This is a genomic window from Lancefieldella parvula DNF00906 (assembly GCF_000758945.1).
Lineage (GTDB): Bacteria > Actinomycetota > Coriobacteriia > Coriobacteriales > Atopobiaceae > Lancefieldella > Lancefieldella parvula_C.
Window position 1 is genome coordinate 1 of record NZ_JRND01000017.1, and the last position, 56,681, is coordinate 56,681.

The window sequence follows — 56,681 nt, forward strand, 5'->3', positions numbered from 1 at the left end:
TCTTGATGAAGAACATGTCAATTCTTCAGCAAAACCTACCAAAGCTGCGCTATTTTGTGGGCCAGGCCTAAAAGTCGATGCTAACATGCTGCAGAATCATAATCACCCGCATATGAACTGCCTCCCATTTCTTGGACATAAGAAATGGGAGGCAGTTCATGAATAGCCGCTTTTTTGCTAACGCTTATCTACAAACTGATGCATGCCGAAGAAGCCGGTTTTACAGAAGTGCTTCTTCCCACGCAGGCTCCTTGAATCCAAGCAAGATAGTATTGCCTGCAACCACCAAGGGGCGTTTAACCAGCATGCCTGTAGTGGCAAGCAACTTATAGGCGTCACTATCGCTCATACCCGCATCAAGCTGCTCCTTGATGTTGTTATCGCGATACACCATGCCTGAAGTATTGAAGAATTTCCTGATAGAGAGACCGCTCAGTTTGTGCCACTCAGCAAGCTCTTCTGCAGTTGGGTTCTCCTCTTTAATATCGCGCAGTGTATAAGAAACGCCGTGCTCATCAAGCCACTTGAGAGCTCTCTTACAGGTAGTGCAGCGAGAATAGCAAAGAACCAAAATGTTTTTATCTGCCATGGCTGTGCCTTTTGGATCAATTATCGATTACATAAACGCAAACTTTTTTGAGTTACAAGCAATCCTAAAATCAATATTCCTAGAGAAATGCCATAAAGCATACCGATAAAGAGGTCATTAACGTTTGATGCTGCGCTCAGGACGATTGCTAAAATCAAAAACATCATTCCAAGAGAAATGTACTTGCTTTTTAGTAGGTTCATCTGTTTACCTCCTATTTTCCTGATTGTAACAAGATAGTTTAACACTCCACTTTGATACTAACCATGCACATTTATGCAGGTGCCTGACCTGTTTCAAGAATTTGCTGGAGCGCAGCCTCATCAAGTACAGGAACACCCAAGCTCTCAGCCTTAGTAAGCTTAGACCCCGCGGCTTCTCCTGCTACTACAAAGCTAGTCTTTTTAGATACAGAGCCGGAAACCTTTGCTCCCATAGCTTTGAGCTGAGCACCAGCCTCATCACGTGTGAAGTGTTCAAGAGTGCCCGTTAAAACAAACGTAAGCCCAGCAAGTGTCTGAGGAAGCTCGTTTTCTGCCTTCTCTTCTTCAAGCACTACACCTGCCTGACGAAGACGCTCAATAACGGCAACATTTTCTGGTATCGAGAAGAACTCGTGTACAGATTCTGCAATCTTGGGGCCAATACCTGGGATTTCAGCGATCTTCTCGACAGGTGCTGTAGCAAGCGCCTGAATAGAGCCAAACTCCTGAGCAAGCAGCTCTGCGACGTTAGCACCAACGTGCCTCATGCCAATACCAAAGAGTACGCGTCCAAGACCACGCGTCTTTGATTCCTCAACCTTTGCCATAACCTTCTTGGCAATAGTGTGACCCACAGGAATACTATCGCCAGAAAGGTGATCTGCAGTATCGGTATCGTAGACACGACCTGTAGGCATATTTGCCAGCATCTCTTCCGTGAGTTTGTCGTAGAAATCAGCTACGTCAGAGAGGACGCCTTCTTCAACCATACGATTAATAAGCTCGTCACCAAGGCCGTCAATGTCCATAGCCTTACGGCTACCCCAGTGAATCAGGCGTTCAACTGCCTGAGCAGGACAATCAATAGAGACGCAGCGGAAAGCCACTTCTCCTTCTTCCTGAATAACAGGGCTGCCACAACTTGGACAGGTAGTTGGCATCTGGAACTCAACAGCATCTGCAGGTCGAAGACTCAAAACTGGTCCTACAACCTCTGGAATAACATCTCCTGCCTTGTGGACAATGATGGTGTCACCCTCGCGCACGTTTTTACGACGAATCTCGTCAAGGTTGTGGAGAGTTGCGCGCGCAATGGTAGAGCCTGCGACAGTGACGGGGTCAAACTCAGCAACAGGTGTGAGTACGCCCGTACGACCAACCTGAATACGAATTTCCCGCAAAACGGTCTGCTTTTCCTCTGGTGGAAACTTAAATGCAATAGCCCAACGAGGAGCGCGAGAAGTAAAACCTAGAGCTTCCTGACTGGCAAACGAATCAACCTTTACCACCACGCCATCAATGTCGTAGTTAAGGTCTCCTCGCTGCTCAAGAGCTTGCGCACAGAAATCGTGAACTTCCTGAGCACTCAGGCAACGGCGAGCATGAGGATTAACATTAAAGCCACAGCTACGAAGCCAGTTTAAGAACTCCCACTGACTGTGAACGTCAAGAGGACCCTCATCGGCTACCGCATAGATAAAGGTCTCAAGGTCTCGATGAGCGGTAATCTTTGGATCCTTCTGACGTAAAGATCCAGCAGCTGCATTTCTAGGGTTAGCAAAAGGCTGTTTACCTGCAGCATCTGCATCTTCATTCAAACGAATAAAGGAATGCTTGGGCATATAGACCTCACCGCGCACCTCAATGCTCTGATTAAGGCCTCTATTCTCAACCTGCTCTAGACCAGCAAGCGCAAGCTCTCGTGGGACGTCAGAGATAGTCAAAACGTTTGCTGTAACGTTTTCTCCTGTGCTTCCGTCACCTCGTGTAGCAGCACGTACAAACTGTCCGTCACGATACGTGAGCGCAACACCTAAGCCGTCAATCTTAAGCTCACAGGTATATGCCACAGGGTTTGTAGGTGATGCACCAAGAGCCTCATCAGTTCTGGAAAGCCATGCATCCAGCTCTTCTAAGTTCATGGCATCGTCCATGGAATACATGCGAGCGGCATGCTGGACAGGCTCAAACTGCTCAGAAACGTAACCACCTACGCGCTGGGTATAGCTATCCTCAGTTACAAGCTCTGGATATGCTGCCTCAAGCTGCTGAAGCTCAATAAGAAGGCGGTCAAACTCAGAGTCAGTAAGCTCTGGATTATCAAGGGCATAGTAGGCGTATGCCGCATGGTTCAAGATTCTATTGAGCTCTGCCGCACGAGCAATATCTTTTGGCGAAAGTGCTGCCATTACTACTCCAAACATAAAAACGTAGGTGCAAGAAATCTTGCACCTACCAGGTATTTATTTGCGTCCTCTTAAGGTTCTACCAAGGGCCTTAAGGGCTTCTCGCCTTGCGCTGCCATATGGTGCAATGGGGTCAATAATCTTGCGCAGAGGGCTTGCATCAGAAAGCGCACGCTCGTGGAACTCTGTGACATCGGCGTCATTTCTAGCGCCTGGCACCATGTCCTGAATAATAACCTCGTAGAACGGAGTGTTGCGCGCGTACTTCCAGAAATAGGACGCCATGTCGCAGCTAGCGTTCTGCCAAGGCTTAATAGCACCAGCAAAGTGAACAATCTTTGGGGCACGACGTGCTGCCTGATAGTCATCAAAGACGCTATTTGGTGCCATTGGATAGAGTTTCTCGGCACGTCCAAAAATGTTGTGTGTCACGTTCCAGTCAGCAGGGAGATAGACAACGCGACCCTGGCACTCACTGTTCAGAATATCTTGATCGTTGTAGATAAAGATTGGATTGGATGCAATGCGCAACCATTCTGGAACAGTGTGATAGCGGCGCAGTTCAGCGGTATTAAAGACCATAACTCCCGCCTGGAAGTACGCATAAGGATTCTTAAGGTTAAGGACATCAAGGCTGTACTTCATGCGGTCTCCACCGCGAACGTTAAGGTTTGCCAGATAATCAATATCAAGCGTTGCCGCAATAAGATTGTTGCCCATTCTTACATCATACAGTTCAGCAACATTACCGTTGACCACAAGGTCAGAGTCAAGATAGACAACCTTGTCGTAAGCAGAAAGAATATCTTGAGCCAAGAAACGGAAGTATGTCTCAACACTAATGTGAGCGTTATTAGTATCTAGCTTGTAGTCTTTGACCATACGCCACACGTTATAGAACGTAATACGAGCATTCTTATAACGCGAGAAGTACTTCTTAACCAGCTCCTGCTTTGATCCGCCAATATTGGTGTTGAGAACGACCACATCGTAGAAACGGTTAGGATCGGCGTTTTCAAGCATTGAACCCATAGCGCAGGTAAGAATTGGAACATAGTTGTTGTCTGCTGCAAAAACAACAGGAACAACGTTCTGACTTGCAATCTCAGGCTTCTCTTCAAAGAGAGGAATAAACTTCTGACGAGGCTCTGGATTAGTAAAGTGAATGCACTGAAGCTCTTTTACCTTCCAGTTTTTGCCCTCTGTACGCAGCATATGCATACGCCAGATATTAAAGAGACGCTCAGTCAGATGACCTGGGGTTCTTAGGGCCTCTTTGCTATAGGTGGACATATCAGTACGGGCAGTCCACTCGTCTACAAGGGGGAACACCCATGCTGCATAGCGATCAAAGAGCTCTTTACGCATGATATACATGTTGCAGAAGCACTGCTGATGACCGTTGAGAAAAGCGTTTACGTCCTCTGCATACTCTGGATGACGCTCAACGATAAGCGCAGCCATGGTATCCATATCCTTTGGATGGAGTAGCGGAGCGGAATGGTACTGCTCAAGAGGTGTATTAGCGCTTCCAGGGAATTTGCTAATATCCTTTACCCCAGTGGTAATGAGGTCATAGCCCTCAATGCACTGAGCAATGGTCTGATCATCAAGACCATATTTCTTGATGGCATCCTCATCAATGAAGTCATCCATAACCTCACCAAACGGATTTTCTGGATAAACCGTATCGGTAAAGTTGAAGTAGCGACGATAATGACCAAAGCCAACATAGCGCGCATTGGTGATGTTCTTCCATGCCCAATACTGTGTAGTCATCTCACAGTACATGGGGTTTTTCTCGGTAATGGTATCGCCCTCATCGTCATGGAGCATATACGTAAAACGATTGGTCTTCTGGCCTGGTCCTACCTGGATAGGCTGAAGGTAATTACTTGCGGGAACATCAACATCTTTATGAGAAGTAATCAGAATGCGAATAGGCTGCTGCTCAAACATCTTTACCATGTGCTTTCTCTCTAGATACTCCATGTGCTCATCGGCAATCTGTTTCATGCGAACTGCCCTATCAAACGACAGTCCCTCATCCTGATTCATCAGATCCGCATACTTCTTTGCATACTTTCTAAAGCGATATGCATCGCTGTCTTCTGGAAGCTCAGTACCAGTGGCAATGGCCTCGTATGCCTCATCTCTTACAAAGCGATAGAGCTCTCGAGCAGCTACCGATGGTCCAAAGAGAATGGCAAACGGCTCAAGAGCTGCCTCTTGATCTTCAGGAGCAAGACGGAATCTCCACTCAGCACTCAGAAGCTCCAACAGTCTATGCTTCATTCCCTTAAAGGAGTTGAGATGCGCAATATTATCTGATTTGCCAATATAGAGTTCTACCTGATCAATGTTGTCCAAGAACTGATAGCAGAACTCTCCAAATTTATCTAAAGAAATACGAGAAGCACCAGTTACTCCGATGCCATAGTGGTACAAAAAGCCTCTGCAAGACTCAAAGCCATCAGCGGTCTGAGCCTTATCTGCCAGGATAAATACCTCATAAGCGTCTTCTGCTCTTACCAGGCGCTCCGAAGTCATCTCTGCAAAGGCGGAGCGGAAAAGTTCTCCACGATACAAGCGCTGCGTAGCTCGCCAATCAAGCTTCTGTCCATAGCCCTCATCATAAATAATGCGAAGGATATCGTCACCCTGAGTAAAGTCTGATTGTTGGTTAATGTAGCTCTCAAAAGACTTCGCATCAGTTGGGTCAACGCCATTTTCTGGAATAACAGTAATGCCAAGGTGGAGAATATCAACAGGATTCTTCTCAATATGAGCAACTACCTGCTCAAGAAAATCAGGAGTAACCTCATCATCACCGTCTAGGCAAAAGACCCACTCGCCTTTTGTATGAGCTGCAGCAGTTTTACGTGCCAGATGGAGGCCTTGATTGGTTGGATGAGTGACAACCTTGAACCTTGAGTCATCACCTACTGCTGTAACAATTTTCTCTGGAGTGGAATCTGTTGAGGCGTCATCAACAATAATTGCTTCAAAATCACCAAATGTCTGATTCTTTACACTTTGAATACAACGCCCAATGTATGATTCGATGTTGTATGCAGGAATTACAAAAGAAACCTTAGGCATACCAACTCCTTATAAATAAGCAATCTCAACTATCTTCTATCTTATCTAAAATATGCCTCTCTTGGGCGGGCAAAAGATGTCTACTCGACGCTCTTCAAGCTCTCAACCATATCAATATTTTTGAGCTTAGGTCGCATGGCAACATATACCAACAGCGAGAAGACAAGCGTGAGTCCAAAGGCAAACCAATAGCTTGGTGCATGGATAGCTCGACCAAACATAACAAGGTCAATCTCAGCAGTTTGAACTACAAATCCCTCAAGGTATGTTCCTAGAACAAGTCCAAAAAACGCTCCAAAGATGGCCAACAAAGCAATCTCTCTAAAGACATAGGCATCAACTTCATGACGCGTAAATCCAAGTACTTTGAGGCTTGCAATTTCTCTAATGCGCTCTTCAATATTGATATTGGTGAGGTTATACAAGACGATAAATGCCAGCAGAGCTGCAGCCACAATAAGAATAGCTACAACACGATTAACTACGGCAAGTGATTCTCTATAGGTGCGGATAGCTTCATTGACGTCATCAACAGTTGCAACTCCTGTCTGGTTAATAAGCTTTTCTCCAAATGCCTCTCTCGTTGCTTGATCTTCGGGAAGCGTTGCATACCAGCCGTCCGCTGCTTGATCTTGAATACCTAGAGAATGCCATGCTGAAGGTCCCAGATACAGATACGACCCAACGTAATTCTCGGCAACTCCTGTAACAGTAAGCGTACTTGGCTCGCCAGAAACGTTTCCGATTCTGTCTTGAGCATAGACCTGAACGGTATCTCCCACGCCTACCCCAAGTCGTTTTGCAAGCTTTTCTGTAATTACAACCGAATCTTCCCCAAGCTCTATTGCTTGACCAGAAAGACGATTGCGCAGGGTAGCTAAGCCCGTGAGGTCTTGAAGAGAATTGCTGGTCATAATAGTTGTTCTTGTCAGTGAGCCCGCTTTTTGTGTAGAAGACTCAAGAAGAACGTTTTCTCTGGTTATGCGGCGGATATTTGTAGCACCCACCTGATTAAGCTCTGCATTAATCTGATCTGCTTCTTCCTCAGAAACATCAGAAGTCATTCCCACTATGTAGTCATAATGCGAGATAGTTGGCCATTGGTTATCAATGATGTCGCTAATGGAATCTCTAAGACCAAAAGCCACCAATAAAAGCGCAGTACATCCGGCAATTCCTACGAGCGTCATAATCAAGCGCCGCTTATAGCGGACAAGGTTTCTGATTGTAACTTTCCACGAAAAAGACAATCTGGACCATAGAGGTTCAACGCGCTCAAGCAAAATCTTTGAGCCCGCTTTTGGAGCTTTTGGAAGCATGAGGCTAGATGGCTCTTCTTTCAATGAGGATAAAACAGCAGCCATGGTTGAAAGAAGCGTGATGCCTATACCGGAAAGTCCAGAGAGTAGCGCACTATCAAGCTGAATAGAATAAGGAGCTCCCCCATTTGGGATGGTATAAATTGACCCGTATGCAGAGATAATAACGCCTGGCAACACTTGACTTAAACATGCTATGCCAATAACGGCACCCAAAAGTGAGGCGAGCAAGGCATATAACAGGTACTTTGCCGCAATCTGAGCGGTTGAATAACCAAGCGCCTTATGAACACCAATAAGCGTACGTTCTTCAGAAACCATACGCGTCATACTGGTAAGTGAAACCAGAGCTGCAACCAAGAAGAACATCAGCGGGAATACATTAGCAATATCATTGATACGCTCAGAGTCTGCTTGATAAGCTGCAACACCAATCTCTTTTGTGCGATCAAGTACATACACATCAGGCTCTTTAAGCTCGTCAATCTTCTTCTGAGCTTCATCAAGCTCTTTCTGACCGTCAGCAAGTTGTTTCTCGACCTCAGTGCGTTGCTCCTCAAGACTCTGTCTTCCCTCGTTAGTCTGAGCTTCTGCACTTTGGAGGGCTGTTTGTCCTGCGCTCAGGCGACTAAGCGACGCAGCAAGTTTTTCTTGAGCCGCAGCTAACTGATCTGCAGTAGCACTTCTCGCCTCACTCAAATCCTGACGCGCCTGAGCCACTTGTGACTCTGCCTCATGTAGTTGAGTTGTGCGCTGATCAAGTTCTTCCCTCGCAGCCGCAAGAGCCTGCTGCTGGGTAGCTAATTCTGTCTCTGCAGCCGTAATCTGCGCTTGTGTGGCGAGAAGGGCGTCTACTTGCGTAGTTGCCAGGCCTAAAGCGCTGAGCTGCTGCTGCGCTTCTTCAAGTGTTGATGCTGTTATGCCTTGCTCGGCAAGCCCCGCAAGATACGCATCTCTACCCGCTTCAAACGCACTCTTTTGCTGCGTAAACGTTGCTTGTCCTGCATTATAGGCAGCAAGACCAGCCTGATACTGGGCCTCTCCTGCACTAAGCTCAGCTGTACCCTGGGCTATCTGAGCCTCTGAGGCAGTAATCTGAGCTTCTGCTTGTGCAAATTGCCGTTCAGCACTGTAGCGAGAAGCTGTAAGCTGCTGACGTCCCGCATCATATTGACGCTGACCATCAGCCAGTTTTTGCTGTTGAGCGGAAATCTGCGCTTCTGCGTCATCAAGCTTCTTTTGAGCATCCCCTAGTTTATCTGCGGCTTCCTGTCTTGATTGCTCCAGCTTTTGACGAGCCTCATCAACCTGAGTTTGAGCGTCATCTTTGAGCTCTTGCAAACGAAGAGCAGCAAGCGACGGATTCATCTGTGTAATGCGTTCTGCAACGCTATCAACAGCGCTCTGATACGCCGATGAGCCGCTCTTATACCTGGTAGCACCCTGAACTGTCACATACACTTCGGTATAAGGGTCATCATCTGCAAAAGCATCTTCAGTGACATACACAAATTGCTGCACAATGCCATTGCCTAACGATGTAGTACCAAAATTGCTGACATACGGATACGTTGGCGCATTTACAAAACCAACAACCGTGTACGAGCCGCCCTTTAAATGAACGCCGTTTGAAGTATCTGGTAGCTCAATCTGTTGACCAAGACTGATATCAGCACGTTTCTTGGGATCTGCGCTCATCACGCACTCGTAAGGTCCTTGAGGAAGTCTTCCTTCAACCACTATTGGCTGGTTAAGCTCACCGGGTCTAAAAGAACTCACACGAGCAGTAGATTGCGACGACGTCAGTGTAGCCATAATGTCTACCGTACGAGAAGGCATAACCGCTTCAACACCCTCAACTGACGCCAGGGCGGAAACGTCCTTCTCGCTTAATCCAAGCGTTGAGATGACGCGAAGGTCATAGAGGTGCTGGTTTTCGTAAAACGTATGAGCCGCTTCTTGCATGTCAGGGCTTGCCATTTTGAGTCCCGCAAAGAAGCCGCAGCCTAAAGCAACAATTCCTGCAATTGCAAGAAATCTGGCGAGAGACCCTTTGATGGTCCGAGTAATCTCGGTAAAAAGAGCGTGTGGCATGACTACCACTCGACAGTAAGCGCGTCAGCTGGGTGCTTATTAATTTCTACCGATTGAGCCTGGCCTTCTTTAACGTGGATAACCCTATCGGCAATTTGAGTGAATGCAAAATTGTGTGTGACAATAGCCACGGTCTTATGCTGCTCCTTGCACATATCCTGCAAGAGCTTAAGAATTTGCTTTCCTGTTTTATAATCCAGCGCACCTGTTGGCTCATCGCAGAGCAAAAGGCGTGGGTTTTTTGCCAAAGCGCGCGCAATAGAGACGCGCTGCTGCTCTCCACCAGACAGTTGAGCTGGGAAGTTATCCATACGATGCTCAAGACCAACAGCGCGTAGCGCATCTTCTGGCTGCATGGGGTCAAGGCAAATCTGAGATGCAAGCTCAACGTTCTCTTTTGCGGTGAGATTAGGAACTAGATTGTAAAACTGGAAAACAAAGCCAATATCATGACGGCGGTAAAGCGTTCTTTCTTTTTCTGAAAGATCGCCAATTTCTTTTCCATCTAAATAAATAGACCCGGAGGTACAGGTATCCATACCTCCGAGCATATTTAAGACAGTTGTTTTGCCGGCTCCTGATGGGCCAACAATTACGCAAAGCTCTCCCTCTTCTATGGAGAAGTTCATGTCATGGACAGCGTTTACCTTAACGGAGCCCATGGTATACGTCTTTGTTACCTCTTTGAATTCAACAAAAGACATACGTTTCTCCTATGAGAAAAGATAATTCTCCTGAACAAGAGGAGGTATGCGTGAGGAGCTACTCCTGTGGAGCCTCTGGAGCTGCAGGAGCCTCAGGTGCGACAGTTGTGACAGTTGCTTCTGAAGCAGGTGCTGCTGTTACCTCTGTAGTTACAGGAACTACAGGAGCAACCTCTGCGCCCTCAGTAGCAAGAGACATTGGAGCAACAACAACCTCTTCCTCCTCAAGATCAGCCTGACGCTGGTCAAACTCTTTCTTAGCACGAACCCAAATGAGAAGTGCAAGAAGAGCGGTAAAGAGCAGGAAGGTAACAATCATGACGTTAAGAATAAGGGTGGTGAAGTTCACTGCCTGGCTGATAGAAATCATCACAGAAAGCTCTGTAAGTGCGGAAGTTAAACCAACTACAGAGAGAATGGAGAGACCCCACCTAAGACGAGGACGGAAACCCCTCAGAAGACCTGAAACCGCAGCAAAAAGGTAGCACAGGAAAATAATGTAGGTAATACGTGCAAGCATCAGAGAGATAGGGCTTGTCTGACGAGTTGCAAAGTTAAATACCGTGTGGAAATAGCTGAGATACTGAACTGGTGCAACAAAATCAATGACAATAAAAATGAGAGCCACAATTGCTGGAATGGCAATCTTTGCTTTGGGGTTCATGAAACCTCCTCGATTTCTTTATACGACCTGTCTATTTTATCGTATAAACCTATGACCAGTGTGGTAAGTCATGAAAGTCTTTTATATGGTCTTGAGCTTCTTGTTCTCTTTCTGCCAAGGCTTCTCGTAAACCTTTCAGAGCATCAAAAGGCATAAATATTTTTGCCCTGTTTGCTCGCGACATGCGAGGGTGTCCGTAGTGCATCTGCGCTGCAAACGCATCCTCTTTTGCACTAGCTTCTGCTGGCGAGAAACCCTGTTTAGGCCTCATTGGTTTCTTCTCCACTACGATGTCCTCCAATCTGAGCGTTTCTCTGTCGTGCAGTTGCTTCGGGGAGCAAGTCCATAGCTTTGAGCAAAGAATTCTTACCAAACTTTTTCTTTATGGCATTGATAGTATCTTGACGCTGGCGTTCTCTTTCTAAAACAGTGTTGTCCTGGAAAAGAGAAGTCTGAATACCTGAGCCCGTTTCTTCTTGAGTGTTTCCGAAGGTAAGACCCACGCGGTGCACACTTTCTGAAGGTATTACGCGCTCGTCAAAGAAAGACAAAACCTCTGCCATAAGCTCATCTCTAGAGTTAGTAGGATAAGAGAGCTTCCTAGTGCCACTGCTGGAGGGAATATGTCTTCTCCAGCTCCTATAATCCCCCGTCTGCCTCAGCTCTTCCATCTGGCTCTCTGTTGCCGAGTAGCCAATATAGATACCAATAGAAGAGCAAACCAGCTTTTGCGTTACAAGCTCTAACGTCAACGCCTCAACCATCTCTTTAAAGATAAGACGCGCGCCCTCTGTATCTCTGTTGTAATCAAAGACCTGTGCCGTTGAGACAGAATGACTTTGAGATTTATAGGCCTTAATATCTGCAATGGTTGTTGGCTCAATACCCCACGCATGATCAATAAGAATTTCTGCATCAACACCAAATTCTTTATACAAAGGCTCTGTGGGAGCCGTAGCAAGCTGGCCCATGGTGTGAATATTCATTGCCGCAAGACGCTTTTGAATACCTGCGCCGATATGCCAAAAATCAGTTAAGGGCTTATGGTTCCAAAGTTTAAGTTTGTACGACTCTTCATCAAGCTCACCAAAGAAATTTGGGCTGTGCTTTGCCGTAATATCAAGCGCAATTTTTGCCAGATACAAATTTGGGCCCAAACCACAAGTAGCAGGGATACCAGTAGTTTTTGCTACGTCTGCACGGATCTTCTCGCCTAGCTCTCTTGCTGTGCATCCGTAAAGCGATAAGTACGGTGTTACATCGATAAATGCCTCGTCAATGGAGTAAACGTGGATGTCTTCTGGGGCAATGTATTTGAGGTACACCGAATAAACGTCTGCAGAGCGCTCCACATACAAAGCCATGCGAGGAGGTGCTACCTCGTAAGTAAGGTTTTTGGGAATCTCAAAAACGCGACAACGCCCAGGAACACCCAACGCACGAAGCGCCGGTGAAACCGCCAAACAAATTGTCTTTTCTGTCCTGGTAAGATCTGCCACAACAAGCTTGGCCTTCATGGGATCAAGACCTCGCTCAACACATTCAACCGATGCGTAGAAACTCTTTAAATCAATGACCAGGTACTGTTTTTGAGAAGGTGTCATGGCTTAGATAAGCACAATACCTTGAGAAACTTTTTCTGCCACATCATTGCCTACAAGATAACGGACAATCTCTAGGCCAAACTTAAGAGCGGTTCCTGCACCTTGGCTGGTAATGAAAGAGCCATCAACACAAACCGCATCTTGCGAAAGATTGGCGCCATTCTCTGAGAGAAAATGCTGGAAACCTGGATTAGACGTAGCCTTCTTACCCGTAAGTAATCCACGCTTTGCATAAATTGAAGGAGCTGCACAAATTGCAGCAAGCGCACGACCATCTGCGGCAAACGCATCAACTGCCTGCATAAGTGGCTCACAAGCCTCAAGATTAGTGGTTCCGGGAAGACCACCAGGAAGCACCAACATGCTGTAATCATCAAACGAGACCTGACTGAGCAGCTTGTCTGTTAAAAAAGTAACCTGGTGAGAAGAAGTCACGCTCAAAGAATCAGATATAGACACTTTGTCACAGGGAACACCTGCACGATACAGGACGTCAACAACGCTCAGTCCCTCAATCTCTTCACAACCATCAGCAAAAAAGACAGCAACGCGCTTGTCAGTACATGGTGTAAACATCTGACTCCCTTCTCGACTAAAACTAGTACAAGTGTACGCCTTTTTACACAAAAAAGGACACTCAAGTTTGTGCTTGAGTGTCCAAAATTTTACCCAGTTAAACTGTTACAGAAAGTACCCTTCAAGCCCCCTATAGCCTGGCGAGAAACCCTACTCCTCGCTAATGCCCTCGTTAATAGCCTGAGCAATAACTTCCTGATCATTAGAACCACGGAGCAAAGACTTAAACTCATCTCTCATCAGAAGAACAGCGGTCTTAGAAAGAAGCTTGATGTGAGTGGTGCCAGCCTCTCCATCTGGAACAAGCAGTGCAATAGCAACATCAACGGGTTTCTCGTCAAAAGAAGGCCACTCAAGAGGGGCGTTGTTCTTGAAGACAAAGACAGCTGCATCCTTGATGGCAGCATCTTTTGCGTGAGGAACTGCAAAGCCGTCAGTCATGCCGGTCTCGCCCATTTCCTCTCGAGCTAGGAAAGCATTGTAAACAGCGTCTGCATTATCAGTTACGCCAGCCTCCTGAGCCTTATTGGCAATAAAACGCAGGACATCATTACGGCTCGCTGCGTTCTGATTAACAAAAACGTTGTCTGCTTTAACAAAACCGCTCATGAATCTTCCTTCCGTATGTTTGAGCTTTGTGGCTCAGTAACTTCGTATGTAGTAATAATACCCGCAATGAAACAAAATTTACCTTGAGAAACTTTACTTTAGAGCCATCCTCAAAATCTGTTGAACATCTGCTGTTTTAAGCTGCATAAAGTTACCTGCATGATCTCCGCCGCGAGCGTCAATAGTGCCCTCAGCCATCTGAAGAATATCCTCTTCAGAAGGGGCAACTCCAAGCTCTGCAAGGGAGGTTGGCATACCAATTGCATGACACCACTGGTTCCAAGCTTCAATTCCTGCAAGGCCTGTAGCTGTTGCGTTGTGGAAGTTGTTTTGAACTCCAAAAACATTGACGGCAAACTGTGCAAAGCGCTCTGGATCTTGACTCATAACGTATTTTGCCCAACTTGCCCAAATAGCCGTGAGGCCAGCACCGTGAGCTACGTCGTACTTTGCACTGAGCTCATGTTCAATTGCGTGAGAAGCAAAATCACTCACGCGACCGGTTCCGGTAAGTCCGCAGTGAGAAAGCGACGAGGCCCAGAGCAAATCTGCTCGTGCAGCGTAGTTCTCTGGTTCTTTGACAGCAACCAGAACAGCTTCTTTTACGGTACGCAAGAGTCCCTCGGCAAGCTCGTCGGTGAGTGCCACGTCCTTCTCGAGCGTAAAGTAGCGCTCCATGGTGTGCATCATGATATCTGCGCCTGTTGACGCCGTCTGATAAGCGCTTACAGAATAGGTGAGCTCTGGATTCATGATGGCAAAGCAAGGACGGCCACTCTGATGGTGATAAGAACGTTTAAGCACGTGACCATCAGCCAGCGTAATGTTCATGACAGAAGAATCTGAGGTCTCAGAGCCAGTTCCTGCGATAGTAGAAATGACACCAATAGGAGCTGCCTTAGAAACACTAACCTTATGCAAATAGAGGTCTTCAAGAGAAACATCATTGGCTAAGCCGTATGCAATAGCCTTAGCAGAATCCATGACAGATCCGCCACCGATAGCCAAAATAAAGTCAACACCCTCGCGTTTACCCAGCTCTACAGCTTCTTCTGCAAGCTCTAAACGAGGGTTAGGAACAACTCCACCACAATCAACATAAGCAATTCCAGCATCGCTTAAAAGCTGATGAATCTGGTCAAGCAAGCCGCTCTTTACCACATGATTGCCACCAAAATGCACCAGCACCTTGCTGCCTCCATGAGCAAAGACAAGCTCTGCCGCACGAAGCTGAGTATCTTTTCCAAAAACAACCTGAGTAGGTACAACGTACTCAAAATTAACCATGACCAAAGACCTTTCTTACCTACTCGAGCAACATCTTAAGCGCGAGGCTCTTCTCCCCACCAGAACGTTGCAACAGTTCCAGGACCAGTATGAACGCCAATTGTTGCACCAATAGTAAAGATGTTGATATCGCCTATCTGAGGAAGTTTTTCTTTAATAAGCTCTTTAACAGCCTGAGCATCAGAAGCGCACTCGGAGTTAGAGATAAACACCTTACGCGCATAAGCGTTTCCCCGCTCAGCAGTCTGAGTCATAATCTCAACAACGCGAGCAGTTGCCTTCTTTTTGCCACGTGCCTTCTCTTTAACAGCCAAAGAGCCGTCGGCCTCGACATCCATAACAGGACAAATGTTAAGCATGCCGCCAAGCAGGCCAGCTGTCTTAGAAATGCGACCGCCGCGAACAAAGAAGGTCAAATCTGTAGAGAAGAACCAGCCATACACACGATGACGTGCTTCTTTAGCCCATGCAACTGCCTCGTCAAAAGACAGGCCTTCATCGCGTTTATCGGCAAGACCATCTACCAAGAGACCATAACCAGAAGATGCCTGCAGAGAGTCAACAACCTCAATCTTTCTGTCAGGGAACTCCTGCTCAATCTCTACCTTTGCCTGGCAAGCAGACTCGTATGTTCCAGAAACGCCCGAACTCAACGAAACATGAAGAACATCTTTGCCCTCTTCCAGGAAAGGACGCCAGAAGGCCATGTACTCACCAATTGATACCTGTGAAGTGCGGCACTCAGCACCTGCAAGCATCTTTTTAAAGAGATCAGCTGGTGCATTAGTGCGACCAAAGTCATCCTTGCACTGAACACCATCAAGTTCGTAGTTGAAATATACGTATTTCACATCTCGTGACTGAAGGTACTTCTCACTTACATCGGCCGTAGAACAACAGGTCAAAACGTAGTTGGACATACAAGTCTCCTTGAAATATCTTCTTGCATAAAACAATCGCACACACTTATTTTTCTTGCAGATGTGAGTATACTTCTAATCTCATTTTTATGCTGCTTGTGGGGCGTTCCAAGTGCAAAATCACGTATACTTGCACGCGTTTGATTTTCTCAGAACACTACCTATACCTTAACTTTTATCTTCGACGGGAATGGATAGCGCGTGGCATTATCAGATCTTTCTACTAGAAACTCTTCCAGACTCACACTAGATACTTCTTCTACGCTTGTATGGAAGTTTGCTCTTCTTGTCTGCGCACTTATCTGGGGCGGATCTTTTGTCGTTATCAAAGATGCAATTAGTTACATCTCGGCAGCTTGGCTTATGACCTTACGTTTTGTCTTTGCTGTAGGTATTGTTGCCATCATCTTTAGAAAAAACCTTAAAGAACACTTGGATGCCACACATATCAAATACGGCGTGCTTTTAGGCGTTCTTAACGGTTTAGGATATCTTTTCCAAAATGGAGCTCTTGCTTATACCACTGCAGGTAAAGCCGCTTTTATTGCATCAATTTATTGCGCGATGATTCCGTTTGTAAACTGGCTTATCGCAAAGAAAAAACCTCATGGAACCAGTATTTTTGCAGCCTTTTTATGCGTAGCTGGCATTGGTCTTATCTCACTGGGCACTGATTTTTCGTTCTCGTTTGGCTTGGGCGAGCAGATGACATTGCTTTCAGCTATTATTTTTGCCTTTGATTTTGTGCTTATTGCCGAGCTTGCTCACAAATACGACATCATCACACTTACGGTGGTGCAGCTTGGTGTGAGCGCCCTTCCCTGCCTTGCCTACGCGCTTTGCTTTGAAACGGTTCCCAATTTTGCGGTATTGCCCACAAATGCCTGGGTTGCTCTCGCCTACATCACTCTTATTGCAACCGCGCTAACCGGTGTTTTGCAGAACCGCGCACAGAAGTCAGTTGCTCCTGTTCAGGCCTCACTAATTATTTCTCTGGACAGTATTTTTGCAGCAGTTTTTGGCGTTATCTTCCTTGCTGAAATTATTACCCCTACGATTTTCCTGGGCTTTATTGTTATCTTTGTGGCAATCTTTATCAGTGAGCTTGGCGAGAAACCCGCAGAGCCCCAAACTTTTTCAGAAAACTAAAGCTCTCTATACAATACGACCCTAAACAAAAAGCCCCTGACGCGGGCTTTTTTATTGCACTTAGGAACTCTTACATCTCACGAGAGCTCATCATAGGTCCATCGGACCAAAGTGTAATCTCTCCTGAAGCTAGTGTTTTAGGGACATCAATAAGACGCTGGTTAGAAGAACCTCTAAAACGCAAGGTAATATCGTAAAGGCTCTGAACCCATGGGCCGTCTACCAGAACATCAATGCAAGACAGGATGCGATCGGTATACTCTGTGTGCCATTTTCCCTCGGTCAACTGATCCCAGGTGTGACCTGAATACATCCAGATGCTCTTTTGTGGATAGGTAGCCCTGACCTTCTCGACAAACTCAACAAGACCTTCTTGGTTTTCTGGCTCAAAAGGCTCCCCACCCAAAATGGAAAGACCGTTGATATAGACAGGTGCAAGAGAGTCAATAATCTCTTGCTCAACTTCTGGAGTAAACTCTCCGCCGCTCTTGAAGTCCCACGCCTCATAATTAAAGCAGCCTTCACAGTGCAGACGGCAACCTGAAACAAACAGAGTTGTTCTTACGCCAACACCATTTGCAATATCTGAAAACTTAATATTTGAATAGTTCATACATAACCTTTGATGGGCAACTTCCGCGTATTGTGGATGTTACCTGATTGAGATAATAAAAACGAGCAGAAGGGCTTGAGTGCTCTTCTGCTCGCTTGTCTGGTACTTAAAACTTAGAGGTGAAGGACGCGGTCCTTGATCTCCTGGGTACGGCCCTGGTTCCAGAACTGAGTACCAATGTAGCCACAGGTACGACGAGCAACGTTCATCTTAGTCTGGTCACGGTTGCCGCAATGTGGGCACTCCCAAACCAGCTTGCCGTCCTCCTCGACAATCTGAATCTCACCGTCATAACCGCACTCCTGGCAGAAGTCAGACTTGGTGTTGAGCTCTGCATACATGATGTGGTCATAGATGAACTGCATGACGCTGAGAACAGCCTCGATGTTGTCCTGCATGTTAGGAACCTCAACGTAAGAGATTGCTCCACCTGGGGAAAGACGCTGGAACTCAGACTCAAACTGGAGCTTCTGGAATGCGTCAATCTCTTCTGCAACGTGGACGTGGTAGCTGTTGGTGATGTAGCCCTTATCGGTGATGCCTGGGATAACACCAAAGCGGCGCTGAAGTGCCTTAGCAAACTTGTAGGTAGTGGACTCAAGAGGAGTTCCGTAGAGGGAGTAATCGATATCCTCTGCTTCCTTCCACTCGGTGCACTTATCGTTCATGTGCTGCATAACCTGGAGTGCAAATGGAGTTGCCTCTTTGTCAGTGTGGCTGTGACCAGTCATAGCCTTAACGCACTCGTACAGGCCTGCATAACCAAGGGAAATAGTGGAGTATCCGCCGTAAAGCAAAGGATCGATAACCTCGCCCTTGTCCAGGCGAGCAAGTGCGCCGTACTGCCAAAGGATAGGAGCAGCATCGGACAGGGTGCCCTTCAGGCGATCGTGACGAGCGCGAAGTGCACGGTGGCAAAGCTCAAGACGCTCATCAAAGATCTTCCAGAACTTGTCCATATCGCGACCAGCAGAAAGAGCAACGTCAGGAAGGTTGATAGTTACAACACCCTGGTTGAAGCGGCCGTAATACTTAGGCTTGTTTGGCTCATAGTTCTTTGCGCGAGCAACGTTGTTGAAGCCATTACCAGAACGGTCTGGAGTCAGGAAGGAACGGCAGCCCATGCAAGTGAAGGTATCGCCCTCGCCTTCCTTCTCGCCCTTAGAAAGCTTGTACTCCTTCATCTTCTTCTCAGAGATGTAGTCAGGGACAAGGCGGCGAGCGGTGCACTTTGCAGCCATCTGAGTGAGGTAGTAGTACTTGGAATCCTCGTAAACGTTGTCCTCTTCAAGAACGTAGATGAGCTTAGGGAATGCAGGAGTAATCCAGACACCCTCCTCGTTCTTTACGCCCTGGTAACGCTGACGGAGCATCTCCTCAATGATGAGTGCAAGATCCTGCTTCTCCTGCTCATTCTTTGCCTCGTTGAGGTACATGAAGACAGTAATGAAAGGAGCCTGGCCGTTGGTGGTCATCAAAGTGACAACCTGGTACTGAATGGTTTGAACACCACGAGAAACCTCATCACGAAGGCGCTTCTCAACCATCTCGTTGAGCTGCTCAGCAGAGAGCTCAACACCGACGGAGTTCATCTCCTCCATAACAGTCTTGCGAATCTTCTTACGAGAAACATCAACAAAAGGAGCAAGGTGAGCCAGAGAGATGGACTGACCACCGTACTGGCAGGATGCTACCTGAGCAATGATCTGAGTTGCAATGTTGCATGCAGTGGAGAAGCTGTGTGGACGCTCAATCAGAGTACCGGAGATAACAGTGCCGTTCTGCAGCATGTCATCAAGGTTGATGAGGTCACAGTTGTGCATGTGCTGTGCAAAGTAATCGGAATCGTGGAAGTGGATAAGACCCTCGTTGTGAGCAGCAACAATATCCTCTGGAAGAAGCTCACGCTGAACGAGGTCCTTAGAAACCTCACCAGCCATGTAGTCACGCTGAACAGAAACAACGGTAGGGTTCTTGTTGGAGTTCTCCTGCTTGACTTCCTCGTTGTTGCACTCAATCAGAGACAGAATCTTGTCATCGGTGGTGTTCTTGTGACGCTTTTGGTTCTGAATGTAACGGTAAATGATGTACTTACGAGCAACCTCAAAGCGGTCAAGAGCCATGAGCTGATCCTCGACGAGGTCCTGAACCTCCTCGACGGTAACAGTGTGTCCAGCCTTCTCGCACTCATCGGTAACGTTGAGAGAAGCAAACTGAATCTCACGCTCAGTCAGGCGCTGATCCTCAGAGACCTCTGCGTTAGCCTTAGCGATTGCGTTAACAATCTTCTCAACCTCGAAGGTGACCTCTGAGCCATTGCGCTTGATAATCTTCATGTGCAAACTCCTTGAACAAACGTTGGTGAAAGCAACGCTTTCATGCGTGTTTAATTGGATTATCACTGCGGTTTCTAAGCTTTTGCCTAAGCGAAGTAGTTGGGAACCCGCTTGTGTGATGGAAACTACTATGCCACAAGTTATAGTGTTTGGGTTCGAGAACTATAACAATATATTGTGAAATTTCCACACGAATACAAAATTATGTATTGACACGTTGCGGCAGCCAATATCTCTGCAGGTAGAAAATTAGCTAGAAACTTCGCTAATTACAAAATTTATTAATGGTCATAAAATAATTCGATTTTTTGTAAGTAGGCATTCGTCGCCTTTCACAAATGCGCCACAATTCGTCCCTCAGTGCTCACTTGTGTTAAGCATTTGGGGACTAAAAAAGCCGACACAAAATGCCGGCTTTGATGGCTAGTCTAGTGGAGGCTGTGGGCGCCAGGTTGCGTCTTTATAGATAAGGCGTGCATCCTTCCAGCCCTTTATAAGGCGAGAAAGGCCAGACGAGAAGTGCGCTCTGTCTACCAAAATGAGTCGAATAATCTCTTTTGCAAAGGTCAGAGCGGTACCAACACCAAAGAGCACAGGGTTGTAATCACCGTGAACCTGGAAGTAACGGGCAATATAGCCGCGGTTACGTGTGATGTAATAGCGCGTCATATCAGAGGTTGAATTAAGCTGACGCACAGAACCAATACTCTGACCAGGAACTTCTCGACATCTTGAAAGAACAAAGTCTGGAATCAAAATAGGCTGCGTTACCTTGCTGGCCAAATAGCCATATAAGGCGTCATCCCAATAGATAAAGAAGCGCGCGTCAGGTAGGCCAATCTTCTGCACCACAGAGCGCTTAAAGCAGGCGCCCTCAAAGCACATCACATTGCACTCGCGATAAGGCACACCGTCAAAGCCAGCCTTTGCCAGCGGATTGTAGATGCCCAGGGCGGTGCTAAAGCGATACTGCCAGAAGAAAGGACCACCATCAAAGTCGTAGCGCTGACCTTGGATAACCTCAGCCTTATCTGACCATGCGTCAAGCTTATCAAGACCATCAGGCAGCACAGCTACGTCATCGTCCATAACCCAGAACCATTCGGCACCCAGCTCATAACCTACGCGCACACCCTCAGAGAAGCCGCCGGAGCCTCCAGTGTTTTGCTCCATAGGGACGTAACACACGCGATTAGTGCCACCATGAGCGTCGGGATCATCAGTGGTTTCTCCCCACGTGGTTTTGACCTTCTCCGAAAACTCCGACACAAGAGAGGCTGTCTCAGAGGAGTTTTCGTTGTCCACAACAATGATGCGCCATGGAGCCTGCGTGAGCTGCGTAATGGAATTGAGCAGGTTGGAAAGAAGTTCCTGGCGTTTAAAGGTGACTATGACAAGGGCGGTGCGCTTCATATTTCCTCAAAATGTGACTTCGTGAGTGAGTTGATGCCTATATAGTATAAAGCAGCAATCAAAAGGAGTTTAGATGAGTCACGCTCAAAACCACCAACCTTTGGTTTCTCTTGTTGTGCCCATATACAACGTTGCAGACTATCTGGAGCAATGCCTGGCAAGTATTCAATCACAGAGCTACACAAACCTGGAGATTATCTGCCTAAACGATGGCTCAACTGACTCGTCTCTAGCTCTTTTGGAAGCATACGCTGCCCGTGATGGTCGCATTGTCATCATCGACAAAGAAAATGAGGGTTACGGAGCAACGTGCAATCGTGGCATTGCCGCAGCTCACGGCTCATGGGTGGGTATTGTTGAGCCTGACGATTACCTTGAGCCAACCATGGTTCAAGAGCTTGTTGATCTTATCCAGGCAAACGGTGGAGAAAGCCAGGTAGATATTGCCCGCTCTGCCTATTGGCGCGTATTTGGCAATCAGAAAAATGGCCGTGCGGGAGTAAAGTCGCAGTTCAAAGGAACTGTCAGTGCTGCCGAGTACAGAGTTCCCTGCGCATATAAGGGCCGCGTCAAGCCTTTTCATCAACCTTGCTCTATTGATCAGATGGCACAGCTTCTGCTGCACCATCCTGCCATTTGGACGGCGCTCTATCGCAAGGAATTCTTGACCCAAAACCACATCAACTTCAAAGAAGTCCCAGGTGCAGGCTGGGTGGACAATCCCTTCCTCATTGCCTCGCATTGCTGCGGAGCTCGCATAGTGTACACAGACTCTGCGCTCTACAACTATCGCGAGAATGGCTATGCAGAAGCCGCTACCTTTGCGCAGCGTCAGCCTAAAATTCCGCTTGAGCGCTGGAACGACATGATGGATGTTGTGGATGCACGCAACATTACCTCAGACGTGGTACTCAACGCGCTCACACTGCGCGGCATCAACTATGCGCTGCTTACAAAAGACGCGCTTACCTGGCGAGAAGAACATGATGCTGCAGGTGAGGTTGACTCAGAAGTGCACGATCTTCTCGCCAAGAGCTTTGAGCGCATGGACGCAAAGCGCGTGTTTGAAAACCCAGCAATCTCAGGCTCTGGAAAAGCTTTCTTTGCACAGGTGCGAGGTATTGCTCTGCCAAAAGATAACAAGTTTGCACGCTATGCATATCTAGCCAAAGAGGGATTTTTCCGTGTCAAAAATGACGGCATAGCACAGACGTTTAAATCGCTCATGGACAGGCGTTAAGACTGGCCCTAAAGACTGGCCCTAAAGACTGGCTCTAAACACAAATCGTCAGGCTGCTCTAGAATCACACAGTTAAATTTTGATGCTGCTTATGTGTCACTGCAGCTTATACCAGTGGAATGCGCATAAAACGTGCATACCATACGGCTCTACGTACATAGGCATAACGAGCTTGTGTTGTAGTAGACAAAATAGCACCAAGCAAGGCATGAGCTACCAGTCGCGGAGAAGTTGCTTCAGTGACAATAAGGTGCGCTACAGGATTAGAAAGAATCTTGACGATAAAGTTTTCTTTTTCCTCATGGCTGAGCTGGGATTCTTCGTTGAATACAGGATACATATTCATAAGAAGTTTGCTGATCAAGTAGCGACTAATCAACTTTTGAACTTTTTTGGAGTTTGCAAAGCCAAGATGCTTGGCAAGAGCCATGAGTGCCTGACGTTCCTGAGTAAGTTCATCCATAGAAGCAGCAATAGTTATTTCTTCCTCAGAAGATTCCTTTGGTACATCAACAAAAATTGCTTCTGGGGCGTACGTAACATGTTTTGCAATCTCAAAACAGTAGCCAACAAAATTGCACTCGCCATCAGTCTCTGGCTCATGCTTAATCTCGGTCAAAATGCGTGTTGAGCACAGCTTTCCGCTCATAGACGTCAAATAAGGAAGCTGCGACTCCTCAAATACCTGCAACAATGCAGAAGCTTTTGAACCAAAAACCTTTTTGCATTCCATAGGTGAATTGGCAGTTTTCATATGCGCAATAACAATATCAGCCGCTTTAGGTGAACCAACAGGACCCAAAGCAGTAGCTGCAGAATAAAGCTCCTGCAAAAGGTGGGAGTTAAACCTATAAGAAGGCTCAGTGGTAAGCGTATAAGCTCCGCGAGCACGACCCTGAGCAATCTCAAGCGCAACAAAATGGCTAATGCCTGATTGGCACAAGACATCTAAACGAGGCTCTTGATTGGCAAGGTTATCTAACATGCGAGCAATCTGGGGATCGGAACTGTTGTCAACGATGATGAGCTCCCAATGAGGATATGTCTGCTCTTGAAGTTGCCTAATTACCGTTCTAATAGCATCAGCATCATTATCAGCAGCCATGAGAACCGAAATCATATGTGGATTGTATGAGCGCTCGTGCATTCCACATCCCCCAAACTGGTCCTAAATTTTAGATACCAGTTTACCCATAAAAAGTGAATTAAAAAGACATTTTTATTCTATCAAAATCTCTCCACATATCGTGTTTAACTGCTGTTATGTGGACATCTGACCTATTTTGCAGGAGCGGCGCTACACACAACGCCCATAACGTCTATACGAGCATGCCAACAAGCTTTCCTAAGGCCGTAGGGTCAACGGTAGTGCCACTTGAACCTTCAACAACAGGAGCTTCATCATGCTCAAGATTAGACACGCCAATTGGCTGCACAATCTCTACAAGCTCAAGAAGCTGATTGGGATTCATATCGGTAATCATTGAAGACAACAAACTAGAAGCATTGCTTACCAGTGAACGAGCGCCCGAACCAGAAAGTGCCGAGATTTTCTCCCACACATCATCTGTGGCAATGATAACGTGCGTAATCTTGATGTTGGTGACAGAAGCAAGTGCGCTAACAAAAGCGCTCTGACTGTCATCTTTGTAAATATCTGCCAGTGTTTTAGCGTTTGAGTCTACTTCTGCATACACATCAGTAGGAATAGACACTATATGGCCGGTTCCCTGCGTGCGATCAATGACCAAAAGCCGTACAGACTGAAGAGTCGAATCCCCTGCCTTAAGCGAATTTGTGCTGATAACGGCATAGGTAAGAAAGTCATCATCAGATTGTGTAGTGCCATCCGGATTGCCTGAAACACTTTGGCTCTTTACAGCCTTGTTAAGCCCATGATCTCCCAAGTGAGACTCAAGCTGCGCGCGATCCCAAAGAGTTACAACAACAATGCCCACAAGCACGGCAACAATGGCAATTACGGCGAGGCCAATCACGTTGGTATAGGGATTCTCACGCGGAACATCGCTGCGCTCAAATCTTTCTCTTTTCCTAAACATACTGGCTCCCTACCTCACTGCTCATCAGTTCTGCAAGAGCTCCTAAAAAAGACGCTCTCTTCTATGATGCTATTTCTTTGCGAGGGAAACCACCGCACACAATACAAGTGGTAGAAAAGTCTTCGTGAACGGCGCGAGAAGACCGATGAAGCTGGATTGGCACACAGATACTACGACTCAATCAAGGAACCGAAAGCGCTACCAGGGTTGCAAAACACCCTCTGGATAGCGAACGCTTACAAACGTGAGGCCCTGAGCAGGCGCACAACTACCAGCGGCAATTCTATTCTGAGCAGCTAGAACCTCGTCGATCCACTCAACAGGCCTGTGACCTCGGCCAATCTCAACCAGCGTGCCCACAATCGTGCGCACCATGTTATGCAAGAAGGCGTTACCCGTAATATCAACTGCAATGAGTTTCTCGCCAGCTTCTTCAATTTCTTCAACGGTAAGGCGCTCCACAAAACGATGTGTTGGCTTGCCCTCGGCAGAAATTGCCTTGCAGAAGCTCTTGAAATCGTGCTCCCCCACCAACGCCTGCGCCGCCTTGTCCATAAGCTCTGCGTCCAAGTGGCCGTTGTACCACCACACGTGGTCCCAGCCCAGCACGGGACGAGCGCTACCTGCACAAATGCGATAGCGGTACGAGCGAGCCTGGGCATCAAAGCGTGCCGAGAAACCCTGTGGGGCGCGAAAGAGTTGTCGGATAGAGATGTCATCGTCGGTCAGAGCGGTAAGCGAGCGGACGAGTTTCTCGCCAGATAGCGCCAGCTCAGCGCCGTACACAGGAAGGCTCACGTACTGGGCCTGGGCGTGCACGCCGGCGTCGGTTCTGCCTGCACAGGTGAGCTCAACCTCTCTGCGCAAAACGGTCTGAAGCGCGCGGCGAAGGTCTCCTGCAACGGTGCGCTGGGTGGGCTGCTCGGCAAAGCCGCAGAATGCAGCGCCGCGATAACCTAGCTGGATAACAAGCGTGGCTTCAGGCTCAGAAGGAACTTCAGCGAGAGTCTCAGGAGCTGAAGGCTCAGCCGAAGACTCCTCGCATGCATCAAAACTGCAATTTGATGCAATATTTTGTGATGTTTCTGAGTTCATGAAGCTCCCTGAAATGACTTGTGCCCGCTAGAGTGATTGTATCGTAGGCTCAAAGTTGACGCACGTATTGTAGCTGCTGGACACAAGACCGCTACAGCAATGCAAGGTTGTTCAGCAATGCAAGATCACTACAGCGCTGTAAGACCAAGACACAGTGCAACCCACAGCAGCAACACTACCCAATCAACAAGCTGCACTTTTGCAGAGATACGCGTACGTTTAGCTGCGCCAAGACAGCGATCTGTCATTGTTTGCGCCATCTGATCTGCGCGCTGAAAGAGCGAGACGGTCAGCGGCACCAAAAGCGTAAACCACTTTTTGATGCGCTCAACAATACCGCCTGATTCAAAATTGAATCCACGTGCCCTCTGAGCTGCTCTAATTCTGTCGAGTTCTTCTAAAGTAAGCGGAATTGCCCTCAGAGCAATTGAGAGCACAATGCTCAAACCATCAACGTCAACACGAATAATGCGCAGCGGCAGCAAGAGTACAGAAAAGCCATCAGCAAGCTGCGTAGGTGTAGTTGTTGATGCCACTGATAAAACCAGCGCCAAGGCAAGCAACACGCGGGCAATAGCTACCGTGCTTCTGTAAAAACCCGCCACAGATAGACCAACTGATCCAGAAAAAATGATATCGGGATGTCCAATAAACACCAGCGTATTGGCCACAAATGATATAAGCAGAATGAACGCTGCAGGCTTTGCTACGCGCAAAAACTCTGGCAAGCTTACACGAGCACTCCACAAAAGGCTCACGCAAATCAAGGCGAACACCGCAAAGGCAAGTGGCTGCTGTACTGAGAAGAGAGCAACAATACCCACAAAAGTGGCAACGATTTTTGTCTGCGCTGTCAATGAAGCAAGCGAGAAGCGCTTAAGCAGAGCACAGGGGCACTTAGACATAGCAGGCCTCCAAAAGCTCATGCAATACGCTTACAAACAGCGGGCAATCAAGCTGCGCATCCTCGTATATCTCTGGGGTTGTCTGTGCTTCTTGCACATTGACGTCTGCAACAACACAGCCCTTCTCGAGAAACACTACTCTGTCAGCAAAAGGAAGCCATTCACTTACGTCGTGTGTGATTGCAAGAACCGCTTTGCCCTCGTTTGCGAGCTCACGAGCAAGATGCAGCACCTGCGAGCGCGCCTCGCCATCAAGTCCAGACGTTGCCTCATCAAACACTACCGCGTACGTTGCGCAGGCCAACGTTCCTGCAAGCGCTGCGCGACGAGCTTGGCCACCAGAAAGCGTTAACGGAGACGCGTCCATGACCTGCTGGTCAAGCCCCACACGTGCTGCCGCATACGCAACAAGCGCTTCAACATCGTCTGGCGAGAAGCCCTTGTTAGTTGGACCAAACGCAATATCTTCAGCAACACTTTGGGCAAAGAGCTGATCCTGAGGGCGCTGAAAGCACATACCGACATCTCCAGGGCACACCAGTCGCGCATCGATTGTTGCGTGCCCGGTATCAGCCTCCATGAGGCCAGCAGCTATGCGGGCGCAGGTTGTTTTTCCAGAGCCAGAAGCGCCTACCATAACAACAAGCTCTCCCGTAGAGGAAATAGTTACGTCATGCAGAGCGGGCTTATCAAACGCATGAGACACGCCACAAATCGTCAGCTCGTGCGCCTCTCCAAGAGCTTGAATTCCGTCATAGTTGTTTGCTCGCACCACCTCAAGGGCACGCTGATACACAAGGGTATCCAAAGCATCAAACGCAAGGTTGTTCTGAACAAGAAACGCAACAAACTCTGATGCGTTAAAAGGCACATCAAACTTATAGCCAGCCTGTGCAGCTATATGCGCTGTTGCTGTGAGTGCATCATCAAAACCAGCGTTTGCGATTGCATTTGCATCCAAGAGAAACTCTGTGGGAGTTCCCGACCAAACTAGCTGGCCTTTCTCCAAAACAAGTACCTGGTCAGCCCCGGGAAGAGACTCAAACGAATGAGAAATCTCAAGCATACCCATTCCGTTTGTAACGAGAGTGTTTACCAGGTTAGAAAGGTGATTTCTGAATCGAGTATCAAGCTGAGCAAATGCCTCATCAAGCACCAGATAACGTGGATGCACTGAAAGCGCTGCTCCAATAGAAACAAGCTGCTGTTGGCCTCCAGAAAGCGTATGGGTAGGCGCATCAATCAAATCGGCAATGCCACAAAGCTCCAGTGTTTGAGTAACGCGAGAAACTATCTCTTCTTTTGGCAAACCAAGATTAGCAGGGCCAAAGGCAACTTCATCAAAGACAGTTGCACAAACAAGCTGCGCTGTTGGATCTTGACGAACCATTCCCACAACGGAAGAAATCTGAGTAGACGGCACTACGGTCACTGAATTGCCGTCTACTAAAACCTCTCCGGATAGAGGAAAAAGTGATGCATTACAAAGATTTGCAAGCGTTGACTTGCCTGAACCATTGTGGCCAAGCACAACCGTTCTAGAACCCGGCTTTAGGGTAAATGAAACGTTATCAAGGGTTAGTGCCATTGGGTGCGGAGATTGGCTCTCAGTGGCTCCTATGGCATTTTCAGAAGCAGAGAAAGTCATGGATTGTGTAGCAGCTAACGTACCGTATGCGAAAGATACGTTTTTGAACTCAATCATGACAACCCTCCTTTATTTGAAAAAGAGGTCCCAGCAAAAAGCCAGGACCTCTTCAGATTCACTTTGACAGAAGTTACTCTGCAGCCTCTTCGGTCTGCTCGGTCTCCTCTGCTGGAGCCTCGGTCTCCTCTTCCTTTACAGGAGCAGGAGCAACCTTGGTAGCCTTAGCCTTCTTGTTAGAAGCCTTTGGCTGAACTGGCTCGGTAACAAGCTCAAGGATAACAACCTCAGAAGCGTCGCCCTTACGAGGACCAAGCTTCATGATACGGGTGTAACCGCCGTTGCGGTCAGCCCACATACCCTGAGCAGCCTTGTCAAATACCTCACGGACAAGCTCTGCGTTACCAACCTTGGCCATAGCAAGACGACGAGCGTGAAGGTCGCCGCGCTTTGCCCAAGTGATGACCTTGTCGACCTCGCCGCGAACTGCCTTAGCGCGGACGTCAAGAGTCTTAATACGATCGTTAGTGAAAAGGGCTTGGATCAGGCTCTTCTTGATGGCCTTGGTGTGGCTAGCATCAGTACCAAGCTTCATGCCCCTCTTCTTATTGTGCCTCATAATTTACATTCTCCTATGCGTGACAAGGCGCGACTAAGCCTTAAGGGACAGGCCCATGCTTTCGAGCTTTTCCTTGACTTCTTCAATAGACTTAACACCAAAGTTTCTGATGTTGAGAAGATCGTTCTCAGAGAAATCAACGAGCTGACGGACAGAGTGAATTCCTGCACGCTTGAGGCAGTTGTAAGAACGGACGGAAAGGTCCAGATCCTCAACCTGCTTCTCAAGCTCGGAATCGTCCTCGACGTCTGCCTTAGCAAAAATCGAAGCCTCTTCCTGAGTCTCGTCAAAATCAGTAAGTCCCATGAATGCGCTCATGTGCTGGTTAATGATGTTTGCAGCCTCAACGACAGCCTCGCGAGGGCTGATTGCACCATTGGTCTCAACCTCAAGCACCAGACGATCATAGTCGGTGTGACGGCCAACACGGCAAGGCTCAACAGCCTTAGCGCAGCGACGAACTGGCGAGAAGATCGAGTCAACGTGAATGAATCCAATTGGATCACTCTCACGCTCGTTATCCTCACCGGAAACATAACCGCGACCATTACCAAGGCGAAGTCTCATGGAAAGATGAGCTCCCTCAGCAAGGGTGCAAATGTGCTGAGCTGGGTTAACCAGCTCGTAGCCCATAGGAACATCAAGATCAGCACCAGTGACTTTGCAAGGACCCTCAACAGAGATGGAAGCCTCAGCCTCATCAGAGTTGTTGGTGTTGCGGAAAACTAGGCCCTTAACGTTCAGAACGATGTCAGTAACGTCCTCATAGACGCCTTCAACCGTAGTGAACTCATGCTGAACGCCATCAATCTGGATGGCCTCAACCGCAGCTCCCTCAAGAGAGGAAAGCAGTACGCGGCGGAGGGAGTTGCCAAGCGTGTCACCATAGCCACGCTCAAGCGGCTCTACGCTCACACGAGCGACGTTTGCGCCGATTTCATCTACCGACACGTTTGGTCGGATAAATTCGGACATTGCTACCTCCAAAACGGGTCGGGCTTACTTGGAGTAGAGCTCGACGATCAGCTGTGCGTCAATCTCAAGGTCGATCTGATCGCGGGTTGGAAGCTGAAGAACAGTGCCCTGCAGCTTCTCAATGTCAACCTCAAGCCATGCAGGAACTGCCATGTGCTCGGAGGAAATGAGAGCTTCCTTGATTGGAAGAAGATCCTTTGCCTTAGAAGCAACAGCGATAACATCGCCGCTCTTTACGCGATAAGAAGGAATGTCAACACGCTGACCGTTAACGGTGATGTGACCGTGACGGACAGTCTGACGAGCCTCTTTACGTGTACGAGCAAAGCCAAGGCGGAAGATGACGTTGTCAAGACGAGTCTCAAGGATGCTCATCAGGTTGTCACCAGTAATGCCTGGGTTCTTCTTAGCCATCTCATAGTAGCCGTGGAACTGGTTCTCAAGGACGCCGTAAATGAACTTAGCCTTCTGCTTCTCACGGAGCTGCATACCGTACTCGCTCTCCTGGCGACGACGGCGACGTGGCTCGCGGTTAGAAGTCTTATTGATCCCCATCACAACGGGATCGATGCCAAGCTGACGACATCTTTTAAGGACCGGGGTCCTATCAATTGCCATTTGCTTGTCCTTTCGTGCTAGTTGCGACGGCGCTTTTTAGGACGGCAGCCGTTGTGTGCAATAGGTGTCTTATCCTGAATACCCGAAACCTCGAGGCCTGCTGCCTGAAGGGAACGGATTGCGGTCTCGCGACCAGAGCCTGGGCCCTTAACAAAAACAGCTACCTTGTGGAGACCGTGCTCCATTGCTGCCTTTGCTGCTGCCTCTGCTGCAAGCTGTGCAGCAAAAGGAGTGGACTTACGAGAGCCCTTGAAGCCGACGGTACCACCGGACTGCCAGGAAATTACATTACCCTGGGGATCGGAAATAGAGACAATCGTGTTATTGAATGTGCTCTTGATGTGGGCCTGGCCCACTGCAATGTTTTTACGCTCGGAGCGGCGGACGCGTGTAGTGCGAGCGTTCTTTTTCTGTGCCATTAGCTACTCCTCGCCTACTTCTTCTTGCCGCCCACCTGACGCTTCTTACCCTTACGAGTACGAGCGTTAGTGTGGGTACGCTGACCGTGGACAGGGAGGCCCTTGCGGTGACGGAGGCCGCGGTAGCAGCCAATCTCCATCAGGCGGGCAACATTCTGACGCACCTCGCGGCGAAGATCGCCCTCGGTGGTGTAATTAGCGTCAATAAAGTCACGAATCTTAGTGACTTCTTCCTCTGTGAGGTCCTTGACGCGAGTATTTACATCGATACCAGTCTCGTTGCAAATCTTGGTTGCACGAGTCTGACCAATGCCGTAAAGATAGGTGAGTCCGACCTCAACACGCTTATCGCGTGGCAGGTCGACGCCGTTAATACGGGCCAACTTGGTGCTCCTTCCTTAGCCCTGACGCTGCTTGTGGCGCGGGTTCTCGCAAATCACGTAAACCTTACCGTGGCGACGGATGACTTTGCACTTGTCGCACATCTTCTTTACCGAAGGACGTACCTTCATGTGTCTTCCTTTCGGTTCTGCTGATACGAACTATATACTCGCCCAGCCGCTGGCGTGAAATACCGACTGTACTTACGTACATATGCCCTTGCAACGTGCGCAAAGACACAGATAGCCTCATGCATGGCACAAGACTTTTGCATTACTTACTTATAACGGTAGGTAATGCGACCCCTGGTAAGATCGTAAGGAGAAATCTCTACTACAACCTTGTCACCAGGGAGAATTCGAATGTAATTCATTCGAATCTTACCTGAGATGGTGCAAAGGATGGTCTTGCCGTTCTCTAACTCAACGTTAAACATAGCGTTTGGCAGGGGTTCTAGTACCTTGCCTTCAAGCTCAATCGCGTCTTGTTTAGCCAACTTTCATCCTCTCGACACATCGACAGCGGTTATCAATAATACATAAAAATGTGCCACTCGTCTATCACTTATTTTTTCAACACAATTAGATAGCGAGAAGAACAATGTATGTGTTACTCAAGACCGCCTTGCATCTCGCACCATGGACCAACTTCATCTTCTGAAACGATAACGGGACCGTCGGCAGTAATAGCAACCGTGTTCTCATAATGTGCTGATGGCAGGCCATCATCTGTAACAACGGTCCAACCATTTTCAAGAACGGTGCAATCGTAGGTACCCATAGCAATCATAGGCTCAATTGCAATTACCATTCCCTCACGAAGAACAATGCCGTTACCTGCACGACCATAGTTTCTGACCTCGGGGTCCTCGTGAAGATTACGACCAATACCATGGCCAACAAAATCACGAATGACACCATAGCCGTTATCCTCAGCAAGCTTCTGAACTGCATGGCCAACGTCGCCAAGACGAGCACCAGGAACAGCAGCTGCAATACCTGCCTTAAGGCAATCGCGGGTAACCTCACAAAGTGCCTGGGTTTTCTCGTCAACTGTTCCGCAGTAGAACGTCCAAGCGTTATCTCCTGCCCAACCGTTAACGGTAGCACCCGTGTCAATGGTCAGAATATCGCCATCTTGCAAAATGACGTTAGCTGATGGAATACCGTGAACAATCTGCTCGTTAATAGAAGAGCAAACAGATCCAGGGAATCCACCGTAGCCCTTAAAGGTAGGGGTTCCGCCATGAAGTCTAATAAAAGCTTCAACAGCGCGGTCAATCTCGAGCGTTGAAACACCAGGTCTAATCATAGATCCAGCACGGCGAAGAGCTGCCTTTGAAAGGGCGCCCGACACCTTCATTGCCTCGATTTGTTCAGGTGTTTTTATCGTAATCATAGTGCGAGGAGTGTCTTTACGTCGGCGAATACCTCGTCAACAGGACGATCTCCGTTGACCTCCTTCAGAATTCCATGACCCTTGTAGTACTCAATCAAAGGAGAAGTCTGGTTCTCGTATACATCAAGACGCTTACGAATTGTCTCTGGCTTATCGTCATCACGCTGATACATCTCACCAGAACAATTTGGGCAAGTCTCTGTACCAGCAGGTGCAGTATAACCACACTCTTTGCACGTACGGCGAGAAGAAAGACGCTCAACAATAACCTCTGGCTCAACAGCAACAAGCAGAGCTGCATCAAGCTTGAGGCCCATATTCTGAAGCTCAAAATCAAGGGTTACTGCCTGAGCGGTGTTGCGTGGGAAGCCATCAAGAATAAAACCAGCCTTTGCATCGTCTGCAGAAAGGCGCTCTTTTACCAGGTCAATTACAAGCTGATCTGGAACAAGCTGACCAGCATCCATATACTCTTTAGCCTTAACGCCAAGCTCAGACTGAGCTTTAACAGCAGCACGAAGAAGGTCACCGGTTGAGATGTGAGCAAGTCCATACTCTGCAACGAGCTTCTGAGCCTGTGTACCCTTGCCAGCGCCAGGTGCGCCGAGAAGAACAATGTTCATGCTTCGCCTTCCTTTCAAATAATAAAAGGGGCCTGTTTCCAGGCCCCTTTATGCTACGTATTAAGAACTACTTAAAGAAGCCCTCATAGTTGTGCATCTTAAGGTGGGACTCAATGGAAGAGAGTGTATCCATTGCAACACCGACCATGATGAGGACGGAAGTTCCACCAAACGCCTGTATCAACGAATCGCCTGTGAACCAGAAAATAATGGTTGGAACGATTGCAAGAACTGCCATAAAGATAGCACCGGGGAGGGTGACTCTGTCAATAACAGTCTTGATATACGTTGAAGTAGCAGTACCTGGACGAACACCAGGAATAAAGCCTCCCTGCTTCTTAAGCTGGTCTGCTGTCTCCTCTGGATTGAACACCATTGAGGTGTAGAAGTATGCAAAGAAGACAATGAACATAACTGAGAGAACCCAGTTAACCCATCCAGAAGAAAGTGAAGTAGCAAGATTTTGAATCCACTCTACTCCTGGGAAGAACACAGCAACCTGAGCAGGAAGGTACAGGATTGCAGATGCAAAGATGATTGGTACAACGCCTGCAGTGTTTACCTTAATTGGAAGGTAAGTTGACTGACCACCCATCATACGACGACCAACAACGCGCTTGGCATAGTTGATAGGAATACGACGCTGACCACGCTCAATGTAAACAATGAGCGGAATAATAGCGAGCATAACCACAACAGTAACAACGGTAAGAACAATGTTTCCACGAGTAGCTACTGAAGAAATAAGGGCTGTTGGAAGTCCAGCCATGATGTTTGCAAAGATGATAAGACTCATTCCGTTGCCAACACCTTGCTGGGTAATAACCTCACCGAGCCACATAATAATGATGGCACCAACTAGCATGGTAAAGACTACCAGGAAGTTTTCAAGTGCCTCAGGCACGCCCTCCATAGATGCAAAAGATACACCATAGCTCTTAAACAAGAACAGGTAACCAACTGCATTGAGCAGAGCTAGGCCAACCGTAAGATAACGCGTGTACTGCGTAATCTTACGCTGGCCGCTCTCACCATCTTTAGCAAGCTCGCCAAGAGATGGAATAACGGACTGCATCATCTGGAAGATGATCTGAGCCGTAATGTAAGGCATGATGCCCAGACTGAAAACAGACATGCGAGAAAGAGCGCCACCCGAAAATAGGTTAAGCACGGCCATTGCGCCATTCTTAGAAAGACCATTCTGATAAACAGAAAGCATCTGCTGGAATGGAGCACCGGGCACAGGAAGATACGCACCAAAACGGTACAGAAGAAGAATCAGTACCGTAAGGAGAATCTTTCCCCTTAGTTCCGGAACACGAAATGCGTTGGCGATTCCTTTACTCACTACTCGGCCTCAACCTTTCCACCGGCCGCCTCGATCTTAGCCTTTGCGGAGGCGGAAACCTTGTCGACCTTAACAGTGAGCTTCTTAGAAAGCTCGCCATCACCCAGAACCTTGACTGGGATGAAGTTGTACTTAATAACTCCCTTAGCAACCAGAGCCTCTGCGTCTACGGTCTCGCCGTCTGCAAAGAGAGCGTTCAGACGAGCAACGTTGACTGGAGCGTACTCAACACGGTTGTGGTTAGTGAAACCAGGAAGCTTAGGAAGACGCATAGCCAGTGGCTGCTGTCCACCCTCGAAGCCAGCGCCCTTGCCGCCACCAGAGCGGGAGAGCTGACCATTCATACCGCGGCCGGCAAAAGTACCATTGCCTGAAGAATTACCGCGACCTACGCGCTTACGATTTTTGCGCGAACCCACTGCGGGGCGAAGATCATTGAGCTGCATTATTACTACCTCTAGTTCTCTTCAACCTCGACAAGGTGCTTAACCTTGAAGATCATTCCACGAATGCTTGGGTTGTCAGGCTGCTCGACGGTATCGCCGATCTTGTGGAGGCCGAGGGCCTTCACCGTAGCAGTCTGGTCCTTCTTGACGCCTGCAACGGCGCCACGGACAAGCTTGATGCTAAGGTTCTTAGCCATCGTTAGTTCTCCTTTCCGACGAACATATCGCCGACGGTTAGGCCACGACGCTCAGCTGCTTCTTCTGGGCTGGAAAGCTCCTTCAGACCCTCAGCTGCTGCCTTAATCATGTTCAGAGCGTTGTCGGTACCAAGGGACTTAGAAAGTACATTGGTGATACCTGCAAGCTCGAAGAGTGGACGAATAGGACCGCCAGCAATAACACCAGTACCCTCGAATGCAGGCTTAATAAGAACAGAACCTGCACCGTAGTGACCAGTGACTGCGTGTGGTACGGAACCAGTCTCGGTCAGTGGGACCTTGAACATGTTCCTCTTTGCGTCCTCGACGCCCTTCTGAATTGCCAGAGGTACCTCAGCGGAACGACCCTGGCCAATACCAACGTTACCCTTACCGTCGCCAACGACTACCAGAGCAACGAGTGACATACGGCGGCCACCCTTAACGGTCTTGGAAACGCGGTGAATATAAACGACGCGCTCCTGAAGATCCGTATCCTGCTGGCGCTTACGATCACGTGCCATTGAATCCTCCTAGAACTTCAGGCCCGCGTTGCGGGCGCCATCTGCCAAAGCCTTGACGCGGCCGTGATAGAGACGGCCACCACGGTCAAAAGTGACCTCAGTGACGTTCTTCTCGGCAGCGCGCTTACCGATAAGCTCACCTACGAACTCAGCTGCCTCCTTGTTGGAGCCAACCTTGCCAGTAGAACGGAACTCTGGGTCAAGCGTAGAGGCAGAGCAGAGAGTTCTTCCAGAAGCGTCGTCAATAAGCTGTGCATAAATGTTTGCGTTTGTGCGGTGAACTGCAAGACGCGGACGCTCAGGTGTACCAAAGACCTTGGCGCGTACGCGGCGCTTGCGGCGTTCAAGACCCGCCTTTTTCGCCTGCTGCTTGTTCATTCCTTCTCCTTAGAGACATGCCATCACCTAACGGGGTGATGGTCTTTTAGCCTAAAAGTAGGGTTGCTTTACTTAGCAGCCTTACCGAGCTTCCTGCGGATGTGCTCACCTTCGTAGTGAATGCCCTTGCCCTTGTAAGGCTCTGGTGGACGCTTCATACGAATCTCAGCTGCAACCTGGCCGACCTTCTCCTTAGAAATACCCTTAACAGTAAGGTGAGTGTTATCAGGTACCTCAAAGCTAATGCCCTCAGGTGCAACATAGAGAACTGGGTGAGAATAACCAAGGGAAAGGTCAAGATCCTTGCCCTTAAGTGCTACACGGTAACCAACGCCGGTGAGCTCAAGCTTCTTCTCGAAGCCCTCAGAGACACCAACAACCATGTTGTGGATAAGGGTACGGACAAGACCCTGCTGAGCATTGGACTCAGTGGACTCGTCAACGCGAGTAACAAGAATCTCCTCGCCCTCCTGAGCGATAGCAACCAGCTCAGAGAAAGTACGAGTCAGCTCGCCCTTAGAACCCTTAACGGTAACGGTGGTGTTATCAACTGTCACAGTGACTCCAGCAGGAATCTGGACAGGCTTCTTACCAATACGAGACACGGCTGTCTCCTTTCATTCCTGTCAGATTTACCAAACGTAAGCGATGACCTCGCCGCCAACGCCGTTCTTACGAGCGTCGCGGTCGCACATCATGCCCTTAGAAGTGGAAACCACTGCAGTACCAAGACCACCAAGAACGCGTGGAAGCTTCTCAGCGGTGGAGTAAATGCGCAGACCAGGCTTAGAAATACGGCGGATGCCGCGGATAACCTTAGCGCGCTTCTTACCATACTTAAGGGTGATGTGAAGAGTCTTCTGAGGCTTAGTATCCTCAACGGTGTAACCCTCGACATAGCCCTCTTCGGTGATGACGCGAGCAATCTCAACGAGCACCTTGCTCGATGGCATGGATACGGAATCCTTGCCAGCTGAGTTTGCGTTACGAATACGCGTCAGCATGTCTGAAATGGGATCGGTAATTTTCATTTGATCCTTCTCCTTCGTTAATGATGAAACTGCGTGTCTGGTTCATCTACACCCGTGGCGCAGATGCCTTGACGCCAGAGCCCTGAGTCCTACCAGCTTGCCTTGCGGACACCAGGAAGCTCGCCCTTGCTCGCTAGCTCACGGAAGCACACACGGCACAGACCAAACTTGCGGTAAACGGAGTGGGGACGTCCACAACGCTGGCAACGGTTCTGTGTGCGCGTAGAGTACTTCGGCTCACGCGAGGCTTTGACGATCATCGAAGTCTTAGCCACAAATCCTCCTTCAAAATGCAACTTGGCGAACGCCAAGATGACTTCAAACAATAGTGCTGGTGACTATGTCACCCGGCATCGAAGATGCCAATAGGAATGCGCTTAATTTAAGCGCAGGTAAAAGTTAGTCCTGCTTGAATGGGAAGTGGAAGGCGTCGAGAAGTGCCTTACCCTCCTCGTTAGTGTTAGCAGTGGTGACAATGGTGATGTCCATACCGCGGGTGTGGTCCATCTTGTCAAAGTCAATCTCTGGGAAGATGAGCTGCTCAGTTACACCCATGGAGAAGTTACCACGGCCGTCGAAGCTCTTAGCAGAGATACCACGGAAGTCGCGGATACGAGGAATTGCAACTGCGATCAGACGATCCAGGAACTCCCACATACGATCGCCACGAAGGGTAACTTTAGCGCCGATTGGCATACCCTGGCGAAGCTTAAAGGTTGCGATAGACTTGCGAGCGTGTGTAACGAGTGGCTGCTGACCAGTAATGGTACGGAGGTCGTTTACAGCGCCGTCGATTGCCTTGGCGTCTGTAGCTGCCTCGCCAACACCCATGTTGACAACGATCTTCTCAAACTTAGGAATCTGGTTAACGTTGGTGTAACCAAATTTCTCCTTCAGAGCATCACGCACGGATGCGTAGTAAAGCTCTTTAAGGCGAGGTGTGTACTTCTCGTCTGCCATGGTTTCTCCTTAACTCTTGGGGTTTTAAGTGCGGGGATCGCCTCGCACCTCCTAGTTTGGCGAACTAGGAGCCATCTGCATCCTCGAGACATACGTGTCCCATAGAAAGACGCAATGAACAATATTAGACCTTATTGAGCAAAAATGGGGCGAGAATTTCAAGCTAGCTGATATTTTTTCATGTCATCACACGACTTACACATGACACCGTTCTTCTCGCCCAAAAGAAAACCCCGCTATCTGACGATAACGGGGTTTGAAGTAGCTCTGAGATGTTTCTACAAAGCGAGAAACACGTATAACTTAGAGCTCAGCGCCTGACTTCTTGGAGACGCGGACCTTAGTGCCGTCCTCCTTGATCAGGTAGCCAACACGGGTTGGCTTGTCGGTCTTAGGGTCGATAAGAGCAACATTGGAAGCGTCGATTGCTGCCTCTGCCTCAACGATGCCACCCTGCTGGTTAGCTGCGTTTGGCTTGACATGGCGCTTTGCAATTGCAACGCCCTCAACGACAACTTTGTTCTTCTCTGGATATACGCGAAGTACCTCGCCGCGCTTACCCTTGTCCTTACCAGTGAGGACCTCGACCTTGTCGCCCTTCTTGATCTTCATCTTAGGCATGTCGTTCCTCCTTAAAGGGTCTCAGGTGCAAGTGAGACAATCTTCATGTACTTGTGGTCGCGCAGCTCGCGAGCGACTGGTCCAAAGATACGAGTACCCTTGGGCTCACCCTCTTTGTTAACAAGAACGCATGCGTTCTGGTCAAAGCGGATGTAGCTACCGTCCTTGCGACGGGTGTCCTTAGCGGTACGAACGATGACGCAGCGAACAATGTCGCCCTTCTTCACCGAACCACCTGGAGTAGCCTCCTGGACAGCGCCAATGATGACGTCGGCAAGGCCGGCGTAACGACGCTTGGAGCCACCAAGGACCTTGACGCACTTTACGCGCCTTGCGCCGCTGTTATCAGCGACGTTGAGAATGGTCTCCATCTGAATCATGTGACGTTCCTCCGGAACCTAATTTCTCAGAGGTGCGCGTATTTGCGCACATGAGAAATAATGATAGATACAAAACTAGGTTGAGCTAAAAGCTGTTTCCTAGGTGCTAATTACTTAGCGCGCTCAACGATCTCTGCGAGACGCCAACGCTTGGTCTTGGAAAGAGGACGAGTCTCCATGACGCGGACGGTATCGCCCAGACCAGCCTCGTTGTTCTCATCGTGAACGTGAAGCTTCTTGCCGATGGTCATCATCTTGCCATACTTAGGGTGGTGCTTACGGTACGTAATCTCTACCGTAATCGTCTTGTCGCCAGAGATGGAGACGACGAGTCCGGTACGAACCTTACGCGCATTTCTGCTTTCGGTCTCTGCCATAACTTATCTCCTGCGATCTAGTTCTGCTCTGCGGATGCTTCCGCAGCAATTTGACGGGTGCGCATCTCGGTCTGAACGCGAGCAATGTCACGCTTAACAGCCTTGACACGAGCGGTGTTGTCCAGCTGGCTGGTTGCCATCTGGAAACGAAGATTAAAGAGCTCTGCGCGGCCTTCCTCGAGTTTCTTAGCGAGGTCTGCATCGCTCATAGCCTTGATTTCGGTGTACTTCATTAGTTCTCACCGTCCTGATCGGCCTTGGAGACAATCTTGGTCTTAATTGGAAGCTTGTGCTGAGCAAGACGGAGAGCCTCACGAGCAACTTCCTCTGGTACGCCATCAATCTCGAACATGATACGACCAGGCTTAACAACTGCTACCCACTCTTCTGGGTTACCCTTACCGGAACCCATGCGAGTCTCTGCAGGCTTCTTGGTGATTGGCTTATCTGGGAAGATAGTAATCCAAACCTTACCGCCACGCTTCATCTCACGGGTGAGAGCAATACGAGCAGCCTCAATCTGGCGGTTAGTAATCCAGTGAGCCTCCTCTGCACGGATGCCCCAGGAACCAAAATGCAACTGGGTATTACCCTTTGCCTGGCCCTTCATGGAACCGCGCTGTACCTTACGGTGCAATACACGCTTTGGAGCAAGCATTAACGGCCCCTCCTCTCATTGCGAGCACGACGAGGACGAGCGGAGCCCTCAAGAGCTGGGTTAGGTGTTGGCTGTCCAGGCATCTTCTCGCCGTAATAAATCCAAACCTTGATACCAACAGCGCCCATGGTGGTGCGGCCTGTAGCGGTACCATAGCCGATTGCAGCACGAAGGGTGTGCAGAGGCACGCGACCCTCACGGTACCACTCACGGCGGCCCATCTCAGCACCGTTCAGACGACCGGAGCACTGGATACGAATACCCTTAGCGCCAGCCTTACGAGCGGACTGAACAGCCTTACGCATAGCGCGACGGAAAGCGACACGCTGCTCAAGCTGCTCTGCGATGGACTGAGCAACAAGGTTTGCGTCAAGCTCAGGACGCTTAACCTCGACAACATCAACGTTGACCTGGCCCTTGCCGACCTTAGCAACACGCTCAAGATCTGCACGGAGGCCGTCAATCTCTGCACCCTTCTTGCCAATGACAATACCAGGACGTGCGGAGAAAATAGTTACCTTGACCTTATCGCCAGCGCGCTCGATGTCAATGCGAGCAACGGCGGCCTTCTCAAGGCGCTTCTCAAGATACTTGCGGATAGCAAGATCGTTGCCGAGCTGCTCGGCGTAGTCCTTATCGGCGTACCAACGAGAACGCCAGCTCTCGGTTACACCAAGACGGAAGCCTGTAGGCTGTACTTTCTGACCCATTCCTACGCCTCCTTTCGAGGTGCAACGACAACGGTAATGTGGCTCATGCGCTTGTTAATGCGGGAAGCCGAACCCTTTGCACGAGGGCGAATACGCTTAAGCGTTGGGCCTTCGTCAACAAAAGCGGTCTTGACTACCAGGTTGTTAGCGCGGAGACCATTGTTGTTCTCGGCGTTAGCAACTGCAGAGCGCAGAACCTTAGCAACATCAGTAGCGGCAGCGCGAGTCGAGAACTGAAGAACCTCAAGGGCCTTCTCGACAGACTTACCGCGGACAAGCGCGACAACTGCGCGAGCCTTACGAGGAGCAACGCGAACATACTTAGCTGTTGCGCGAACCTCAATAGAATCGGTGTTCTTAGCCATTTACTACACTCCCCCTATTTGGCCTTGTGACCGCGGAAGGTACGGGATGGGGAGAACTCGCCCAACTTGTGACCAACCATGGACTCGGTGACGTACACAGGTACATGCTTACGACCATCGTGAACAGCGATGGTGTGACCGACCATCTCAGGGAAGATGGTTGAGGAACGTGACCAGGTCTTGATAACGTCCTTCTTGCCAGCCTCGTTCATTGCAGCGACACGCGCAAGGAGGCGAGTCTCCACAAAGGGGCCTTTTTTGAGACTTCTGCTCATTTATCTACTCCTACTCGTGTCTTACTTGGACTTACGACGGCGAATGATCAGGCGGTTAGAAGCCTTCTTCGGGTCGCGGGTCTTATAACCCTTGGTTGGCTTACCCCATGGGGTGACGGAAGGACGACCAGAAGTGTGGTTCTTACCTTCACCACCGCCGTGTGGGTGGTCAACAGGGTTCATGACAGTACCACGGACGGTAGGACGGACGCCTGCCCAACGGGAACGACCAGCCTTACCAACAACAATGTTGGAGTGCTCAGCGTTACCAACCTCGCCGATGGTTGCACGGCAGGTCAGAAGAACACGACGGAGCTCGGAGGAAGGCATACGCAGAACTGCATAGCCGTTGTCCTTACCCATGAGCTGGACGGAAGTACCAGCAGCACGTGCCATTGCAGCACCCTTGCCAGGCTGGAACTCAACTGCGTGAACAAGAGTACCTACTGGAATCTGCTCAAGAGTGGTGCAGTTACCAGGCTTGATGTCGATGTCCTTGGTACCAGAAAGAACGGTGTCACCGACGCTCAGGCCCTCTGGGCAAAGGATGTATGCCTTTGCGCCGTCTGCATAGTGCAGAAGAGCAATACGAGCGGAACGGTTAGGATCGTACTCAACAGTAGCGACCTTAGCTGGGATGTCATCCTTGCGACGCTTGAAGTCGATACGACGGTACTGGCGCTTGTGGCCACCACCCTGGTGACGGGTAGTGATGCGGCCATTGTTGTTGCGGCCAGCCTTCTTTGGCAGAGGCTCGAGAAGGGACTTCTCGGGCTTATCAGTTGTAATCTCAGCAAAGTCTGAGATTGTCTGGAAGCGCCTGCCTGCGCTTGTTGGCTTTAGATGCCTAACTGCCATAAACAGTATCCCTTTCTTCTCCGTTGGCTAGCCCGCTTAAGGGAAAGTCGAGCTAACACCGGATTACCACGGTACCGCGCGTATCTACTATGCGCGGCATACGAACCCGTACCTCAAAAGAGGCACGGGAGAAAAACCTTACTCAGCAGAGTTATTACCGAAGATCTCGATAGTCTCACCAGCAGCGAGGGTAACAATAGCCTTCTTCCACTGGCGGGTCTTGCCTGCCTGCTGATAACGTACACGCTTGTTCTTTGGCTTAACAGAAAGTGTGTTTACCTTGGTGACGTGTACAGAGAAGAGCTTCTCTACAGCTGCAGCAATCTCTTCTTTACCTGCGTTACGAGCAACCTCAAAAGTGTACTTGCCCTGCTCCATCAGATCGAAAGCACGCTCTGAAACGATAGGACGAATGATGACCTCATAAGGAGAGTTCATTATGCGAGCACCTCCCCAAGCTGCTTAGCGACATCAGCGGACATAACAAGTGCGCCGTTGTCGATCAGGAAACGAGTAGTAACCTCAGAAACGCCGAAGATCGAAACCTTAGGAAGGTTGCGGAAAGAGAGGTAAGTGTTGACGTCGTCGTCTGGGACGATAACGGTAACGCGCTTACCCTCAATACCGAGGTTCTGAAGTGCAGCCTTTGCCTGCTTGGTGGAAGGCTGAGCAAACTCGAGAGAGTCGACGAGGACAAGCTCGGAGTCTGCAACCTTGCCGGAGAGGACGGACCTCATAGCAAGCTTGACCATCTTGTTGTTAATACGACGTGCGTGGGAACGAGGGGTAGGTCCAAAGATGACGCCACCACCAGTCCACTGACCAGCACGAATAGAACCCTGGCGAGCACGACCAGTACCCTTCTGACGGTAAGGCTTAACGCCACCGCCGGATACCTCGTGACGGTTCTTTGTAGAGTGGGTACCCTGACGTGCGGATGCATCCTGGCAGACTACAACCTGGTGCACAACAGGGATGTTTGGCTCAATGCCATAGACGTCAGAGGAGAGCTCGGCGTCGCCGACCTTCTTTCCCTCTACGTTCTTAATCTCATACTTGGACATGTTGTCTCCTTGTTAGCCTAAGTGTTTGCCTAAAGGCCCTTAGGCCATGCGGACCTGGACGAGGGCATTCTTGCCGCCAGGAACAGCACCCTTGATAAGCATGAGGTTCTGCTCAGCATCAACGCGGACAAGCTTAAGGTTCTTGACCGTAACGCGCTCTGCGCCCATGTGACCATACATGTGAAGGCCCTTACGAACGCGTGCAGGGTATGCGCACTGACCAATGGAACCTGGACGACGCTGGTTACGAGAACCGTGAGTCATTGGACCGCGAGAGAAGTTCCAGCGCTTAACGGTACCCTGGAAACCCTTACCCTTTGAAGTGCCTGTTACGTCAACAGCGGTGACCTCAGAGAAGTCAGCAACTGTGACAACATCGCCGGTCTTGTGCTCAGAAGCATCCTCAACGCGGACCTCGCGGAGGTAACGCATTGGCTCGACGCCCTGTGCCTTGAAGTGACCAGCCATTGGCTTGTTGACATGCTTCTCGGAGATGTCGCCGAAGCCAATCTGTACGGCATTGTAGCCGTCCGTCTCAACAGTCTTTACCTGTGAAACGGTGCAGGGGCCAGCAAGAACGACGGTAACAGGAACGACGTTGTCGTTCTCGTCCCATACCTGGGTCATGCCCAGCTTGCGGCCGAGGATGGTATTAACCATGCTCTTTCCTAACCTTCGGTGGTCATGGGACCTTGAGAGCACATCGGGTACTCTTCCCCAGCGGACCACGTCCTGTACATACTGCCTTTAGACATAATTGTCCTGTTTGAGCAGCCCGTCTACTTTACACTCATTTTTGACAAGAAACAAGCCTAAAATCTCTAAAAGATGAACGCTTTGTGAAGACCGTTTGATACCTTCTAGCTGCGAGATCTTTCTTATCGCCTATTTTGCGAGGTCAAACCGCTGACCCGGGCGTATCCATTGGCGAGAAACCCAAGGATTTTTGAAAAGTTTTTTCAAAAAATTTTGTAAAACAATTCACGATAATTATTTTGCCAAAATCAGGATGCCATGACTAAGCAGCTAAGGCTAGGCAACTAAGACCAGGCAGCCAAAAGTTTCTTGAGCAACACTTCGCAACCCTCAGTGACATCCTCATACGTCAGATCAAAATTGCCTGAGTACCATGGGTCCGCAATGTCACGAGGCTTCTCTGTCCAGTCAAGGAGCAGCGAAACCTTTCCAAGCGGATCATCTTTTAGTATGCGCATCATGTTGCGCAGGTTATTGTGGTCCATGCCTATGAGATAATCAAAGTTATCGTAATCTGCACGAGTCATCTGCCTCGCACGATGATTGCCACAATGAATTCCCTCTTGCTGAAGTTTGCATCGCGTACGAGGATCAACTGGATTACCAATCTCCTCTGTAGAGGTTGCGGCTGAGTCAATGACAAACGAGTCTGCGAGACCGTTTTTCTCGACAAGGTCCTGCATAACGTACTGCGCCATCGTTGACCTGCAGATATTTCCGTGGCACACAAAGAGGATTTTTGTCATGCAGGAGTAATTTGGCCGAGCGTTTACCGAGCAGCCGGTATTTAGCTGGCTGCTTGCATTCTGCTGACCACTTATGTTCTGCGGCCTTTGGTTCATCTCTTCTCCTGTGCGCTGTAAAAGAATCCGCTTCCCTATTCTACGGGTTTTTCGCCAAGTGCAGATGTGAGTTACGTCTAGAAAAGTCTGCCTGAAAAGTACAGAGAATCTGTATTTGCGTCGGCGATTCTTTAACAAAATCAGGCAAATCCACAGATTCTTTGATGTATTTAGGCAAAATTTACAGATTCTTTGAAGAAATCAGGCGCACGTCAGGCTCGCGCCGCCCACCTGGCGAGAAACCCGTCCACTTCCAGCATATGCGCACAAGAAACCCGGTACCCACACGAAGTGGATACCGGGCGGAAGGCGCGTTTGTGCAGCTAGCGCGGTCGTGACGCGTGTGGTGCGCGAGTCGCAGCTCGTACGTGATCCTTCGCACATGGTTCAACGCCACTCACGCAAAAACCCTCCCGCGCGAAGATGCGCAGGAGGGTTTGCAAGTTGGATTAAGCCGTATGCTTAGAGCTTGATCTCGATATCGACACCAGCTGGAAGGTCGAGACGCATAAGCGAATCAACGGTAGAAGCGCTTGGGTCGAGAATATCGATGAGACGCTTGTGAGTACGCATCTCAAACTGATCACGGGAATCCTTATCCTTGTGTGGGGAGCGGATAACCGTGTAAAGGTTACGCTCGGTTGGCAGAGGGATAGGACCGGAAACACGCGCACCTGTCTTCTGTGCGGTGTCAACAATCAGCTTAGCGGACTGATCAATGACCTCGTGATCATAGCCCTTGAGGCGAATCCTGATCTTCTGGCTTGACACTTTGGGTACCTCCATACATGAGCTAGAGCTCGTGGTCGTTTACTTAGGATGCAGAGCCGCCGTTTTTGGCGACAATCTCTTCGCGTACAGCGTTAGGAACGGGCTCGTAAGAATCGAACTGCATGGTGTAGCTCGCGCGGCCCTGGGTCTGGGAACGAAGGTCGGTTGCATAACCGAACATCTCACCAAGAGGCACCTTAGCGCGGATGACCTTGGCGTCCATACGATCGTCCATGCCCTCAATCTTGCCACGACGGGAAGAAAGGTTGCCCATAACGTCGCCCATGTACTGCTCAGGTGTCTCAACCTCAACAGACTCAACTGGCTCGAGAAGGACAGGATTGGACTTCTTGAGAGCATCCTTAATTGCCATAGAACCAGCAATCTTAAATGCTGCCTCAGAAGAGTCGACCTCGTGGTAAGAACCGTCAACAAGGGTGACCTTGATGTCGACTACTGGGTAACCAGCAATGACACCGTTCTCAAGAGCCTCGCGGATGCCCTTATCGATAGATGGGATGTACTCCTTAGGAATGACACCACCGACGATAGCGTTGACGAACTCGTAACCCTTGCCCTCTTCCTGTGGCTCAAGGTCAATGACTGCGTGGCCATACTGACCCTTACCACCGGACTGACGGACAAACTTGCCCTCAGCGTGGCTTACTGCCTTACCAGCAGTCTCGCGGTAAGCAACCTGTGGCTTACCAACGTTGCAGTCAACCTTAAACTCACGACGGAGACGGTCAACAATAATCTCAAGGTGAAGCTCGCCCATACCAGCAATGATGGTCTGGCCGGTCTCGTGATCAGTGTGAACCTGGAAGGTTGGGTCCTCTTCAGCCAGCTTAGAAAGGCCGATGGACATCTTCTCCTGCTCAGCCTTGGTCTTAGGCTCAACAGCAACGTCGATAACAGGATCTGCGAAGCTGATGGACTCAAGGATGATTGGGTTCTTCTCGTCACAAAGGGTGTCACCAGTAGTGGTGTTCTTCAGACCAACGCATGCAACGATGTCGCCTGCGGAGCACTCTTCACGGTCAACACGGTCGTTTGCGTTCATCTCGAGGATGCGGCCAAAGCGCTCACGGTTGTCCTTGACAGAGTTGTAGACGTAAGAACCTGCCTCTGCCTGACCAGAGTAAACACGAATGTAGGTAAGCTTACCAACATAAGGGTCAGTCATGATCTTGAATGCAAGAGCGGAGAATGGCTCCTTAACGTCTGCATGACGGACAGCCTCATCACCCTTAGGAGTGACGCCATCAATCTCTGGAACATCCAGAGGGCTTGGAAGGAAGTCGATGACTGCGTCCAGAAGCTCCTGAATACCCTTGTTCTTGTAAGCGGAACCAACAAAGACAGGGTTAATCTGACCAGCAAGAACGCCAGCACGAAGAGCACCCTTAAGGGTCTCAACGTCAACCTCTTCACCCTCGAGAACAGCCATCATGACGTCCTCAGAGAAGTCAGAAGCTGCCTCAAGAAGCTCTTCACGCTTCTCAGCTGCAATCTCTGCAAACTCTGCAGGAATCTCATCGAGTGGCTCAGGGTAAATCATGCCCTTAGCATCCTCTTTGAAGTCCCATGCAGTGTTGGTGACAAGGTCGATAAGACCCCAGAAGTTGGACTCAGCGCCCATTGGGACCTGAGCTGCAATTGCGTTTGCGCCAAGGCGGTCACGCATGGTCTGGATTGCACGGAAGAAGTCTGCGCCTACGCGGTCAAACTTGTTGATGAATGCAATACGAGGTACGCCGTACTTGGTAGCCTGACGCCAAACGGTCTCGGACTGTGGCTGAACGCCTGCAACTGCGTCGAAGACTGCAACTGCGCCGTCCAGAACACGAAGAGAACGCTCAACCTCAGCGGTAAAGTCAACGTGGCCTGGGGTGTCGATGATCTGGATGACATGGTCTTTCCAGAAGCAAGTGGTAGCTGCGGAAGTAATGGTTACGCCGCGCTCCTGCTCCTGAATCATCCAGTCCATGGTTGCTGCACCGTCGTGGACCTCACCAATCTTGTGGGTCTTACCGGTGTAGTAAAGAATACGCTCCGTAGTGGTGGTCTTACCAGCATCGATGTGAGCCATGATGCCGATGTTGCGGAGGTCTTTAAGATTGTACTTAGTCTTAGCCATTTGTTTGCTACTCCTGAATTCCGACTAGAAGCGGTAGTGGGAGAAGGCGCGGTTGGCCTCAGCCATCTTGTACAGGTCCTCGCGGCGCTTGACGGATGCACCTACGCCGTTAGTTGCGTCGATGATCTCGTTTGCAAGACGCTCTGCCATGGTCTTCTCTTTACGGCTACGGCTGAAAGTGACCATCCAGCGGATAGCAAGAGTAGTTGCACGACGGGAGTTGACCTCCATTGGGACCTGGTAAGTAGCGCCACCAACACGCTTAGGCTTAACCTCAAGTGTTGGGCGTATGTTATCCATAGCCTTCTTGAAGACAGTGAGGGCATCCTCACCAGTCTTCTCTGCGACGATGTCAAATGCACCGTAGACAATGCGCTCTGCGGTTGCTTTCTTGCCGTCGAGAAGGACCTTGTTAATAAGCTGGGTTACCAGACGATTGTTGTAGACGGCGTCAGGCATAACCTCACGACGTACTGCTGCTGCGCGACGCGGCATATTAATCTCCTAAGAACTAGTTCGAGTAGTGGACGTGATTACTTAGCACGCTTAGTGCCGTAACGGGAACGGCCCTGAGCACGATTCTGAACTGCTGCGCAGTCGAATGCACCGCGAACAACCTTGTAACGAACACCAGGAAGGTCACGGACACGGCCGCCACGAACCAGAACAATGGAGTGCTCCTGGAGGTTGTGGCCCTCACCAGGAATGTAAGCGGTTACCTCAATGCCATTAACAAGACGAACACGAGCAACCTTACGGAGTGCTGAGTTAGGCTTCTTTGGCGTAGTGGTGAAAACGCGGGTGCAAACACCACGCTTCTGTGGGTTGTGCTGAAGAGCGGCGTTCTTAGACTTTGACTTGACGCTCACGCGGCCCTTACGTACGAGCTGGTTAATAGTAGGCAAGATCTTCTCCTTCTTATACCTATCTACCTGCAGTTTTACATATTCGAAAGGCGACACAGCACTGTCCCCTTGGAATTACGCAGGGAAGTACTTTACGCTGATGAAAGCCACATGTCAACAAGCCACTGTGCCGGGCGTATCCATACTTCATAGAAATTACACGAGTAGCAAATATTAGTTTTAGATAAAGGAGACTTTGTTTTCAAAAACTATAAATTTGGCGAGAAATGCCTTGGTTAAGGACGACTCTAAGTTCAGGGGACTAACTTCAAAACAGCAATTACTTCTTCGCCGTCTTTCTCACCCGTCTCAACAAATCCATATGAACGATAGAGATCTTGCGCGACCTTATTTTTGGGTTCATAGGAAAGCCAACAAAACTCTGCTTTTCCACAGGGAAAGGTACGTATAAACTCCAACGCAAGCCTGAGTGCTTCTTTGCCGTATCCCCTACCTTGGAATTTTGCATCAATCATCAGACGTCGAAGATCGTAATTATTTTGAGCTATTGCTGGAGCCCTGTCCCAACTGCTATCTGGTCCAAACCCAATCATCAAAAACCCTATTGGTAAATCATTCTTGTATATACCAAAAGGAAAAATCTGTCCGTTTTCTGCCTTGGCTATATAGGCTTCGATAAGACTTATATCATTTCCAGCAACAAAGTCTTGCTGGTCCTCGGACACCTTGAGCTTAAGAATGTCCCACACGTTTCTTCCGTTTATGTGCTGAAGACTTAACATACGGTATCAATCAAAAGTCCATTGCTTGTTGATATAAAAAGCGACAAACTTCTACTTTCCTAGTGCTGATGAGCAGCGTGAGCAAGACCGACGCTAATAAGCGTAATGACATGATCATCAGCAAGAGAATAAATGACGCGACGACCATCTCTTTTTGCAGCTACCAGACCACGATCGCGCAGAAGGCGGAGCTGATGAGAAGTAGCAGACTGAGAAACAGAGAGAAGCTCCTGCAGTTCAGTTACACTCTTCTCACCCAAAAGAAGAGCTCCCAAAATCTGGAAACGTGTAAAGTCAGAAAGCGCATCATAAATTTGAGTGGCATCATAGATGATATCGTCATTAGTAAGAAACTCGTGCAGTTGTTCTTCAGAAACGCACTCGCAAATATTGTTTGTATGCTCACACTCGTGAGAATGATTAGTCATGATACTTCCTACTCTTTACAACACAAAGCTCTGAGTACACAGGGCTTCTCGCAAAATATTGTTTGTAACGCATCTTAGTATATACCGACTCTGCTCCGTTAGAACAAATAAAAAGAGGACTCCAGCTAACGGCTGAAGTCCTCTTCTGTATCGGAGTCAATCTCCGAAAAAGTTTGATGTATCAGGCGAAATTACTTACTCGTCTTCGCCGTCTGCCTCAGCATCCATGCGGACAACCTGATTGAGAAGGTCATCCAGAGAACCAAGGTCCTCGTTGATTACATCAGGGCTAACCTCGTCGGAAGAAGAACCGATGAGTGTCTCGGTGTAATCAGAGTGCGTGGATGGAGCTGCAGAGCCCAGCATCAAGCCGCCATCGCCTTCTGGCGAGAAGACCATGTTGAGCAGCTGAGAAAGATCCTCAGAATCTGCCTCATCCTCTTCTGGCTCAAGGATGTAGAGGAGGTTACGAGCCTCAAGGCCATCGCGGAGCTCCTCGATTGCCTTTGCACCAATACCATCGATGCGAAGCAGGTCTTCCTCAGTCTTGCCGATAAGATCGCCTACGGTCTCAATGCCAACCTCGCTGAACTTGTTGGTCCAACGCTGTGACACGCCAAGATCGTCGAAGAGGTACAGCTTTGCATCCTCGCTTGAAAGCGTACGGCCATTCTTGGAGTAAACGCCACCGTTGTAATCCTCGTTGACCCAGTCAAGCTGCTTAGGAAGCTGCTCCTCGATGTCCTTAAGCTCTGCTGGTGCCCAGTCTGGAAGTGACTTAGCAAGAGAAGAGGTTGGGCCATCGATCTTGGTACCGTGGTAGGTAAGCTCAACATCGTTGTATGCGGAGAGACCCGTACCTGCAGGAATCTGCTTACCAACAATAACGTTGGACTTGAGGTCAAGCAGGTGGTCAACGTCGCCCTCGATAGCTGCAGAAGTAAGAACGCCTGCAGTACGGATGAACGATGCACTGGAGAGCCAAGAATCAATAGAGCTTGCAACCTTCAGCGTACCAAGGATTGCTGGCTCTGCCTCTGGTGGAGTACCACCAGCAAGGGCAATATTCTGGACAGTCTCTGCAAAGACATAGCGGTCCACATACTGACCAAGCAGGTACGAAGAGTCACCTGGGTTGGTAACCTGAACACGGCGAAGCATCTGACGTGCGATAACCTCGATGTGCTTATCGTTGAGTTCTACACCCTGAGAGGTATAGACGTCCTTAACGGACTCAACGAAGGTGTGCATGGTGGACTCAATGTCAGTGAGTCGACGGAGCATACGGAAGTTGACGAAGCCGCGGGTAATCTGATCACCAGCACGGACAACAACGCCATCCTCGATGCCAGGCATGAAGCGGACGGATGCAGGAACACGCCACTCCTCGATGACACGAGAAGCATCGTCTGCATCAACAATACGCAGCAGGTACTCGGTGGTCTCTGGGGTGATGTGAAGAACACCAGAAACAGGAGCCAGATCAGCCTCGCGGCCAAGAATCTTCTCGTTGACGTTGCCGACGACGTCGAACATACGAGCAACGGTAGGAAGACCCTGTGTAATATCGTCTGCGCCTGCAACACCACCGGAGTGAATGGTACGCATGGTCAGCTGAGTACCAGGCTCACCAATGGACTGAGCTGCGATAATACCAACTGCAGTACCAATGTTGACAGGACGACGGGTGGAAAGATCCCAACCGTAGCACTTCTGGCAGACGCCGTACTTAGACTTACAGGTCAGAAGCGCGCGGAGCTGAACCTTAGCAAGGCCGTGCTCAACAAGACGCTCAAGATCCTGCTTGGACTCAACATAGCCACCAGCAGGGATAAGAACCTCGCCAGTGTTTGGATCGCAGACATCCTCAAGGGTGCAGCGGCCAATCAGGTCAGTATCAACAGAAGTCTGACCAGGCTTAATCAGAGGATAGGTAACTGCCTCATCAGTGCCGCAGTCCTCCTCGCGGACAATGACGTCCTGTGCAACGTCGACGAGTCGACGAGTCAGGTAACCAGAGTCGGAGGTGTGGGATGCGGTATCTACCAGGCCCTTACGAGCGCCGTAGGTAGAAATGAAGTACTCAAGAGGCTCAAGACCCTCGCGGAAGTTTGCCTTAATTGGAAGGTCGATGGTTTCACCGGACATATCCGCCATCAGGCCTCGCATACCAGCAAGCTGGCGAAGCTGTGTCTTAGAACCACGAGCTCCAGAGTCAGCCATCATGTAAATTGGGTTGTTCTCTGCAAAGCCTGTAAGCATCTCAGAGCCGAGAAGATCGGTGCACTCGGTCCATGCGTTAACAACCTCAACGTGACGCTCTCGCTCGGAAAGGAAGCCGTCCTCGTAGTACTCGTTGATCTGGTCAACGCGGTCCTGTGCCTCCTGAAGCAGCTGTGGCTTGTGTGGAGGAATGACAGCATCCCAAACAGAAACGGTCAGACCAGCAAGAGTTGCGTAGTGGAAACCAGTCTTCTTGATGTTGTCCAGAATTGGCTCAACATCAGCCATTGGGTAACGGTCGCAGCAATCGTTGACCAGTACACCAATGTCGGACTTAACCATCTTGTAGTTGATGTATGGGTAATCCTCTGGCAGGCACTGACGGTTGAAGATAATGCGACCAACAGTGGTCTCAAAACGCTTGGTGCCCTCAGTAACGTCCAGGTCCTCATACTGACCGCGGCCAGTCATAACGCGGAAGATAGCACGATCGCTATCAGCAACGTTTGCATCCTTGAAGCTTACGCGGACAACAACCTTTGCCTGAAGATCAAGGTCACGGTTGGCCTCAATAGCCAGAAGAGCATCCTCAAAGCTTGCGAAGGTAAGAGTCTTAGCGTCTTCACCGGTCTTCTCGGAAGTGAGGTAGTAGACACCAAAGACCATATCCTGAGAAGGAACGGTCAGAACCTTACCAGAAGCAGGGCTTCTGAGGTTGTTGCTGGAGAGCATCAGAATGCGAGCCTCTGTCTGTGCCTGAGTAGAAAGTGGCACGTGGACAGACATCTGGTCGCCGTCGAAGTCTGCGTTGAATGGTGCGCAGACCAGTGGGTGCAGGTGGATTGCCTTACCCTCGATAAGGACTGGCTCAAATGCCTGGATAGACAGACGGTGAAGGGTAGGTGCGCGGTTGAGAAGAACGAGGCGGTCCTGAATGACCTCATCCAGAACGTCCCAAACAACTGGGGTACCACGGTCAATAGCGCGCTTTGCGCCCTTAATGTTTTCAACCTTGCGGAGCTCAACCAAACGACGCATGACAAATGGCTTGAAGAGCTCAAGTGCCATAGCAGATGGAAGGCCGCACTGGTGCAGCTTCAGGTGTGGGTCAACAACAATGACGGAACGGCCAGAGTAGTCAACACGCTTACCCAGAAGGTTCTGACGGAAGCGACCCTGCTTACCCTTAAGGGCCTCAGCAAGAGACTTCAGAGGACGTCCACCACGACCAGTGACTGGACGACCACGGCGACCGTTGTCAAACAGAGCGTCAACAGACTCCTGAAGCATGCGCTTCTCGTTGTTAACAATGATAGAAGGTGCCTCAAGGTCAAGCAGGCGCTTAAGACGATTGTTACGGTTAATAACACGACGATACAAATCGTTTAAGTCGGAAGCTGCAAAACGGCCACCATCAAGCTGAACCATAGGACGAAGATCAGGTGGAATAACTGGTACAACGTCAAGGATCATGTTAGCTGGATCGTTGCCACCCTTGAGGAAGGCGTCAACAATCTCAAGGCGCTTAATGGCCTTCTCGCGCTTCTGCTTCTGAGCATCCTCATTGGCGATAATAGCGCGGAGCTCCTTGGCCTCTTTCTCAAGGTCAATGTTGGAGAGAAGGTCACGTACTGCCTCTGCGCCCATGCCGCCCTTGAAGTAGATGCCATAGTAGCGCTTAAGCTCGGAGAACAGACCCTCATCGGAGATGAGCTCTCTAGTCTCAAGCTGCATGAACTTCTCGAAAGCCTCACGACGAAGCGTCTTCTCTTCCTCGTACTCTTCCTCAAGATCAGCGACGCCTGCACGGATCTCGTCCTCAGAAAGAGGCTCAAAATCGCCAAACTCGTCATCCTGTGGCTGGCCCTGCTCGCGAAGACGTGCGATCTGATCGTCACGCTCTGCGTCAAGCTCTTCGAGGTCTGCTGCAAGCTCCTCACGAAGATCGTCTACGTCAGCCTCACGTGCCTCAGTGTCAACACTGGTGATTACGTAAGATGCAAAGTAGAGGACTTTCTCGAGGTCCTTGCTCTTGATATCAAGAAGACGTGCCAGAGGGAAGCTGGTTGGGCTCTTGAAGTACCAAATGTGGCTTACAGGAGCAGCAAGCTCGATGTGGCCCATGCGGTCACGACGAACCTTTGCGGTGGTTACTTCAACACCGCAGCGCTCGCAGGTAATGCCCTTGAAGCGAATGCCTTTGTACTTACCGCAGGCGCACTCCCAGTCCCTTACAGGTCCAAAGATCTTCTCGCAGAAAAGACCATCCTTTTCTGGCTTAAGGGTACGGTAGTTGATGGTCTCAGGCTTCTTTACCTCGCCATAGGACCAACCGCGGATATCATCAGCAGACGCTAGAGAAATTTTAATAGCGTCAAATTCAGTGGAATCAAAATCTGCCACAGTCGCTACTCCTTATCGGTGGTCGCGTCGCCTACAAGTGCGGATGCACCCTCAGCGTCTTGGGACAGGTCGGAAGCGGTTACCTCAGTGAAGCCAAGGTCGTTGAGGATCTCAACAGCGTTCTTCTCCTCAGGATCTGTGACCTTTGCGGTATTTGCACGCTTACGATAGGAGATTGGCTCAATGTCAAGTGCCAGGGAGCGAATCTCTTTGACCAGAACCTTGAAGGACTCAGGAATTCCTGCAGTAGGAATGTTCTCGCCCTTAACAATGGACTCGTAGGTCTTAACACGGCCGTTGGTATCGTCAGACTTAACGGTGAGGATCTCCTGGAGGACGTTAGCAGCACCGTATGCATACAGTGCCCAAACCTCCATCTCACCAAAGCGCTGACCGCCGAACTGTGCCTTACCACCCAGAGGCTGCTGGGTAACAAGAGAGTAAGGACCAGTTGAACGTGCGTGGATCTTATCGTCAACCATGTGGCCGAGCTTCAGAATGTAAGAAACACCAACGGTAATTGGGCTCTTGAATGCCTCGCCGGTACGACCATCGTAGAGGGTAGTCTTACCACGCTCGTTGAGCTGTGGAACAAACTCCTCACGCATATCCTCGCCGTACTCCTTGAGAGCCTTGTTGATCATGTTGATGTTGGTGCGGCGAACAATCTCTGCAACGGACTCGTCAGTAGCACCGTCAAAGAGTGGTGTTGCAACAGGAATTGGGCCCTCAACGTAACGCTTAGAATCTGCGTCATCGTCATCCCAACCGTGTGCAGCACCCCAACCAAGGTGGCACTCAAGCAGCTGACCAACGTTCATACGGGAAGGAACGCCCAGTGGGTCGAGAATAACGTCTACTGGGGTACCGTCTGCCATGTAAGGCATGTCCTCAACTGGGAGAACCTTACAAATAACACCCTTGTTACCGTGACGACCAGCGATCTTATCGCCCTGCTGGATCTTTCTGCGCTGAGCAACAAAGACGCGGACCAGGTCGTTTACTCCTGGAGGCAGGTCGTCTCCAGCCTCACGGCTGAAGCGGACAACGTCAACAACGCGGCCATAGGAGCCGTGTGGCATCTTAAGGGAAGTATCACGAACATCGTGTGCCTTAGCACCGAAGATTGCGCGAAGCAGGCGCTCTTCTGCGGTCAGAGCAGTCTCACCCTTAGGAGTGACCTTACCAACCAGAATATCGCCAGGGCCAACCTCAGCGCCGATGCGGATGATACCGTCATCATCGAGGTTTGCGAGCATGTCCTCACCAAGGTTTGGAATCTCGCGGGTAATCTCCTCAGCACCAAGCTTGGTGTCACGAGCATCAATCTCGTGGCGGGAAATGTTAACGGAAGTCAGAAGGTCTTCCTGAACAACGCGCTCGGAGACGATAATACCGTCCTCGTAGTTGTAGCCTTCCCATGGCATGTAAGCAACGGTAAGGTTTGCGCCAAGTGCCAGCTCAGAGTGGTCAACAGATGGACCGTCTGCGATTGGCTGGCCCTTCTCGACCTGTTGTCCAACAGTGACGATTGGACGGTGGTTGATGCAAGTGGACTGGTTGGAGCGCTCGTACTTAGGAAGATCGTAGCGCTGAGAACCGTGCTCATCGGAGTAGATGACAACGTGAGCTGCATCAACCTCGGTGACCTCGCCGGCAAACTCTGCACAAATAAGCTCACCAGAGTCCTGAGCTGCGCGACCCTCCATGCCAGTTCCAACAAATGGAGCGTGGGACTGAATCAGAGGCACTGCCTGACGCTGCATGTTTGCACCCATGAGGGTACGCTTTGCATCGTCGTGCTCAAGGAATGGAATGAGGTTAGCTGCGACGGAGAGAAGCTGACGTGGAGAAACGTCCATGTAGTCAACGTCCTCAACAGGAACCTGTGCAGGCGCACCGAAGGAACCGTCGAAGTCGCGGGTACGTGCA

At 49.5% G+C, this 56,681-nt stretch carries 62 protein-coding genes (1 of these 62 running past the window's edge); 2 read left to right on the top strand and 60 right to left on the bottom strand.

All coding sequences use genetic code 11. The annotated features are described in order from the left end of the window. Positions 1-220 precede the first annotated feature (220 nt). The 13 genes from HMPREF1647_RS03105 to HMPREF1647_RS03165 all read right to left on the bottom strand — a co-directional run bounded on the left by HMPREF1647_RS03105 (position 221) and on the right by HMPREF1647_RS03165 (position 15,857). Positions 221-589, bottom strand: a complete 369-nt coding sequence (locus tag HMPREF1647_RS03105) for an arsenate reductase family protein (RefSeq protein WP_035432005.1) — start codon at positions 587-589, stop codon at positions 221-223. Between the two features lie 20 nt (positions 590-609). Then, positions 610-792, bottom strand: coding sequence for a hypothetical protein (locus HMPREF1647_RS03110; RefSeq protein ID WP_035432007.1), 183 nt, complete (start codon positions 790-792; stop codon positions 610-612). Positions 793-863: 71 nt separating this feature from the next. Then, complete coding sequence (ligA, locus tag HMPREF1647_RS03115; protein ID WP_035432009.1) at positions 864-2,981, bottom strand: NAD-dependent DNA ligase LigA; 2,118 nt, start codon at positions 2,979-2,981, stop codon at positions 864-866. Positions 2,982-3,035: 54 nt separating this feature from the next. After that, positions 3,036-6,080, bottom strand: coding sequence for a DUF4422 domain-containing protein (locus tag HMPREF1647_RS06805; RefSeq protein ID WP_052039114.1), 3,045 nt, complete (start codon positions 6,078-6,080; stop codon positions 3,036-3,038). 80 nt (positions 6,081-6,160) lie between these two features. Then, positions 6,161-9,493: an FtsX-like permease family protein gene (locus HMPREF1647_RS03125; protein WP_035432011.1), complete on the bottom strand. Its 3,333-nt coding sequence runs from the start codon at positions 9,491-9,493 to the stop codon at positions 6,161-6,163. Positions 9,494-9,495: 2 nt separating this feature from the next. After that, positions 9,496-10,197 carry an ABC transporter ATP-binding protein gene (locus HMPREF1647_RS03130; RefSeq protein WP_035432014.1) on the bottom strand — a complete coding sequence of 234 codons (702 nt, stop codon included), beginning with the start codon at positions 10,195-10,197 and terminating at the stop codon, positions 9,496-9,498. 58 nt (positions 10,198-10,255) lie between these two features. After that, complete coding sequence (locus HMPREF1647_RS03135) at positions 10,256-10,861, bottom strand: hypothetical protein (protein ID WP_035432016.1); 606 nt, start codon at positions 10,859-10,861, stop codon at positions 10,256-10,258. 49 nt (positions 10,862-10,910) lie between these two features. Continuing rightward, the gene (locus HMPREF1647_RS03140; protein ID WP_035432018.1) at positions 10,911-11,132 is read right to left on the bottom strand and encodes a hypothetical protein; all 222 of its coding nucleotides are present in this window, start codon (positions 11,130-11,132) and stop codon (positions 10,911-10,913) included. After that, positions 11,122-12,465: a Y-family DNA polymerase gene (locus tag HMPREF1647_RS03145; RefSeq protein WP_035432020.1), complete on the bottom strand. Its 1,344-nt coding sequence runs from the start codon at positions 12,463-12,465 to the stop codon at positions 11,122-11,124. The genes HMPREF1647_RS03140 and HMPREF1647_RS03145 overlap by 11 nt, the downstream gene beginning before the upstream one ends. Positions 12,466-12,468: 3 nt before the next feature. Further along, positions 12,469-13,041, bottom strand: coding sequence for a DJ-1 family glyoxalase III (locus HMPREF1647_RS03150; RefSeq protein ID WP_035426908.1), 573 nt, complete (start codon positions 13,039-13,041; stop codon positions 12,469-12,471). A gap of 150 nt (positions 13,042-13,191) precedes the next feature. After that, on the bottom strand, positions 13,192-13,650 hold the full coding sequence (locus HMPREF1647_RS03155) for a PTS sugar transporter subunit IIA (protein ID WP_035426909.1): 459 nt from the start codon (positions 13,648-13,650) through the stop codon (positions 13,192-13,194). 93 nt (positions 13,651-13,743) lie between these two features. After that, positions 13,744-14,937 carry an iron-containing alcohol dehydrogenase gene (locus HMPREF1647_RS03160; RefSeq protein WP_035432139.1) on the bottom strand — a complete coding sequence of 398 codons (1,194 nt, stop codon included), beginning with the start codon at positions 14,935-14,937 and terminating at the stop codon, positions 13,744-13,746. A gap of 35 nt (positions 14,938-14,972) precedes the next feature. Further along, a complete protein-coding gene (locus HMPREF1647_RS03165; RefSeq protein ID WP_035432023.1) occupies positions 14,973-15,857 on the bottom strand; it encodes a DegV family protein in 885 nt (294 codons plus the stop codon). Positions 15,858-16,058: 201 nt separating this feature from the next. On the opposite strand from HMPREF1647_RS03165, the gene HMPREF1647_RS03170 reads away from it, so the two are divergent. After that, a complete protein-coding gene (locus tag HMPREF1647_RS03170) occupies positions 16,059-17,006 on the top strand; it encodes a DMT family transporter (RefSeq protein WP_035432025.1) in 948 nt (315 codons plus the stop codon). A gap of 70 nt (positions 17,007-17,076) precedes the next feature. On the opposite strand, the gene nrdG is transcribed toward HMPREF1647_RS03170, so the two are convergent. The 3 genes from nrdG to HMPREF1647_RS03185 form a co-directional block, all read right to left on the bottom strand. After that, a complete protein-coding gene (gene nrdG / locus HMPREF1647_RS03175) occupies positions 17,077-17,619 on the bottom strand; it encodes an anaerobic ribonucleoside-triphosphate reductase activating protein (protein ID WP_035432027.1) in 543 nt (180 codons plus the stop codon). Positions 17,620-17,732: 113 nt separating this feature from the next. Further along, on the bottom strand, positions 17,733-19,955 hold the full coding sequence (nrdD, locus tag HMPREF1647_RS03180) for an anaerobic ribonucleoside-triphosphate reductase (RefSeq protein ID WP_035432029.1): 2,223 nt from the start codon (positions 19,953-19,955) through the stop codon (positions 17,733-17,735). 423 nt (positions 19,956-20,378) lie between these two features. Beyond that, the gene (locus HMPREF1647_RS03185) at positions 20,379-21,368 is read right to left on the bottom strand and encodes a glycosyltransferase (RefSeq protein WP_035426915.1); all 990 of its coding nucleotides are present in this window, start codon (positions 21,366-21,368) and stop codon (positions 20,379-20,381) included. A gap of 73 nt (positions 21,369-21,441) precedes the next feature. Here HMPREF1647_RS03185 and HMPREF1647_RS03190 point away from each other — a divergent pair, with 73 nt between their 5' ends. Beyond that, positions 21,442-22,608 (top strand): glycosyltransferase, encoded by a 1,167-nt coding sequence (locus HMPREF1647_RS03190; protein WP_035432032.1) that lies wholly within the window; start codon positions 21,442-21,444, stop codon positions 22,606-22,608. A 106-nt stretch (positions 22,609-22,714) separates the two neighbouring features. Here HMPREF1647_RS03190 and HMPREF1647_RS03195 read toward each other — a convergent pair whose 3' ends face one another. The 44 genes from HMPREF1647_RS03195 to rpoB all read right to left on the bottom strand — a co-directional run. Beyond that, positions 22,715-23,728 carry a glycosyltransferase family 2 protein gene (locus tag HMPREF1647_RS03195; protein WP_187468910.1) on the bottom strand — a complete coding sequence of 338 codons (1,014 nt, stop codon included), beginning with the start codon at positions 23,726-23,728 and terminating at the stop codon, positions 22,715-22,717. Positions 23,729-23,927: 199 nt separating this feature from the next. Beyond that, positions 23,928-24,668: a hypothetical protein gene (locus HMPREF1647_RS03200; protein ID WP_035432036.1), complete on the bottom strand. Its 741-nt coding sequence runs from the start codon at positions 24,666-24,668 to the stop codon at positions 23,928-23,930. Positions 24,669-24,866: 198 nt separating this feature from the next. Beyond that, positions 24,867-25,763, bottom strand: coding sequence for a tRNA pseudouridine(38-40) synthase TruA (gene truA, locus HMPREF1647_RS03205; RefSeq protein ID WP_035432038.1), 897 nt, complete (start codon positions 25,761-25,763; stop codon positions 24,867-24,869). A gap of 128 nt (positions 25,764-25,891) precedes the next feature. Further along, entirely contained in the window at positions 25,892-26,668 is a 777-nt protein-coding gene (locus tag HMPREF1647_RS03210; RefSeq protein ID WP_052039115.1) for an energy-coupling factor transporter transmembrane component T family protein, read from the bottom strand. Next, entirely contained in the window at positions 26,661-28,373 is a 1,713-nt protein-coding gene (locus tag HMPREF1647_RS03215) for an ABC transporter ATP-binding protein (RefSeq protein ID WP_052039116.1), read from the bottom strand. Before HMPREF1647_RS03215 ends, HMPREF1647_RS03210 begins: the two co-directional genes overlap by 8 nt. Positions 28,374-28,446: 73 nt before the next feature. Then, complete coding sequence (gene rplQ / locus HMPREF1647_RS03220) at positions 28,447-28,932, bottom strand: 50S ribosomal protein L17 (RefSeq protein ID WP_035426920.1); 486 nt, start codon at positions 28,930-28,932, stop codon at positions 28,447-28,449. Between the two features lie 33 nt (positions 28,933-28,965). After that, on the bottom strand, positions 28,966-29,907 hold the full coding sequence (locus tag HMPREF1647_RS03225; RefSeq protein WP_035432040.1) for a DNA-directed RNA polymerase subunit alpha: 942 nt from the start codon (positions 29,905-29,907) through the stop codon (positions 28,966-28,968). Between the two features lie 24 nt (positions 29,908-29,931). Continuing rightward, positions 29,932-30,525 (bottom strand): 30S ribosomal protein S4, encoded by a 594-nt coding sequence (rpsD, locus tag HMPREF1647_RS03230; protein WP_012809219.1) that lies wholly within the window; start codon positions 30,523-30,525, stop codon positions 29,932-29,934. 17 nt (positions 30,526-30,542) lie between these two features. After that, positions 30,543-30,944 carry a 30S ribosomal protein S11 gene (rpsK, locus tag HMPREF1647_RS03235; RefSeq protein WP_012809220.1) on the bottom strand — a complete coding sequence of 134 codons (402 nt, stop codon included), beginning with the start codon at positions 30,942-30,944 and terminating at the stop codon, positions 30,543-30,545. A 14-nt stretch (positions 30,945-30,958) separates the two neighbouring features. Further along, the gene (gene rpsM, locus HMPREF1647_RS03240; protein ID WP_035426925.1) at positions 30,959-31,327 is read right to left on the bottom strand and encodes a 30S ribosomal protein S13; all 369 of its coding nucleotides are present in this window, start codon (positions 31,325-31,327) and stop codon (positions 30,959-30,961) included. 15 nt (positions 31,328-31,342) lie between these two features. After that, on the bottom strand, positions 31,343-31,456 hold the full coding sequence (gene rpmJ / locus HMPREF1647_RS03245) for a 50S ribosomal protein L36 (protein ID WP_002563183.1): 114 nt from the start codon (positions 31,454-31,456) through the stop codon (positions 31,343-31,345). Between the two features lie 146 nt (positions 31,457-31,602). Continuing rightward, positions 31,603-31,821 (bottom strand): translation initiation factor IF-1, encoded by a 219-nt coding sequence (infA, locus tag HMPREF1647_RS03250; RefSeq protein ID WP_012809222.1) that lies wholly within the window; start codon positions 31,819-31,821, stop codon positions 31,603-31,605. A gap of 113 nt (positions 31,822-31,934) precedes the next feature. Beyond that, entirely contained in the window at positions 31,935-32,723 is a 789-nt protein-coding gene (map, locus tag HMPREF1647_RS03255) for a type I methionyl aminopeptidase (RefSeq protein WP_035432042.1), read from the bottom strand. After that, positions 32,720-33,346 (bottom strand): adenylate kinase, encoded by a 627-nt coding sequence (locus HMPREF1647_RS03260; protein ID WP_035432044.1) that lies wholly within the window; start codon positions 33,344-33,346, stop codon positions 32,720-32,722. The genes map and HMPREF1647_RS03260 overlap by 4 nt, the downstream gene beginning before the upstream one ends. Before the next feature lie 67 nt (positions 33,347-33,413). Then, the gene (gene secY / locus HMPREF1647_RS03265) at positions 33,414-34,694 is read right to left on the bottom strand and encodes a preprotein translocase subunit SecY (RefSeq protein WP_035432046.1); all 1,281 of its coding nucleotides are present in this window, start codon (positions 34,692-34,694) and stop codon (positions 33,414-33,416) included. Continuing rightward, positions 34,694-35,140, bottom strand: coding sequence for a 50S ribosomal protein L15 (gene rplO / locus HMPREF1647_RS03270; RefSeq protein WP_035426932.1), 447 nt, complete (start codon positions 35,138-35,140; stop codon positions 34,694-34,696). Before rplO ends, secY begins: the two co-directional genes overlap by 1 nt. A gap of 11 nt (positions 35,141-35,151) precedes the next feature. Beyond that, positions 35,152-35,337, bottom strand: a complete 186-nt coding sequence (gene rpmD / locus HMPREF1647_RS03275) for a 50S ribosomal protein L30 (protein WP_012809227.1) — start codon at positions 35,335-35,337, stop codon at positions 35,152-35,154. Positions 35,338-35,339: 2 nt separating this feature from the next. Continuing rightward, on the bottom strand, positions 35,340-35,861 hold the full coding sequence (gene rpsE / locus HMPREF1647_RS03280; RefSeq protein WP_035426935.1) for a 30S ribosomal protein S5: 522 nt from the start codon (positions 35,859-35,861) through the stop codon (positions 35,340-35,342). Between the two features lie 9 nt (positions 35,862-35,870). Then, entirely contained in the window at positions 35,871-36,239 is a 369-nt protein-coding gene (gene rplR / locus HMPREF1647_RS03285) for a 50S ribosomal protein L18 (RefSeq protein ID WP_035426936.1), read from the bottom strand. Between the two features lie 68 nt (positions 36,240-36,307). After that, positions 36,308-36,844, bottom strand: coding sequence for a 50S ribosomal protein L6 (rplF, locus tag HMPREF1647_RS03290; RefSeq protein WP_035432048.1), 537 nt, complete (start codon positions 36,842-36,844; stop codon positions 36,308-36,310). A gap of 27 nt (positions 36,845-36,871) precedes the next feature. After that, positions 36,872-37,270, bottom strand: a complete 399-nt coding sequence (gene rpsH, locus HMPREF1647_RS03295) for a 30S ribosomal protein S8 (RefSeq protein ID WP_035426940.1) — start codon at positions 37,268-37,270, stop codon at positions 36,872-36,874. An 89-nt stretch (positions 37,271-37,359) separates the two neighbouring features. Beyond that, positions 37,360-37,545 carry a type Z 30S ribosomal protein S14 gene (locus tag HMPREF1647_RS03300; RefSeq protein WP_012809232.1) on the bottom strand — a complete coding sequence of 62 codons (186 nt, stop codon included), beginning with the start codon at positions 37,543-37,545 and terminating at the stop codon, positions 37,360-37,362. Positions 37,546-37,669: 124 nt separating this feature from the next. Further along, positions 37,670-38,230 carry a 50S ribosomal protein L5 gene (gene rplE, locus HMPREF1647_RS03305; protein ID WP_035432050.1) on the bottom strand — a complete coding sequence of 187 codons (561 nt, stop codon included), beginning with the start codon at positions 38,228-38,230 and terminating at the stop codon, positions 37,670-37,672. Positions 38,231-38,533: 303 nt separating this feature from the next. Further along, positions 38,534-38,851 (bottom strand): 50S ribosomal protein L24, encoded by a 318-nt coding sequence (gene rplX / locus HMPREF1647_RS03310; RefSeq protein ID WP_035426943.1) that lies wholly within the window; start codon positions 38,849-38,851, stop codon positions 38,534-38,536. 11 nt (positions 38,852-38,862) lie between these two features. After that, positions 38,863-39,231, bottom strand: coding sequence for a 50S ribosomal protein L14 (rplN, locus tag HMPREF1647_RS03315; protein ID WP_012809235.1), 369 nt, complete (start codon positions 39,229-39,231; stop codon positions 38,863-38,865). Between the two features lie 110 nt (positions 39,232-39,341). After that, positions 39,342-39,608: a 30S ribosomal protein S17 gene (gene rpsQ / locus HMPREF1647_RS03320; protein WP_035432053.1), complete on the bottom strand. Its 267-nt coding sequence runs from the start codon at positions 39,606-39,608 to the stop codon at positions 39,342-39,344. Positions 39,609-39,625: 17 nt separating this feature from the next. Beyond that, positions 39,626-39,841, bottom strand: coding sequence for a 50S ribosomal protein L29 (gene rpmC / locus HMPREF1647_RS03325; RefSeq protein ID WP_035426945.1), 216 nt, complete (start codon positions 39,839-39,841; stop codon positions 39,626-39,628). Further along, positions 39,841-40,266 carry a 50S ribosomal protein L16 gene (gene rplP / locus HMPREF1647_RS03330; protein WP_035426946.1) on the bottom strand — a complete coding sequence of 142 codons (426 nt, stop codon included), beginning with the start codon at positions 40,264-40,266 and terminating at the stop codon, positions 39,841-39,843. Before rplP ends, rpmC begins: the two co-directional genes overlap by 1 nt. Continuing rightward, a complete protein-coding gene (gene rpsC, locus HMPREF1647_RS03335) occupies positions 40,266-40,976 on the bottom strand; it encodes a 30S ribosomal protein S3 (RefSeq protein WP_035426947.1) in 711 nt (236 codons plus the stop codon). The genes rplP and rpsC overlap by 1 nt, the downstream gene beginning before the upstream one ends. 2 nt (positions 40,977-40,978) lie before the next feature. Continuing rightward, positions 40,979-41,341, bottom strand: coding sequence for a 50S ribosomal protein L22 (gene rplV / locus HMPREF1647_RS03340; RefSeq protein ID WP_012809240.1), 363 nt, complete (start codon positions 41,339-41,341; stop codon positions 40,979-40,981). 14 nt (positions 41,342-41,355) lie between these two features. Continuing rightward, positions 41,356-41,616, bottom strand: a complete 261-nt coding sequence (rpsS, locus tag HMPREF1647_RS03345) for a 30S ribosomal protein S19 (RefSeq protein WP_035426948.1) — start codon at positions 41,614-41,616, stop codon at positions 41,356-41,358. Between the two features lie 21 nt (positions 41,617-41,637). After that, the gene (gene rplB, locus HMPREF1647_RS03350) at positions 41,638-42,474 is read right to left on the bottom strand and encodes a 50S ribosomal protein L2 (RefSeq protein WP_035426950.1); all 837 of its coding nucleotides are present in this window, start codon (positions 42,472-42,474) and stop codon (positions 41,638-41,640) included. A gap of 138 nt (positions 42,475-42,612) precedes the next feature. Beyond that, positions 42,613-42,912: a 50S ribosomal protein L23 gene (gene rplW, locus HMPREF1647_RS03355; protein ID WP_035426953.1), complete on the bottom strand. Its 300-nt coding sequence runs from the start codon at positions 42,910-42,912 to the stop codon at positions 42,613-42,615. Next, positions 42,912-43,538: a 50S ribosomal protein L4 gene (rplD, locus tag HMPREF1647_RS03360; RefSeq protein ID WP_035426955.1), complete on the bottom strand. Its 627-nt coding sequence runs from the start codon at positions 43,536-43,538 to the stop codon at positions 42,912-42,914. The genes rplW and rplD overlap by 1 nt, the downstream gene beginning before the upstream one ends. 39 nt (positions 43,539-43,577) lie before the next feature. Further along, positions 43,578-44,198 carry a 50S ribosomal protein L3 gene (gene rplC, locus HMPREF1647_RS03365; RefSeq protein WP_035426957.1) on the bottom strand — a complete coding sequence of 207 codons (621 nt, stop codon included), beginning with the start codon at positions 44,196-44,198 and terminating at the stop codon, positions 43,578-43,580. Positions 44,199-44,578: 380 nt separating this feature from the next. Further along, on the bottom strand, positions 44,579-45,136 hold the full coding sequence (locus tag HMPREF1647_RS03370) for a low molecular weight protein-tyrosine-phosphatase (RefSeq protein WP_316244790.1): 558 nt from the start codon (positions 45,134-45,136) through the stop codon (positions 44,579-44,581). Positions 45,137-45,598: 462 nt separating this feature from the next. Further along, positions 45,599-45,907 carry a 30S ribosomal protein S10 gene (gene rpsJ, locus HMPREF1647_RS03375; RefSeq protein ID WP_012809247.1) on the bottom strand — a complete coding sequence of 103 codons (309 nt, stop codon included), beginning with the start codon at positions 45,905-45,907 and terminating at the stop codon, positions 45,599-45,601. A 43-nt stretch (positions 45,908-45,950) separates the two neighbouring features. Next, on the bottom strand, positions 45,951-48,047 hold the full coding sequence (gene fusA, locus HMPREF1647_RS03380; RefSeq protein WP_035432055.1) for an elongation factor G: 2,097 nt from the start codon (positions 48,045-48,047) through the stop codon (positions 45,951-45,953). Positions 48,048-48,071: 24 nt separating this feature from the next. Continuing rightward, positions 48,072-48,542 carry a 30S ribosomal protein S7 gene (rpsG, locus tag HMPREF1647_RS03385; protein ID WP_012809249.1) on the bottom strand — a complete coding sequence of 157 codons (471 nt, stop codon included), beginning with the start codon at positions 48,540-48,542 and terminating at the stop codon, positions 48,072-48,074. Between the two features lie 38 nt (positions 48,543-48,580). Further along, positions 48,581-48,952: a 30S ribosomal protein S12 gene (rpsL, locus tag HMPREF1647_RS03390; protein WP_035427082.1), complete on the bottom strand. Its 372-nt coding sequence runs from the start codon at positions 48,950-48,952 to the stop codon at positions 48,581-48,583. A gap of 254 nt (positions 48,953-49,206) precedes the next feature. Then, the gene (locus HMPREF1647_RS03395) at positions 49,207-49,662 is read right to left on the bottom strand and encodes a GNAT family N-acetyltransferase (protein WP_262363800.1); all 456 of its coding nucleotides are present in this window, start codon (positions 49,660-49,662) and stop codon (positions 49,207-49,209) included. A 92-nt stretch (positions 49,663-49,754) separates the two neighbouring features. Continuing rightward, positions 49,755-50,123, bottom strand: a complete 369-nt coding sequence (locus HMPREF1647_RS03400) for an ArsR/SmtB family transcription factor (RefSeq protein ID WP_035432059.1) — start codon at positions 50,121-50,123, stop codon at positions 49,755-49,757. A gap of 195 nt (positions 50,124-50,318) precedes the next feature. Beyond that, complete coding sequence (locus tag HMPREF1647_RS03405) at positions 50,319-54,749, bottom strand: DNA-directed RNA polymerase subunit beta' (protein ID WP_035432061.1); 4,431 nt, start codon at positions 54,747-54,749, stop codon at positions 50,319-50,321. A 5-nt stretch (positions 54,750-54,754) separates the two neighbouring features. Then, positions 54,755-56,681: the 3' portion of a DNA-directed RNA polymerase subunit beta gene (gene rpoB, locus HMPREF1647_RS03410; RefSeq protein ID WP_035426970.1), read on the bottom strand. 1,589 nt of this gene lie beyond the right edge of the window; the window shows 1,927 of its 3,516 coding nt (coding positions 1,590-3,516); the start codon falls outside the window, past its right edge; the stop codon is at positions 54,755-54,757.

Bases quoted from the DNA above. Each gene is read 5' to 3' on its own strand.
- HMPREF1647_RS03105 (WP_035432005.1), bottom strand. From the start codon at position 589: ATGGCAGATAAAAACATTTTGGTTCTTTGCTATTCTCGCTGCACTACC.
- HMPREF1647_RS03110 (WP_035432007.1), bottom strand. From the start codon at position 792: ATGAACCTACTAAAAAGCAAGTACATTTCTCTTGGAATGATGTTTTTG.
- ligA (WP_035432009.1), bottom strand. From the start codon at position 2,981: ATGGCAGCACTTTCGCCAAAAGATATTGCTCGTGCGGCAGAGCTCAAT.
- HMPREF1647_RS06805 (WP_052039114.1), bottom strand. From the start codon at position 6,080: ATGCCTAAGGTTTCTTTTGTAATTCCTGCATACAACATCGAATCATAC.
- HMPREF1647_RS03125 (WP_035432011.1), bottom strand. From the start codon at position 9,493: ATGCCACACGCTCTTTTTACCGAGATTACTCGGACCATCAAAGGGTCT.
- HMPREF1647_RS03130 (WP_035432014.1), bottom strand. From the start codon at position 10,197: ATGTCTTTTGTTGAATTCAAAGAGGTAACAAAGACGTATACCATGGGC.
- HMPREF1647_RS03135 (WP_035432016.1), bottom strand. From the start codon at position 10,861: ATGAACCCCAAAGCAAAGATTGCCATTCCAGCAATTGTGGCTCTCATT.
- HMPREF1647_RS03140 (WP_035432018.1), bottom strand. From the start codon at position 11,132: ATGAGGCCTAAACAGGGTTTCTCGCCAGCAGAAGCTAGTGCAAAAGAG.
- HMPREF1647_RS03145 (WP_035432020.1), bottom strand. From the start codon at position 12,465: ATGACACCTTCTCAAAAACAGTACCTGGTCATTGATTTAAAGAGTTTC.
- HMPREF1647_RS03150 (WP_035426908.1), bottom strand. From the start codon at position 13,041: ATGTTTACACCATGTACTGACAAGCGCGTTGCTGTCTTTTTTGCTGAT.
- HMPREF1647_RS03155 (WP_035426909.1), bottom strand. From the start codon at position 13,650: ATGAGCGGTTTTGTTAAAGCAGACAACGTTTTTGTTAATCAGAACGCA.
- HMPREF1647_RS03160 (WP_035432139.1), bottom strand. From the start codon at position 14,937: ATGGTTAATTTTGAGTACGTTGTACCTACTCAGGTTGTTTTTGGAAAA.
- HMPREF1647_RS03165 (WP_035432023.1), bottom strand. From the start codon at position 15,857: ATGTCCAACTACGTTTTGACCTGTTGTTCTACGGCCGATGTAAGTGAG.
- nrdG (WP_035432027.1), bottom strand. From the start codon at position 17,619: ATGAACTATTCAAATATTAAGTTTTCAGATATTGCAAATGGTGTTGGC.
- nrdD (WP_035432029.1), bottom strand. From the start codon at position 19,955: ATGAAGATTATCAAGCGCAATGGCTCAGAGGTCACCTTCGAGGTTGAG.
- HMPREF1647_RS03185 (WP_035426915.1), bottom strand. From the start codon at position 21,368: ATGAAGCGCACCGCCCTTGTCATAGTCACCTTTAAACGCCAGGAACTT.
- HMPREF1647_RS03190 (WP_035432032.1), top strand. From the start codon at position 21,442: ATGAGTCACGCTCAAAACCACCAACCTTTGGTTTCTCTTGTTGTGCCC.
- HMPREF1647_RS03195 (WP_187468910.1), bottom strand. From the start codon at position 23,728: ATGATTTCGGTTCTCATGGCTGCTGATAATGATGCTGATGCTATTAGA.
- HMPREF1647_RS03200 (WP_035432036.1), bottom strand. From the start codon at position 24,668: ATGTTTAGGAAAAGAGAAAGATTTGAGCGCAGCGATGTTCCGCGTGAG.
- truA (WP_035432038.1), bottom strand. From the start codon at position 25,763: ATGAACTCAGAAACATCACAAAATATTGCATCAAATTGCAGTTTTGAT.
- HMPREF1647_RS03210 (WP_052039115.1), bottom strand. From the start codon at position 26,668: ATGTCTAAGTGCCCCTGTGCTCTGCTTAAGCGCTTCTCGCTTGCTTCA.
- HMPREF1647_RS03215 (WP_052039116.1), bottom strand. From the start codon at position 28,373: ATGATTGAGTTCAAAAACGTATCTTTCGCATACGGTACGTTAGCTGCT.
- rplQ (WP_035426920.1), bottom strand. From the start codon at position 28,932: ATGAGGCACAATAAGAAGAGGGGCATGAAGCTTGGTACTGATGCTAGC.
- HMPREF1647_RS03225 (WP_035432040.1), bottom strand. From the start codon at position 29,907: ATGTCCGAATTTATCCGACCAAACGTGTCGGTAGATGAAATCGGCGCA.
- rpsD (WP_012809219.1), bottom strand. From the start codon at position 30,525: ATGGCAATTGATAGGACCCCGGTCCTTAAAAGATGTCGTCAGCTTGGC.
- rpsK (WP_012809220.1), bottom strand. From the start codon at position 30,944: ATGGCACAGAAAAAGAACGCTCGCACTACACGCGTCCGCCGCTCCGAG.
- rpmJ (WP_002563183.1), bottom strand. From the start codon at position 31,456: ATGAAGGTACGTCCTTCGGTAAAGAAGATGTGCGACAAGTGCAAAGTC.
- map (WP_035432042.1), bottom strand. From the start codon at position 32,723: ATGATTACGATAAAAACACCTGAACAAATCGAGGCAATGAAGGTGTCG.
- HMPREF1647_RS03260 (WP_035432044.1), bottom strand. From the start codon at position 33,346: ATGAACATTGTTCTTCTCGGCGCACCTGGCGCTGGCAAGGGTACACAG.
- rplO (WP_035426932.1), bottom strand. From the start codon at position 35,140: ATGCAGCTCAATGATCTTCGCCCCGCAGTGGGTTCGCGCAAAAATCGT.
- rpmD (WP_012809227.1), bottom strand. From the start codon at position 35,337: ATGGCTAAGAACCTTAGCATCAAGCTTGTCCGTGGCGCCGTTGCAGGC.
- rpsE (WP_035426935.1), bottom strand. From the start codon at position 35,861: ATGGCACGTGATCGTAAGCGCCAGCAGGATACGGATCTTCAGGAGCGC.
- rplR (WP_035426936.1), bottom strand. From the start codon at position 36,239: ATGAACAAGCAGCAGGCGAAAAAGGCGGGTCTTGAACGCCGCAAGCGC.
- rpsH (WP_035426940.1), bottom strand. From the start codon at position 37,270: ATGAAAATTACCGATCCCATTTCAGACATGCTGACGCGTATTCGTAAC.
- rplE (WP_035432050.1), bottom strand. From the start codon at position 38,230: ATGGCAGACGAGAAGTACACACCTCGCCTTAAAGAGCTTTACTACGCA.
- rplX (WP_035426943.1), bottom strand. From the start codon at position 38,851: ATGCCTAAGATGAAGATCAAGAAGGGCGACAAGGTCGAGGTCCTCACT.
- rplN (WP_012809235.1), bottom strand. From the start codon at position 39,231: ATGATTCAGATGGAGACCATTCTCAACGTCGCTGATAACAGCGGCGCA.
- rpsQ (WP_035432053.1), bottom strand. From the start codon at position 39,608: ATGGCAGAGACCGAAAGCAGAAATGCGCGTAAGGTTCGTACCGGACTC.
- rpmC (WP_035426945.1), bottom strand. From the start codon at position 39,841: ATGAAGTACACCGAAATCAAGGCTATGAGCGATGCAGACCTCGCTAAG.
- rplP (WP_035426946.1), bottom strand. From the start codon at position 40,266: ATGCTTGCTCCAAAGCGTGTATTGCACCGTAAGGTACAGCGCGGTTCC.
- rpsC (WP_035426947.1), bottom strand. From the start codon at position 40,976: ATGGGTCAGAAAGTACAGCCTACAGGCTTCCGTCTTGGTGTAACCGAG.
- rplV (WP_012809240.1), bottom strand. From the start codon at position 41,341: ATGGCTAAGAACACCGATTCTATTGAGGTTCGCGCAACAGCTAAGTAT.
- rpsS (WP_035426948.1), bottom strand. From the start codon at position 41,616: ATGAGCAGAAGTCTCAAAAAAGGCCCCTTTGTGGAGACTCGCCTCCTT.
- rplB (WP_035426950.1), bottom strand. From the start codon at position 42,474: ATGGCAGTTAGGCATCTAAAGCCAACAAGCGCAGGCAGGCGCTTCCAG.
- rplW (WP_035426953.1), bottom strand. From the start codon at position 42,912: ATGAACTCTCCTTATGAGGTCATCATTCGTCCTATCGTTTCAGAGCGT.
- rplD (WP_035426955.1), bottom strand. From the start codon at position 43,538: ATGTCCAAGTATGAGATTAAGAACGTAGAGGGAAAGAAGGTCGGCGAC.
- rplC (WP_035426957.1), bottom strand. From the start codon at position 44,198: ATGGTTAATACCATCCTCGGCCGCAAGCTGGGCATGACCCAGGTATGG.
- HMPREF1647_RS03370 (WP_316244790.1), bottom strand. From the start codon at position 45,136: ATGAACCAAAGGCCGCAGAACATAAGTGGTCAGCAGAATGCAAGCAGC.
- fusA (WP_035432055.1), bottom strand. From the start codon at position 48,047: ATGGCTAAGACTAAGTACAATCTTAAAGACCTCCGCAACATCGGCATC.
- rpsG (WP_012809249.1), bottom strand. From the start codon at position 48,542: ATGCCGCGTCGCGCAGCAGCAGTACGTCGTGAGGTTATGCCTGACGCC.
- HMPREF1647_RS03400 (WP_035432059.1), bottom strand. From the start codon at position 50,123: ATGACTAATCATTCTCACGAGTGTGAGCATACAAACAATATTTGCGAG.